This window comes from Streptomyces sp. HD (assembly GCF_028369295.1).
In the GTDB taxonomy this organism is placed as follows: Bacteria; Actinomycetota; Actinomycetes; order Streptomycetales; family Streptomycetaceae; genus Streptomyces.
Map to the genome: position 1 here is coordinate 1 of NZ_JAQMYP010000064.1, position 54,077 is coordinate 54,077.

Below are 54,077 nucleotides of genomic sequence, written 5' to 3' on the forward strand. Positions count from 1 at the left end.
ACAGCCGTCCGGGTACGGCCCCGGCGGCGGAGGCGGTACGACGCCCGGGGCCGCCCCCACCGCCGCAGCCGGTAGGCCGGTTCCCCAACCCCCGGCTCACCGGACTGGGCAGCGGCCTGTTCGGCGCCGCCGTGATGCTCGTGCTCGGCTACGTCGACGCGCTGCTGTTCGGGTCGTCGCTCACGGCGTACAGCGTGCTGTTCCTGCCGGTGTGCGTGCTGACCGCGGTCTGGGTGCGCAAGGGCGACCTGATGACCGCGCCGGTGGTCCTGCCGATCGCGTTCACGGTGGGGCTGATCCCGGCGGCCGACACCGGCGGGGGACTCGGCGATCACTTGATGGGACTGTTCACCGCCCTCGCCACGCAGGCCGGGTGGCTGTACGGAGGGACGCTGATCGCCGGCCTCATCGTGACCGTACGCAAGGCCGCCCTGCTGGCACGCAGAGCAGCAGCCCGCCGTCGGCCGCAGTGACCGTCGTCGGCCGACCGTCCCGCTAGTCGGCCTTCTCCGCCGCCCGCATCGCCGCCCCCACGATCCCCGCGTTGTTCTGCAGCTGGGCCGGGACGATCTCCGCCTTGATGCCCTCGATGTAGTGCAGGAACTTGTGGGACTTCCGGCTCACCCCGCCGCCGATGATGAACAGCTCCGGGGAGAACAGCATCTCGACATGGGCGAGGTACTTGCGGACGCGGTGGGCCCAGTGCTCCCAGGTCAGCTCCTCGTCCTCCTTGGCCTTGCTGGAGGCTCGCTTCTCGGCGTCGTGGCCGTGGAGTTCGAGGTGGCCCAGCTCGGTGTTGGGGACGAGGGTCCCGTCGACGAACAGCGCGCTGCCGATGCCCGTGCCGAAGGTGAGCAGGATCACCGTGCCCCGGCGGTCGCGGCCCGCGCCGAAGTGCATCTCGGCGACGCCGGCCGCGTCCGCGTCGTTGACCACCGTCACCGGGTGGCCGCCGAGGCGTTCGCTGAACAACGCGCGCGCGTCGGTGTCGATCCAGCTCTTGTCGACGTTCGCCGCCGTCCGGATCGTGGAGCCGTCGGTGACCACGCCGGGGAACGTGAGCCCGACCGGCCCCGTCCACCCGTAGTGCTCGACGACCTGCTTCACCCCGTCGGCCACGCCGTCGGGTGTGGCCGGGTGCGGAGTGAGCACCTTGAAGCGCTCCTCCGCGAGGTCGCCCCTGTCCAGGTCCACCGGAGCGCCCTTGATCCCGGATCCACCGATGTCCAAGCCGAAGATCTGCATGGCTCTACGTTACGACGCAGGACTGACGGTCACTCCCCGGAGTCACCGGCCCCCGTGCGCTCGGCGATCAGCGCCGCCGCCTCCTCACGCAGGTCACGGCGCAGTTCCTTGGGCAGCGAGAAAGTGATGGACTCCTCGGCGGCCTTGACGAGCTCCACGTCGCCGTAGCCGCGCTCGGCCAGCCACTCCAGAACCTCCTCGACCAGCACCTCGGGGACGGAGGCACCGGAGGTGACGCCCACCGTGGTCACGCCCTCCAGCCAGGCCTCGTCGATCTCGCTGGCGAAGTCCACGAGGTAGGCCTCGCGGGAGCCGGCCAGCTTGGCGACCTCGACCAGCCGCTTGGAGTTGGAGGAGTTGCGGGAGCCGACCACGATGACCAGCTCGGCCTCGGCGCCCATCTGCTTCACCGCGAGCTGACGGTTCTGCGTGGCGTAGCAGATGTCGTCACTGGGCGGGGAGATCAGCTGCGGGAACTTCTCCTTCAGCGCGTCGACGGTCTCCATGGTCTCGTCGACGGAGAGGGTGGTCTGGGAGAGCCAGACGATCTTCGAGGGGTCGCGGACCTCGACCTTGGCGACATCCTCGGGTCCGTCGACGAGCTGGATGTGGTCGGGGGCCTCGCCGGACGTGCCGATGACCTCTTCGTGGCCTTCGTGCCCGATCAGGAGGATGTCGTAGTCCTCATTGGCGAAGCGGACGGCTTCCTTGTGGACCTTGGTGACCAGCGGGCAGGTCGCGTCGATGGTGGCGAGCTTGCCGCGCGCGGCCTCTTCGTGGACGACGGGGGCCACGCCGTGCGCCGAGAACATCACGATGTTGCCCGGCGGCACCTCCTCCGTCCGCTCGACGAAGACGGCGCCCTTCTTCTCCAGGGTCTGCACGACGTACTTGTTGTGGACGATCTCGTGCCGGACGTACACCGGAGCGCCGTACTGCTCCAGGGCTTTCTCGACGGCGATCACGGCGCGGTCCACACCCGCGCAGTAGCCACGGGGGGCGGCGAGGAGGACACGGCGGCCAGGCGAAGCAGTCATGCACCCCATCGTAAGGGTGCGCCGGGTGCGCCGAAGATCGCGCAGGTGACGGCTTGGTGCCGGGATTGACGACGGGGTGTGAGGGGAGGGGGTACAGAGGACGGGCGAGGCGGAGGAAGGGCCGTGACGACCGGGCGGGGCGCCGCGGAAGTACGCCGGACGAAGGACCTGAGGCGGGCCGGAGCCGCGGCTTCCACTGCTCGGTCAACTCCTCGTTCAACTCCTCGTTCAACTCCTCGCCCTCCACTGCCCGTCACCCACGCGCCGCGACCTCCGCCACTCGCCCGCCCCTGTCGGTGCCGCCCGTTACGCTCGGCGCATGGCTGTGAACACGTCCCCCGAATCCCCCCTGCCCGTCGGCGAGGTGTCACGCCTCATCGGCGGCTGGATCGACCGCCTCGGAGCGGTGTGGGTCGAGGGCCAGATCACCCAGCTGTCGAGACGCCCCGGCGCCGGCGTCGTGTTCCTCACCCTGCGCGACCCGTCGTACGACATCTCCGTGAGCGTGACGGCCTACCGCCAGGTCTTCGACGCCGTCGCCGACGTGGTGAGCGAGGGCGCCCGCGTCGTCGTACTCGCCAAACCCGAGTGGTACGCCCCCCGCGGTCAGCTCTCCCTGCGGGCGACCGAGATAAGGCCGGTCGGCGTCGGCGAGCTCCTCGCCCGCCTGGAGATGCTGAAGAAGGCACTCACCGCCGAGGGGCTGTTCGCCCCGGAGCGCAAGAAGCCGCTGCCCTTCCTGCCCCAGCTCATCGGCCTCGTCTGCGGCCGGGCCTCCGCCGCCGAGCGGGACGTCCTGGAGAACGCCCGGCACCGCTGGCCCGCGGTCCGCTTCGAGGTACGCAACGTCCCCGTCCAGGGCGTGCACGCCGTACCGCAGGTCGTCCAGGCGGTGAAGGAGCTCGACGCGATCGACGCCGTGGACGTGATCATCGTCGCCCGCGGCGGCGGCAGCGTCGAGGACCTGCTGCCCTTCTCCGACGAGCAGCTGGTGCGAGCCGTGGCGTCCTGCCGCACCCCGGTGGTCTCCGCCATCGGGCACGAGCCCGACACCCCACTCCTGGACTACGTCGCCGACCTGCGCGCCTCCACCCCCACCGACGCCGCCAAGAAGGTCGTACCGGACGTGGGCGAGGAGTACGAACGCGTACGGCTGCTGCGCGACCGGGCCCGGCGCTGTGTCGAGGCGTTCATCGAGCGGGAGGAGCGCGGGCTCGCGCACGCCCTCGCGCGGCCCTCGATAGAGGACCCGCACCGCATGATCGACGAGCGTGCCGATCATGTGGCGTCCCTCCTCGACCGCGGCCGCCGCTGCCTCGGCCACCACCTCGACCGCGCCGACTCCGAGCTGACGCATACGCACGCACGCGTGGTGGCCCTCTCCCCCGCCGCGACCCTGAAGCGGGGGTACGCGGTGCTGCAGAAGGCCGACGGGCACGTGGTCCGTGACCCGGGCGAGGTGACCGCGGACGAGGCGCTGCGGGCGCGGGTCGCCGAGGGTGAGTTCTCCGTACGAGTCGACGCACGAGCCGATGCATAGGGTGGGCGAATGACCAGCAAGGTGGAAGAGGCACTGGGCTACGAGCAGGCCCGGGACGAGCTGATCGAGGTCGTACGGCGGCTGGAGGCGGGCGGTACGACGCTGGAGGAGTCCCTCGCGCTGTGGGAGCGGGGCGAGGAGCTGGCCAAGGTGTGCCGACGCTGGCTGGAGGGGGCACGGGCACGCCTGGACGCCGCACTCGCCGAGGAGGCCGAGGCCGAGGCAGGGGTCGAGCAGGAAGACGGCGCGGGCGAGCCATAGAACACCGCGTCGGGGTGCCGTTAAGTATGGCGTGGCTGTGAAGCGGATCACCACGTCCGGCTTTTTGTTGAACCTTGAACTTGTGTCGCGTACCGTCGAAGACGAAACCGGTCCCCGGTCCGCTTACCCGCACGCCGCACACCCCGAGAAGGTTCACGCATGTCTCTCGCCCTTGACCCCGCCGCCCAGGACCTGCTGTTCCGCGAGGCCCGCACCGCGAACGCCTTCACCGACGAGCCGGTGACCGAGGAGCAGGTCCAGGCGATCTACGACCTGGTCAAGTACGGCCCCACCGCCTTCAACCAGACCCCGCTGCGCATCACCCTGGTCCGCTCCGCCGAGGCCCGCGAGCGCCTGGTGCAGCACATGGCCGAGGGCAACCAGGCCAAGACCGCCGCCGCCCCGCTGGTCGCGATCCTCTCCGCGGACAACGAGTTCCACGAGGAGCTGCCGACCCTGTTCCCGGCGTTCCCGCAGGCCAAGGACCTCTTCTTCAGCGAGCGCGCGGCCCGTGAGAACGCCGCCGCCATGAACGCCGCCCTGCAGGCCGGGTACTTCATCGTCGGCGTCCGCGCCGCCGGCCTGGCCGCCGGCCCGATGACCGGCTTCGACTTCGAGGGTGTCCGCAAGGAGTTCCTGGACGACGACCACACCCCGCTGATGGTCGTCAACATCGGCAAGCCGGGCCCGGACGCCTGGTACCCGCGCTCCCCGCGCCTGGAGTTCGACCAGGTCGTCACCACGGTCTGAACCGACCGCCCATGACGAAGGCCCCCGGCACTGGTGCCGGGGGCCTTCGTCATACCTGTCGAGTCACAGCCGATCGGCTCACGACCGATCGCTCACGCCGTCTTCAGCGCCGCCGCCATCTGCTTCAGCTGCTCGAACGAGCCCGTGCCCGCCACCACGGTCGTCGCGCCGTTCTCCTGGTGGACGAGCGCGTCGTAGCGGCCGCCGGTGTACCGCGTCCACGTCCGGTCGCCGATCTTCTGGGTGCCCTTGGTCTCCTGGCCGCCCTGGCTGGCCTCTTCGATGAACTCCGACGGCTTCTGAGTGGACTGCTCGATCTGCACGTACTGCCCGTCGGGGGTGTGGAAACCGAGATGCCAGGCGTCGGCCTTGTCGCCCCGGAAGCGTACGGAGGTCGGCTTCCAGGTGTCGGGCAGGCCCTGGGGCGCGGCCACCGGGTAGGACGCCGCCCGGCGGGCCGTCAGCAGTTCGACGCGGTAGTCGACCCGCGGGAGGTCGGGGGTGCCGCCCTCACGGGGAACGAAGAGATAGATGACTCCCGCCGCGAGCACGGTCACTCCCAGGGAGAGCACCATGTTCCGGACCGACTTCTGCTTGCCGTTCGAACCTGCCACGCCCCCTATCGTCGCAGGTGCCCCGGTCTGCTCATCCGTGGGGCCCCCTGCTCATTCTGTCCGCCCGAGGATAGAGTCAGGGTCGAACCCTCATCCGGCCGTCGTCGTATCAGAAAGGTGCGCCTCGATGACCGAGAATCATCATCATCTGCCGTCCGAGCTCGAAGTACCCAGCGAAGCCCCCGACCGCAACCTGGCCCTGGAACTGGTCCGTGTGACCGAAGCCGCGGCGATGGCCGCGGGCCGCTGGGTCGGGCGCGGCGACAAGAACGGCGCCGACGGCGCCGCGGTGCGCGCCATGCGGACCCTCGTCTCCACCGTGTCGATGAACGGCGTCGTCGTCATCGGTGAGGGCGAGAAGGACGAGGCACCGATGCTCTTCAACGGGGAGCAGGTCGGCGACGGAACCGGACCGGAGTGCGACATCGCCGTCGACCCGATCGACGGAACCACGCTGACCGCGAAGGGCATGCCGAACGCGATCGCGGTCCTCGCCGCCGCGGACCGGGGGTCGATGTTCGACCCGTCCGCCGTCTTCTACATGGACAAGCTGGTCACCGGCCCCGAGGCCGCCGACTTCGTCGACATCAACGCGCCCGTGGCGGTGAACATCCGACGGGTCGCGAAGGCGAAGCGGTCGACGCCGGAGGACGTCACCGTCGTCATCCTCGACCGGCCCCGGCACGAGGGCATCATCGAGGAGATCCGGGACGCCGGCGCGCGGATCAAGCTGATCTCCGACGGTGACGTCGCGGGGTCGATCTACGCCCTGCGCGAGGGCACCGGCGTCGACATGCTGCTGGGTATCGGCGGTACGCCGGAGGGGATCATCTCGGCGTGTGCCGTGAAGTGCCTCGGCGGGACCATCCAGGGCAAGCTGTGGCCGAAGGACGACGAGGAGCGGCAGCGGGCGATCGACGCCGGGCACGACCTGGACCGCGTGCTGATGACCGATGACCTGGTCGCCGGGGACAACGTGTTCTTCGTCGCCACCGGCATCACGGACGGTGAGTTGCTGCGCGGTGTGCGGTATCGGTCGGAAACCGCGACCACCGACTCGATTGTGATGCGGTCGAAGTCGGGCACGGTGCGGCGGATTGATTCCGAGCACCGCCTCAGGAAGCTGCGGGCCTACAGCGCGATTGACTTCGACAGGGCGAAGTGAATTAGCGCCACGCTGCTGCGCGGCTCATAAGACGTTGGGCGCCCCCGGTGCGGAGGGGGCGCCCAATTTCTTTGCTTCTCAGCCCGCCTGCGCTATCCGGTTCGTCGCCCTCGCCGCCTTCTTCAGTTCCATCTCGCGGCGGCGGCGCCTGGCCAGGACCACCCGGCGCTCGGCGGCGGTGAGGCCGCCCCAGACGCCGTACGGCTCGGGCTGGAGGAGAGCGTGTTCGCGGCACTCGACCATGACCGGGCAGCGGGCGCAGACCCGCTTGGCGGCCTCCTCACGGGAGAGCCGGGCCGCGGTGGGCTCCTTCGAGGGGGCGAAGAACAGGCCGGCCTCGTCGCGGCGGCACACGGCCTCCGTATGCCATGGGGCGTCTTGATCCCTGTCTCGCACTGGCACCCGCTGGGCCGGAACGGCAGCTACCTGCAGGGACGAATGCGGCGGTTGCAGCACGGTCTACTCCTGACGACGGCTTCGCGAGCGAGAGACGATGCAGCAAGGTCTACCCGCTGTACGCGCGCCTATGCAGTCAGTTTCGAACCGCTGGATTTAGGGGGGTCCTGAGCGCCGCTGCGGGGTGCCCGGGGGGCCTCGGAGGGGCGTGGGAAACGGTTCGATTCACAACCGTCAACGGTCGAAATGCTTGCGCAAACTCCTGTCCAGCTTGCGTTCCACGCGATCGAGAATGTCGGCGACGAGTTTCCCCCGCTTCGGCCGGCCGTCGATGCTGCCGAGCACCGCCCAGCCGTCGACATGGACGACCGGCGCCTGCGGGTCCTCGGCGTCGAGCGTGTCCACCTCGAAGCTGCCGAGCACGCCGCCGCCCGCGGCGCGCAGCGAGACGTTCTCCGGGACGCGGACGTCGACGCTGCCGAAGACCGATATCGCGCGGATCACGACCTGCTGATACTCGAAGAGCGCCTCACTGAGGTCTATCTCCACGCTGCCGAAGATCGCGTACGCGTGGATACGGCGGCCCGCGCGCCAGCGGCCCTTGCGGACCGCACTGCTGAAGACCGCGACCACGTTGTCGTCGGGGTCGGCCGGGAGGGCGCCGGGGGCCGGACGGCCGTAGGCCGGGGAGCGGGGTGCGCGGGGCTGGTGGGCGGCGGGCAGGTCCCGTATGAACACGTCCAGTTCGCCGACCGTCTTGGCCGCCAGCACGCCCTCGACGCGCTCGGCGTGCTCGTCGGCGGTGAGGCGGCCCTCGGCCAGGGCGTCGCGCAGGATGTCGGTGATCCGGTCGCGATCGGCGTCGGAGGCGCGAAGCTCGGCGGCGGCAGCGGGTGCGGTCTGCTTCTGAAGGTCCACGGCAGCAGCGTACCCAAACACGATAGATCGCGATACCCCCGGAGATGACCTGTGGACGACGAACTGAGCCTTACCTCACAAGCTTCCGGCGTTGAACAGGTTCTACGCTGATGAGGCCGCCAATGGAGGCGGCTGCCGTCTGCCGAGTGAGGAATGGGCTGAGATGCCTGAGTTCGCGTACACCGATCTGCTCCCCATGGGAGAGGACACCACCCCGTACCGGCTGGTGACCGCCGAGGGTGTCTCCACCTTCGAGGCCGACGGGCGGACGTTCCTCAAGGTGGAGCCCGAGGCGCTGCGCAAGCTCGCCGAGGAGGCCATCCACGACATCCAGCACTACCTCCGCCCGGCCCACCTCGCCCAGCTGCGCCGCATCATCGACGACCCCGAGGCGTCGAGCAACGACAAGTTCGTGGCGCTGGACCTGCTGAAGAACGCGAACATCGCGGCGGCGGGTGTCCTGCCGATGTGCCAGGACACCGGTACGGCGATCGTGATGGGCAAGCGCGGGCAGAACGTGCTGACGGAGGGCGGCGACGAGGCAGCCCTGTCGCGCGGCATCTACGACGCGTACCTGAACCTCAACCTGCGCTACTCGCAGATGGCCCCGCTCACCATGTGGGACGAGAAGAACACCGGCTCCAACCTGCCGGCGCAGATCGAGCTGTACGCCACCGACGGCGGCGCCTACAAGTTCCTCTTCATGGCGAAGGGCGGCGGCTCGGCCAACAAGTCCTTCCTCTACCAGGAGACGAAGGCCGTCCTGAACGAGGCCTCCATGATGAAGTTCCTGGAGGAGAAGATCCGCTCGCTGGGTACGGCCGCCTGTCCGCCGTACCACCTGGCGATCGTGGTCGGCGGTACGAGCGCGGAGTACGCCCTGAAGACCGCGAAGTACGCCTCCGCCCACTACCTGGACGAGATCCCGGCCGAGGGCTCGCCGCTCGGGCACGGCTTCCGGGACAAGGAGCTTGAGGAGAAGGTCTTCGAGCTGACGCAGAAGATCGGGATCGGGGCGCAGTTCGGCGGCAAGTACTTCTGCCACGACGTGCGCGTGGTGCGGCTCCCGCGGCACGGGGCGTCCTGCCCGGTCGCCATCGCCGTGTCCTGCTCCGCCGACCGGCAGGCCGTCGCGAAGATCACCGCCGAGGGCGTCTTCCTGGAGCAGCTGGAGACGGACCCCGCGCGGTTCCTGCCGGAGACGACCGACGAGCATCTGGACGAGGCGTCCAACGTCGTCAAGATCGACCTCAACCAGCCGATGGACACCATCCTCGCCGAGCTGACCAAGTACCCGGTCAAGACCCGGCTTTCGCTCTCCGGCCCGCTGGTCGTGGCCCGTGACATCGCGCACGCCAAGATCAAGGAACGCCTTGACGCGGGTGAGGAGATGCCGCAGTACCTGAAGGACCACCCGGTGTACTACGCGGGCCCGGCGAAGACGCCCGAGGGCTACGCGTCCGGTTCCTTCGGTCCGACGACGGCCGGCCGTATGGACTCCTACGTCGAGCAGTTCCAGGCGGCCGGCGGCTCCAAGGTGATGCTGGCGAAGGGCAACCGCAGCAAGCAGGTCACGGACGCGTGCGACACCCACGGCGGGTTCTACCTGGGCTCCATCGGCGGGCCGGCCGCCCGTCTCGCCCAGGACTGCATCAAGAAGGTCGAGGTCGTCGAGTACGAGGAGCTCGGCATGGAGGCCGTCTGGAAGATCGAGGTCGAGGACTTCCCGGCCTTCATCGTGGTCGACGACAAGGGCAACGACTTCTTCCAGGACCCGGCGCCGGCGCCGACGTTCACGTCGATTCCGGTGCGGGGGCCCGGGCTGGCGTAGGGCCTTCGGTACTCAGGCCGTCTGCACTCGGAACTCCAGCTTCTGGTAGTCCCCGTCGTCGGTCGAGTGGATGGAACCGCGTGCCGCCTCGTAGTCGCCGGTGCCGCCGGTGATCGCGATGTCGAAGGTGGGCTGCTGCTCCGACTCCTGGAGCGGCAGCAACGCCTGACCGGAGATGTGGCCGCCCGGCAACACGAAGGTGCCCACGCACAGCAGGTCGCCGGGGTTGCCGAGGCGTACCACGGTGCAGGTCACGCCGTCCCTGCCGACCGTCTCGCCGCCCTTGGCGCGATACAGGTCGTCGGCGAAGGCGAAGCTGTCTCCGATGTCGGGTTCCTGCGGCTCGCTCTCGCTCTCGCCGTTCGGGTCCACGACTTCCCTGGCGTAGAGCGTGAACGTCTCGTCGTCCTGGGTGGGGGCGGCGGACGCGGGGAGCGGGGCGCCGAGGGCGACGGCCGCGGTCAGGCAGGCGCCGAGCACGCCGAAGGTCCTGAGGTGGGGAAGCATGTGCTGCCTCCTGTGGGGTAGTGGATCTCTCCCCTCTTCCCTCCCTCATTCATTCTCCGACGGTCACTGCAGGTCCGCCTCCTGGGGGCAGCGGTGAAAGAGGCGGCGGACGCCGGAACATCCGCCCCGCCCCGATCGCTATACGCGGTATGAGCGACTACCGCATCGAGCACGACTCCATGGGCGAGGTCCGAGTCCCCGCGGACGCCAAGTGGCGGGCCCAGACCCAGCGTGCCGTCGAGAACTTCCCGATCTCCGGCCAGCGCATCGAGCGCGCCCACATCGAGGCGCTCGCCCGGATCAAGGGCGCCGCGGCGAAGGTGAACGCGCGGCTCGGGGTGCTCGACAAGGACATCGCCGAGGCGGTCCAGGAAGCCTCCCAGGAGGTCGCCGAGGGCCGGTGGGACGAGCACTTCCCGATCGACGTGTTCCAGACCGGGTCCGGCACCTCGTCCAACATGAACACCAACGAGGTCATCGCGACCCTCGCGACCGAGCGGCTCGGGCGGGACGTCCATCCCAACGACCACGTGAACGCGTCCCAGTCGTCCAACGACGTCTTCCCCTCCTCCATCCACATCGCCGCCACCGCCGCCGTCACCCGTGACCTCGTCCCGGCGCTTGAGCACCTCGCCGCCTCCCTGGAGCGCAAGGCCGCCGAGTTCGCCGACGTCGTGAAGTCGGGGCGTACGCATCTCATGGACGCCACGCCGGTGACGCTGGGCCAGGAGTTCGGCGGGTACGCCGCCCAGATCCGGTACGGCGTCGAGCGGCTGCACGCCTCCCTCCCCCGTCTCGCCGAACTCCCCCTCGGCGGCACGGCGGTGGGCACCGGCATCAACACGCCTCCCGGGTTCTCCGCCGCCGTCATCGAGGAGGTGGCCCGCGCCACCGGGCTGCCGCTCACCGAGGCCCGCGACCACTTCGAGGCGCAGGGCGCCCGGGATGGCATCGTCGAGACCAGCGGGCAGCTCAGGACGATCGCCGTAGGGCTGACCAAGATCGCCAATGACCTGCGGTGGATGTCGTCCGGGCCGCGCACCGGGCTCGCCGAGATCAGCCTCCCCGACCTCCAGCCGGGGTCCTCGATCATGCCGGGGAAGGTCAACCCTGTCATCCCGGAGGCCGTCCTCATGGTCGCCGCGCAGGTCGTCGGCAACGACGCCACCGTGGCCACCGCCGGGGCGGCCGGCAACTTCGAGCTCAATGTGATGCTCCCGGTCATCGCCAAGAACGTCCTGGAGTCGGTCCGGCTGCTCGCCAACGCCTCCCGGCTGCTCGCCGACCGGACCGTCGACGGCATCGTCGCCCACCGCGAACGGGCCCTCGAATACGCCGAGTCGTCACCCTCCGTGGTCACGCCGCTCAACAAGTACATCGGGTACGAGGAGGCCGCCAAGGTCGCCAAGAAGGCGCTCGCGGAGCGCAGGACCATCCGCCAAGTCGTCCTGGAGAACGGGTACGTGGAGCGCGGCGACCTCACCCTGCAGCAACTGGACGAGGCCCTGGACGTCCTGCGGATGACGCGGCCGTAACCGATGATCACGGCTCCGTGAACCGTGACCGGCGCCGCAGCGTCGTATGCCTGTGGCACCTAATATCTGTCCATGGCAGACGGTGGAGCGGTGACGAGGGACGTGGAAGCGGGCGGATCGACGGGCTTCTGGGCGCCCGGGACGCAGATCCTGTGGCGGTACCGGGAGAACGCGGGCCCTCGCTTCCACATCGCGCGTCCCGTCACCGTGGTCCAGGACGACGACGAGATCCTCGCCGTATGGCTGGCGCCGGGGACGCAGTGCGTGAAGCCGGTGCTCGCCGACGGAACGTCCGTGCACCTGGAGCCCCTTGAGACGCGGTACACCAAGCCGCGCTCCGTCCAGCGCGACCACTGGTTCGGGACCGGGGTGCTGAAGCTCGCGCGGCCCGGTGAGCCGTGGTCGGTGTGGTTGTTCTGGGAGCCCGGATGGCAGTTCAAGAACTGGTACGTGAACCTGGAGGAGCCGCTGGCCCGTTGGGCTGGCGGGGTGGACTCCGAGGACCACTTCCTGGACATCTCCGTGCACCCGGACCGCAGTTGGCACTGGCGGGACGAGGACGAGTTCGCGCAGGCCCAGCGGGACGGGCTGATCGACGAACGGCTCGCCGCACGGGTACGGGAGGCGGGGCGTGACGCGGTGGACGTGATCCGCGCCTGGGGGCCGCCGTTCTCGGACGACTGGCCGCACTGGCGCCCGGATCCCTCCTGGGCTGTACCTTCTTTGCCGGAGGGCTGGGATCGCACACCCGCGCAGCTGTCGTCGTGAGACCCTTGATGCGCCCCAGGGCAACAAACGTAGGATCGTCCTCCGCAAGGGCGCGCATGAGCAACTACCGGAGTGTGCGCCGGGCTTGACCGATCGTCACCGAGGGGCGGCAGGACGTGAGCGAGGGTTACCAGGGCGATGCCGGTACGGCCAGACGGCCGGCCGGCGGCACAGGAACTGCCTCCGGCCACGCGGGAATTCCGTTCCTGGGGCACGTATTCCGGGTATCGGAGTTTCGGCGGGACGAACTGCACGCGTGGCGCGCAGCCCCGGACGGATGGATTCGAAAGGCGTGACGGAGCAGCCGACCTCCTTCGAACGCCCCGAGACGGGCGTCGACCCCGCGGAGCCCCGCGGGGCGCTTGTGCGTACCTCGACACCGTCGACGACGCACTCCACGCCGCCGCCCACCCCAGGCGGCGACACCCGCGGGGGCACCGCCTTACCCGCGCAGGCACGCGCCGGAGAGACCCCTTCCACGCCGGGCACCACCACGCCGTCCGGCCCGAGCAAGGAGCCCCCAGACATCGTCGGCAACGGCCCCGAGCACTCACAGCCCTCCGTCGCCGCCGAGCCCGACACACACCGGCCGCGGCCCGTTCCGGAGGGCATCCCGCCGCAGCCCGGCGCCGAGCAGCCGGCGGGCCCGGCCGAGCGGCGCACCGGACAGGGCGTGCAGCCCGGCAGGCCCACGCCCATGCGGCGGGACGGCGACCGGCTGCGCTTTGTGGGCGCCGCCACCCGGCGGATCGCCCGCGGCATAGACCTGGACGAGATCGTGATGGGGCTGTGCCGGGCGACCGTGCCGACCTTCTCCGACGCGATCCTCGTCTATCTGCGCGACCCGCTGCCGGTCGGCGACGAGCGGCCCACCGGTCCCGTCGTGCTGCGGCTGCGCCGCACCGACCGCATTCCGGAGGAGCGCGACACCGAGGGCGGCGGCTTCCTGCCCGCGCAGGCCCCATCGGAGCCGACCGAGCTGTCCGAGCTGTCCGCCCTCACCTCGGAGCTGTGCGAGGTACGGCCCGGCGGCGCGCTCGCCGAGGTGCTGCGCGGCGTACGTCCGGTCTTCGCCGACGCGCCGGCCGCCCGTGCGGCCCTGCCCGAACTCCTCGGCGACGACGGCGAGTTGATCATCCCGGACGGCCAGCGCGCGATCCTTGCCCCGCTGCGCGGCCGGCGCCGTGTCATCGGCGCCGCGGTCTTCCTGCGCCGCCCGGATCGCATCGCCTTCGAGCCCGACGACCTCCTCGTCGCCGCCCAGCTGGCCACGCACAGCGCGCTGGGCATCGACAAGGCCGTGCTGTACGGCCGTGAGGCGTACATCGCCGACGAGCTGCAGCGCACCATGCTGCCGGAGACCCTCCCCCGCCCGACCGGCGTGCGGCTGGCCTCCCGCTACCTCCCAGCGGCCGAGACGGCCCGGGTGGGCGGCGACTGGTACGACGCGATCCCGCTGCCCGGCAGCCGGGTCGCCCTGGTCGTCGGCGACGTCATGGGCCACTCCATGACCTCGGCCGCGATCATGGGCCAGCTGCGGACGACGGCCCAGACCCTCGCCGGGCTCGACCTGCCCCCGCAGGAGGTCCTGCACCACCTCGACGAACAGGCCCAGCGGCTCGGCACCGACCGCATGGCGACCTGCCTCTACGCCGTCTACGACCCGGTGTCGCACCGCATCACCATCGCCAACGCCGGTCATCCGCCGCCCGTCCTGCTCCACCTGGGCGGCCGCGCGGAAGTGCTACGGGTCCCCGCAGGCGCCCCGATCGGCGTCGGCGGCGTCGACTTCGAGGCCGTAGAGCTGGACGCGCCGGCCGGAGCCACCCTGCTCCTCTACACCGACGGCCTGGTCGAGTCCCGGCTGCGCGACGTGTGGACCGGCATAGAGCAGCTCCGCGAGAAGCTCGCCGCGACCGCGCAGCTCACGGGCCCGGACCACCCGCCGCCGCTGGAGGCCCTGTGCGACGAGGTGCTCGACATGCTCGGGCCGGGCGACCGGGACGACGACATCGCGCTCCTCGCCGCCCGCTTCGACGGGATCGCACCCAGCGACGTGGCGTACTGGTTCCTGGAGCCCGAGGACGCGGCACCCGGCCGTGCCCGCCGACTGGCCCGCCGCGCCCTGGCCCGCTGGGGCCTGGAGGAGCTCACCGACTCGGTCGAGCTGCTGGTCAGTGAGGTCGTCACGAACGCGGTGCGCTACGCCTCGCGGCCGGTGACCCTACGGCTGCTGCGCACCGACGTACTGCGCTGCGAGGTCGGCGACGACGTACCGCAACTGCCCCGCCTGCGCCAGGCCCGGGCCACGGACGAGGGCGGCCGCGGCCTGTACCTCGTGAACCGGCTGGCCCGGCGGTGGGGGGCGACGCGGTTGAGCACCGGCAAGGTCGTCTGGTTCGAGTTGAACCGGGGATGACCCGGCGGGCGCGCTGCGACGACAGGGTGCCTGGCGGTGTACGGAAAAAGGGCGCCCGGCGTGCTGCCGGGCGCCCTCGTCGCGTCTACTGGTCGTCGCCGGGTTTGGCCGGGTCCAGGGTGATGTCGTCCGTCGGTTTGTCCGTGGGTTCCACCGTCGGCACCTGAGTCGTCGGTTCCTCCGTCGGCTCCTGGGTCGTCGGTGTCTCCGTCGGCTCCTCGGTCGTCGGCGTCTCCGTCGGCTTCTGGGTCGTCGGTTCCTCCGTGGGCTCCTGGGTCGTCGGCTTCTGACTCGGAGTCGGCGTCCAGGTCGGCAGGACCGCCGCGCCCTGGTCGGTGTCGAGGTCGAACTCGGCGTCCGTCTTCGTCACGCCGAACATGTACGCCGCCCAGATCTCCGCCGGGAAGTCACCGCCGTTGACGCGGTCGTGGCCACCCGCTCCGTACATCTTGGTCTGCTCACCGGTCTTCGCGTCCTCACCGAACAGACCCACCGAGGTGACCAGGTCGGGCGTGTAACCGGTGAACCAGGCCGACTTGTTGTCGTCGGACGTACCCGTCTTGCCGGCGACCTCCTGGCCGTCGCGCTCAGGATTGTCGCGCACGGACCTGCGGGCCGTACCGTCGTCGACCACGCCCGTCAGCACCGAGGTCACCGTGTCCGCGGTCTTTTCGCTGATGACCTGCTCGCCGACCGCGTTCGGCATCTCGATCACACGGCTGTTGTGCTCGGCCTTCTTGATGATGCTCGGGGTGACCTTCTTGCCGTGGTTGTCGAGGGTGGCGTAGACCCCGGCCATCTGCAGCGGGCTCGCGCCCATGGAGCCCAGGGTCTGGGCGGGTACGGCCTGCTCCTTGGAGGTGTCCATGCCGAGCTTGGCCGCCATATCCATGACGTTCGGCATGCCGACGTCGATGCCCATCTGGGCGAAGACCGAGTTGACCGAGGCGTTCATCGCCCGCTGGACGGTGATGTCGCCGTAGTTCGTGTCGTCCTCGTTCTCGGGGGCGAACCCGACCTTGGTGCCTTTGTCCACGGCCGGCCGCTTGCTGGTGCCGTCGTAGAGCGTGTTCGCGGTGATCGGCTTGCCGTCCTGGGTCTCGGCGTTCTCGTCCAGGGCGGCGGCCAGGATCACGGGCTTGAACGTGGAGGCGGGCTGATAGTCCGCGCGGGTCGCGTTGCTGTAGTAGTGCTTGAAGTAGTCCACGCCGCCGTACAGGGCGACGATCTTCCCGGTCTTGGGGTCGACGGAGACGGCACCGGCCTGGACGTTTCGGTCGACCTTGCGCTTCTTCGGGTCCAGCTTGCTGGTCAGCTTTGCCTTGACGGCCTTCTCCAGTGCGGCCTGCTTCTTCTTGTCGATGTTCAGGGTGATGGTCCAGCCCTGCCCCTCGACCTGTCGCTCCGCCTGGGAACGCGTGATGCCGTCCTGCTTCATCAGCTGGTCCTCCAGCTGACGGTTGGCGAGGGCGATCAGGTAGCCCTTCTGGCCCTCCTGGCCGGCGGTGGGCTTGGGCTCCCTCGGCTCCGGGAACGTCATGCCCTGACGCTCGGACTTGTCCAGCCAGCCCTCCTCGACCATGTTGTCCAGGACGTAGTTCCAGCGGGCCGTGACCAGCTTCTTGCCGGTGTCGGACGCCGCCTGCCAGTCGTACTGGCTCGGCGCCTGCAGCAACGCGGCGAGATACGCGCCCTGTTCGACCTTGAGCTTGCTGGCGTCGACGCGGTAGTAGGCCTGGGCGGCGGCCTGGATGCCGTAGGCGTTGCGGCCGAAGTAGCTGGTGTTGATGTAGCCGGCGAGGATCTCGTCCTTGGACATCTCACGGTCGACCTTCAGGGAGATGACCATCTCCCTGAGCTTGCGGCTGACCGTCTGTTCCTGGCTGAGGTAGTAGTTCTTGACGTACTGCTGGGTGATCGTCGAACCGCCCTGCGCGCCCTTGCCCATCAGCGTGTTGAGCAGACCGCGGGTCGTGCCCTTCAGGTCGATGCCGTTGTCGTGGTAGAAGCTCTTGTTCTCCGCCGCGACAAAGGTGTCCTGGACCGGCTTCGGCACCTTGGACAGGTCCACGATCTCGCGGTTGACCTCGCCGTCTCGGGCCAGGACCGCGCCGTCGCTGAACTTGTAGATGTTGCTCTGCAGCTGGGCCGCCTGGGCGGCGGCGTTGTCCTTCGGGATGTCCACGTACAGATACAGCGCGATGAAGGAGCCGATGCCGAGCAGGCACACGCCGAGGAACGTGCCGAGGATCTTCTTCCAGGTGAAGAGCCGGCGTATTCGGCCCTTGCCGTCATCGCCCTTGCCGCGGCCCCTGCTCCCGGCCTTGGCCGCCCGGCGGGCCGCGGCCCGGCCGCCGACGGCCTCCGACGGCGTGCCGATGACGGTGGTCGACTCAGCTGCCCCGCTGTTCGACGGGTTCGACGGAGACCCGGAGGAACGCCGGGGCGCCGCGCGGCGGCCACCGCGCTGCCGCGCTCGTCTGTCTTCCGCTCGTCCCATGGGTCCGTTCCGCTCCGCTTCGCTCTCTGGTCAGCTCCGAAAGCTAACACCGGAAGTTGTGACAAAGACTGGTCGATCCGGTCTTTTACGGACGTGACAATCAGCACCCGTCCCAACGGAACCGACGGCTCAGGGATGCGTAGGGTTGCTCTCGGCGGGTAAAGTGATAGCAGTTAGTTAGCCAGAAGCTAGCCGAAGCCGACCAGCGGATCCGTAGGAGGCTTCGCAGGAAACGGGGGGAACCACCTATGCCGAACGACAAGAACGCCAAGAACGACGGCACATCCGCCACCGCCGACGTACCCGACATGCCCGCCCCGCGTGTGCGCGAGTTCACTGCGCACAGCATCGGCGGCGCGCTCGCGCTGCTGCTCGGACTGGGCGGGCTGCTGGCCGCGGCCGGGCTGATCGCGGGCGGGACCGCCGCGGCCGCCGCGGCCGGCGTCAAGGCCTCGCTGATCATTCCGGGCGCGCTCGTCGCCCTCAGCTCACTCCTCGCGATGTCCGGGCTGAACATGGTCGCGCCGGGCGAGGCGCGGGTCGTGCAGCTCTTCGGGCGGTACCGGGGGACGATCCGGCAGGACGGGCTGCGCTGGGTGAACCCCTTCACCTCCCGCACGAAGATCTCGACCCGGGTCCGCAACCACGAGACCGCCGTCCTCAAGGTCAACGACGCCTACGGCAACCCGATCGAGCTCGCCGCGGTCGTCGTGTGGAAGGTCGAGGACACCGCGCAGGCCAGCTTCGAGGTGGACGACTTCCTGGAGTTCGTCTCCACCCAGACCGAGGCGGCCGTGCGGCACATCGCCATCGAGTACCCCTACGACGCCCATGACGAGGGCGGCCTCTCGCTGCGCGGCAACGCCGAGGAGATCACCGAGAAGCTCGCCGTCGAACTGCACGCGCGCGTGGAGGCGGCCGGCGTACAGATCATCGAGTCGCGCTTCACGCATCTCGCGTACGCTCCCGAGATCGCCTCCGCGATGCTCCAGCGGCAGCAGGCCGGTGCGGTCGTCGCGGCCCGGCGGCAGATCGTCGACGGAGCGGTCGGCATGGTCGAGGCGGCGCTCGCGCGGATCTCCGAGCAGGACATCGTGGAGCTGGACGAGGAACGGAAGGCGGCGATGGTGTCGAACCTGATGGTGGTGCTGTGCGGCGACAGGTCCCCGCAGCCGGTCCTCAACACCGGGACGCTCTACCAGTGACGGTTCCGTCCGGGGGTTCGGCCCCGCAGGGTCGGCCGCAGCGCAAGCAGGTGCTGCTGCGGCTCGACCCGTCCGTGTACGAGGCGCTCGCGCGGTGGGCCGGGGACGAACTGCGGTCCGCCAACGCGCAGATCGAGTTCCTGCTGCGACGTGCCCTCGCGGAGGCGGGGCGGCTGCCGGGTGAGGCCAAGCCGATTCCGCGCCGCGGGCGCCCTCCGGTGGATCCGCCCGAGTCCCAGTAGCAGAACCGTGACAGTCGGCCCCCACCTGGGCCGATATCCGGCAATCGCACCCCCTGGCGCGGTCTACACACTCTGCGTATACAGGTGGCGTATACACCACATGTAGAGTCCTTGACATGTCCATCGGTCACACCCTTCTAGGGCTCCTGGAGTCGGGCCCCCGCCACGGTTACGACCTCAAGCGGGCCTTCGACGAGACGTTCGGTCACGACCGGCCGCTGCACTACGGCCAGGTCTACTCGACGATGTCCCGCCTGTTGAAGAACGGGCTCGTCGAGGTCGACGGGATCGAGCCCGGCGGCGGGCCCGAGCGCAAGCGGTACGCGATCACCGACGCCGGCATCACCGACGTACAGCGATGGCTCGCGACGCCCGAGAAGCCCGAGCCGTATCTCCAGTCGACCCTGTACACCAAGGTCGTCCTGGCCCTGCTCACCCGGCGCGACGCGGCCGACATCCTCGACACCCAGCGTGCCGAGCATCTGCGGATGATGCGGATCCTCACCGACCGCAAGCGCAAGGGGGACCTCGCCGATCAGCTGATCTGCGACCACGCCCTGTTCCATCTGGAGGCCGACCTGCGCTGGCTGGAACTCACCGCCGCGCGTCTCGACAAGCTGGCCGAGGTGGTGGCCAAGTGACACCCCCTCCGGGTTCCCTGCTCGCGGCCGAACAGCTGCGCAAGGTCTACGGTCCGACCATCGCCCTCGACGGCGCCGAGTTCTCCATCCACCCCGGCGAGGTCGTCGCCGTAATGGGTCCGTCCGGCTCCGGCAAGTCGACGCTGCTGCACTGCCTCGCCGGCATCGTGCCGCCCGACTCCGGGTCCATCACGTACAACGGGCATGAGCTTGCCACCATGGGCGACGCCCAGCGCAGTGCCCTCAGACGCTCCGAGTTCGGGTTCGTCTTCCAGTTCGGCCAGCTCGTACCGGAGCTCACCTGCGTCGAGAACGTCGCTCTTCCGCTGCGGCTCAACGGGACCTCCCGCAAGGACGCCGAGAAGGCCGCCCTGACCTGGATGGAGCGGCTGGAGGTCGACGACCTCCGGAAGAAGCGGCCCGGCGAGGTCTCCGGCGGTCAGGGTCAGCGCGTCGCCGTCGCCCGCGCGCTGGTCACCAACCCGCGCGTGCTGTTCGCCGACGAGCCGACCGGCGCGCTCGACTCCCTCAACGGCGAGCGCGTGATGGAGCTGCTGACGGACGCCGCGCGCTCCACCAACGCCGCCGTCGTCCTCGTCACGCACGAGGCCCGGGTGGCCGCCTACTCCGACCGCGAGATCGTCGTACGCGACGGCAAGTCCCGGGACATGGAGCGGGCCGTATGAGCGTGGGGCAGTGGGCCAAGGACCTGGGCATGGGGGTCCGGTTCGCCTTCGCCGGCGGACGTGAGGGATGGGTCCGGGCGCTGCTGACGGCCGTCGGAGTCGGACTCGGCGTGGCGCTGCTGCTGCTGACGACCGCGTTCCCGAGCATGCAGTCCGTCCGGCACGACCGGGAGGAGGCCCGCACCGACATCACCTACAGCGGCAAGGTCATCAAGCAGTCGGACGCCACCCTGCTCGTGGCCAACGTCGACACCGAGTTCCGCGACAAGGACATCCGGGGCCGGGCGTTGGAGCCCGAGGGCCCCCGGGCGCCGCTGCCGCCGGGGCTTGAGAAGTTCCCGGCGGAGGGCGAGATGGTCGCCTCCCCCGCGCTGAAGCGGCTGCTGGAGTCGGACGGCGCGAAGCTGCTGCGGGAGCGGCTGCCCGAGCGGATCGTCGGGACCATCGGCGAGAGCGGGCTGATCGGCTCGCAGGAACTCGCCTTCTTCCGGGGCGGCGACGGCCTCGCGCCGCACATCGACGGCGGCCGGGTGGCCCGCATCGACAGGTTCGGGGACCCGAATCCGAGCGAGCAGCAGACCGACCCCGTGCTGCTCCTGCTGGTCCTCGTCGTCTTCGTGGTGCTGCTGATGCCGGTCGCCGTCTTCATCGCCGCGGCCGTGCGGTTCGGCGGCGAGCGGCGCGACCGACGGCTCGCGGCACTGCGGCTGGTCGGCTCCGACGGCTGGATGACCCGGCGGATCGCGGCCGGCGAGGCCCTGGCCGGCGCGGTGCTCGGGCTGGGATTCGGCACCGGCTTCTTCCTGATCGGCCGTCAGATCGCGGGCACGGTCGAGGTGTTCGACATCAGCGTGTTCCCCAGCTACCTCAACCCCTCCCCCGTGCTGGCCCTGCTGGTCGGCCTCGCGGTCCCGGCGGCGGCCGTGCTGGTCACGCTGTTCGCGATGCGCGGCGTGGTGATCGAGCCGCTCGGCGTGGTGCGTACGGCGAAGCCCTCGCGGCGCAGGCTGTGGTGGCGGCTGCTGCTGCCGCTCGGCGGCCTGGCGATGCTCTGGCCGATGATCGGCCAGGGCCGTGACAACGGCTCCTTCAACGAGTACCTGGTCATCGGCGGTGTGCTCCTGCTGCTGATCGGTGTGACCACCCTGCTGCCCTGGGTCGTCGAGGCGGTCGTCGCCCGGCTCGGCTCGGGTGGTGTCGCCTGGCAACTCGCCGTTCGCAGGCTCCAGTTGAGCAGCGGCACGGCGGCCCGCATGGTCAACGGCGTCGCGGTGGCGGTCGCCGGGGCGATCGCGCTGCAGATGCTGTTCGCCGGGGTGGAGAGCCAGTACACCGAGGACAGCAAGTACGACACCGAGCGGGCACAGATGCAGGTGGCGATACCCAGCGATGTGGAGCTCGACCAGGCGGTGGCCAAGTTCCGGGAGACCAAGGGCGTGCAGAAGGTCTACGCGTACGGCGAGGGGTACCTGGGTGATCGGCCCATGGATCCCGAGCTGAGCACCGAGATGACCGTCGGTGACTGCGACTCGCTGCGCGAGGCCGCCCGGCTGCCCTCGTGCCGGGACGGCGACATCTTCTACGTGACGAAGCCCGGAGACGACGAGTACACCCAGAAGCTGGCGAAGCAGCCCGGCCGGGCCCTGTACTTCGACCCGTCGTACGACGGCGAGGTGAAGCGGCAGAAGATCACCTGGACCGTGCCGCGCGGCATGAAGGAGGCCAGGTCGCGCGAGGACATGAGCGGGCGGGAGCGGAGCGGCTTCCTGGTCACCCCGAAGGCGCTGGCCGTGGCGGATGCGTCGGCGCTGACCGGGCAGGCGTATCTCAAGCTCGACGCCTCCGTGCCGGACGTGCAGGACCGGATTCGGAACACGGCGGCGGCCGTGGACCCGCTGTCGTACCCCATGACCTGGTACTCCACCGAGACGTCCAACCGCTACGACACCATCCGCACCGGCCTGTTCGTCGGCGCCGTCTGTGTCATGGCGCTGATCGGCGCGAGCCTGCTGGTCTCCCAGCTGGAGCAGCTGCGCGACCGCAAGAAGCTGCTGTCGTCGCTGGTCGCCTTCGGCACCCGGCGCCGCACGCTGAGCCTGTCGGTGCTGTGGCAGACGGCGATCCCGATCGCCCTGGGCCTGCTGCTGGCCTCGGCGGTGGGCATGACGCTGGGCGCGGTCCTGCTGAAGATGACGAGCACGCCGATCCTCGTGGACTGGACGAGCGTGCTGTCGATGACCGGCGTCGCCGCCGGCATCGTCCTCACGGTGACGCTGCTCAGCCTGCCGCCGCTGCTGCGGCTGATGCGGCCCGACGGGCTGCGGACGGAGTAGTACAGAGCGGTACGGCAGGCGCAGTGATGCGGCGGTGGGGTTCCGACGGGGGAGGTCGGGGAACCCCACCGCCGTCGCGCTCAGAGGTTGTACTCCCTGATCACCCGCCGGACCTGGGCGAACAGCATGCCGACGTTGACCGACTTGCGGCAGACCACGACGGCCACGATGTCCTGCTGCTCGCTCAGTCGCACGAACAGGTGCGTGAGGTTCTCGCTGTTGACCAGGATCTCCTGGAAGAAGTGGGCGTCACTGGTGATCCCGCGGCGCTCCTTGAAGACGTCCTCGATCATCACGACCGTACGTCCCTGGAACAGGTCGAGCGTCGCACCCGCCAGCAGGTCCAGGACCTCCGGCGGATGGTTCTCCACGGTCTCGTACGACAGCAGCATTCCGGTGGCCATGTCGACCACACCGGAGGCCACGCAGTCGGGGGCGTCGGTACGAAGGTGCTTGACCAGGCCCATCACCTGGTCCGAGAAACCTGAGGTCATACGCTTCGTCGCCATCCCTTCAAACTCCTTCTGATGCTTTGTCGGTGAGGATCAGGTCGATGCGCCGCAGGGCCGACTGGGTCGCCCGGTGCAGGTGGTCCACGTCCATGCCCTCGTCGCCGAGCACGACCATGAGGGCGGTGTCGCCGACGGCGTAGAAGGCGGCACATCCGTGGCTGCCGTACGTCACCGTGCGCCGCAGGGTGCCGCGGGAGGTGGCCTCGGCGGTGCGCCGCGCGAGACCGAGGCCGGCCGCGGCGAGGGCGGCGAGGCCCTCCGGGTCGATCGAGTCGGCGGTGTCCGCGGCGATGAGCAGCCCGTCGGCGGCGGCGACCGCGGTGTCGGTGATGCCGGTGACCTGTTCGCGCAGACCGCGCATTTCCAGGGTCAGGGCTTTGTGATCCATGTACTCGGCTCTCCTGTTTCCTTTATTTCTCTTCACATCTGATCGGCCGGCTCAATGTGGCCGGCACAATGCGGCCGGCTCATTTGGGAATTCCGTTCCAGAGACGGAAGAAGCTGCCGGGTTTGCGTCGGGGCAGTGCGCTCTGCGGGGCGGGCGGGTGCGGTGGCCGGTCCGGGATTTCGGCGGGAGCGGCTCTCCGGGGCCGCAGTGCCCGGCCGTCCGGGAGGGGGCGGACCGGGATCGGCGTGGGCGACTCGACGCAGACCAGGAGTCCGTCGCCGAGCATCCGGGCGATCTCGACCGTCACGGTGTAGACACCGCGCCCGACCCGGAAGGCGAGGTCCCGGGCCGTACGCCGGCCGTCGGCGTGGGCGAGCAGTTCGCGCCGCAGGACGGTGAGTTCGGCGTCCGGTTCGGCGGGGGTCGGTGCGGGCACGGGCCGTTCCCGGTCGGGGTGCACGGGGTGGGGCAGCGCACCGAGGGCGGCGAGCCTGCGGGCCGAGCCCTGCATCAGGCTGAGCGGCGGTTCCCCCACGGGGACGTGCGCGAACGGCTGGGCGGTGGGGACGCGTTCACAGTCGTCCACCCGTCCGGCGGCGATCGCGAACGCGGCGTCGTGCAGCGCCATCGCGCAGACGACCCGGAGCTGGGCGGCCCCCGCGTACCCGCGCGCGATGAGCGCCGTCGCCGGCCAGCGCGCGCCCCCGGACTCCCGTACCAGCTCGGCCCACTGCTCGCCGCTGACCCGCCCGGAGCGCAGCAGCAGTGCCTCGGGGCCCGGAGCCCCGGGGGACTCGGCCGCGACCACCCGTCCCTGGCCGAGGTGGAAGGTGCCGCCCGGTGTCCCGCTGACCCTCAGCTCCCCGGTGAAGCCGTCACGCCCGCATGCGGACAGGGCCCGTGTCAGGTGTTCGTAGCCCGACATCACACCCCTCGCCGTTTCGCACACACGCCTGACGCATAGCGCTGTGGGGGGAATGTGTATCAGCCGTGGCGCATATTCCGGAGGGGGATGTCCCAGCTGTCGCTAGTTGACGGAAGTTGAGTTTCCGGGCGGCGCAAAGAACTGTGTTCGGCGCTCATTTGACCGATTGGCACACGGTTACGGGCAACGGACGCAGGGCCTCGCGCAGGGCTTCCGCCAGTTCCTCGTACTCTCCACCGCGTGCCGCGCCCGTGCGCATGGCGAGGGCGATGCGGCGGGTGGGCGCCGGGTCGGCGAAGTAGCCGGTCAGCAGCTGGTTGCTGCGGGTCGCCTCGACCTTCACGGCGGTGCGCGGCAGCAGGGTGACGCCGAGGCCCCCGGCGACGAGCTGCACCAGGGTGGACAGCCCGGCGGCCGTGGTGGTGACCGGGGCGTCCGCCCGGCCGGCCTCCCGGCAGATGTCGAGGGCCTGGTCGCGCAGGCAGTGCCCCTCGTCGAGAAGCAGCAGGTTGAGCTCCTTGAGGACCTCGCGCGGGATGCCCTCCCGGCCGCCGAGCCAGTGGTCCAGCGGGGTCACGAGCACGAAGTCCTCGTCGAAGAGCGGCAGTTCGGCGACGCCGGGCACGCCCAGCGGCACGGCGAGCAGCAGCAGGTCCAGGCGGCCGGAGGTGAGCCCCTCCACGAGGCTGGCGGTCTGCTCCTCGTGGACCTGGAGGTCGAGGTGCGGATACCGGCCGTGGACCAGCCGCAGCACCGTCGGCAGCAGATACGGCGCCACCGTCGGGATGACCCCGAGCCGCAGCGCCCCGGTGAACGGCGCCCGGACCGCCTCCGCCTCCTCCATCAGTGCCCCGACCTCCACGAGCACCGCCTTCGCCCGTACGGCCAGCCGCTCACCGGCCGGCGAGAGCAGCACCTTGCGGGTCGTACGCTCCAGCAGCGTGACCCCGAGGGTCTCCTCCAGCGCGGACACGGCGCCCGAGAGCGCGGGCTGGCTCATACCGATCGCCGCGGCGGCGTCCCGGAAGTGGAGGTGCTCGGCGACGGCCGCGAAGGCCCGCAGCTGGGCGAGGCTGGGCCGGCGCTTCTTGCCCGCGTTCATCTCTCACCCAAGGTCATCAATAGGTACCTCCGATCAACCTGACCGAGTGTAGCTATTTCCCGTATCAATGCAGGCTGTGCCAGGATCGGTAAGGTCCAACCCATTGGGAGACACCTGTACCGATCGGGTGTCTCTTCGCTGCAAGGAGAGCGTGTGCTCACTGTCGGTGACAAGTTCCCCGAGTTCGAACTGACCGCCTGCGTCTCGCTGGAGAAGGGCAAGGAGTTCGAGACGATCAACCACAAGACCTACGAGGGTCAGTGGAAGATCGTCTTCGCCTGGCCGAAGGACTTCACCTTCGTCTGCCCGACCGAGATCGCGGCCTTCGGCAAGCTGAACGAGGAGTTCGCCGACCGTGACGCGCAGGTGCTCGGCTTCTCCGGTGACTCGGAGTTCGTGCACCACGCCTGGCGCAAGGACCACGACGACCTGCGCGACCTGCCGTTCCCGATGATGGCCGACTCCAAGCACGAGCTGATGCGCGACCTCGGCATCGAGGGCGAGGACGGCTTCGCCAAGCGTGCCGTGTTCATCGTCGACCAGAACAATGAGATCCAGTTCTCCATGGTGACCGCCGGCTCCGTCGGCCGTAACCCCAAGGAGGTCCTGCGGGTCCTGGACGCCCTGCAGACGGACGAGCTGTGCCCGTGCAACTGGAGCAAGGGCGAGGACACCCTGGACCCGGTCAAGCTGCTCGCGGGAGAGTGACCCACATGTCCCTCGACTCCCTCAAGTCCCGCATACCGGACTACGCCAAGGACCTGAAGCTCAACCTGGGCTCGGTCATCGGCAACTCGGACCTCCCGGCGCAGCAGCTGTGGGGCACGGTGCTGGCCACCGCGATCGCCGCACGCTCCCCGATCGTGCTGCGCGAGCTGGCGCCGGAGGCGAAGGCGAACCTCTCGCCCGAGGCGTACACCGCGGCGAAGTCCGCGGCCGCCGTGATGGCGATGAACAACGTCTTCTACCGGACCCGGCATCTGCTGTCCGACCACGAGTACGGCAACCTGCGCGCCGGGCTCCGGATGAACGTCATCGGCAACCCCGGTGTCGACAAGGTCGACTTCGAGCTGTGGTCCTTCGCGGTGTCCGCCATCAACGGCTGCGGGCTGTGCCTCGACTCGCACGAGCAGGTGCTGCGCAAGGCGGGCGTGGACCGCGAGACGATCCAGGAGGCGTTCAAGATCGCGTCCGTGATCCAGGCGGTCGGCGTCACCCTCGACGCGGAGGCGGTGCTGGCCCAGCCGGCCGAGTAGCCCGCCACGACAGGACAACGGCCCCTGCCCACCCACCGGTGGACAGGGGCCGTTGTGCCGTTGTCCTGTTACATGACATTCACCACTCGCCCCAGCCCGGATCGGAACCAAGAGTGACCGGACGGTCGAAGATTGCCCGGTTCTTCCCGTTGTTGGAGGAAGGTCCGCCCACAAGGAGTCATGACGGAACGACATGTTCCGTTTGCGCGCAAAAATCCTCTTGGACAGTGGGAGAGGGGATTTGATTGGGTTCCGGTGACTACCGTTACATCCAGCCCCCCCCTGCCACTTGACCAAGGTTCCCGGGGGGGGCGGATGAATGCTTTCTCTGGGGGGATCTCATGTCCGTGCGCAGCCGCTTTTCCGCGAGAACCGCGCTTGCCGCAGCCGCGGCCACCGTGGCCATACTCGGTCTGACCACTCCGCAGGTCGCCGCAGCCGACCAGCCCGTTGCCAGCGTTTCGGCCAAGGCCGACAAGAACACGAAGGCGATCGCGGCGGCCAAGCCCCGCTCCGTCGCCCGTGCCGGGAACGTCTGCGGCACCGGATACAAGCTCTACAAGGCAGAGCAACTGCCCGACTCAAGGCGCTTCGCGACTCTCTTCGTCTACGTCAAGGGAGACAACCCCGCGAGCAACAACGCACCCACGTGCGCCATCCTCGACAACAATCTGGGCAGCGCGAAGTGGATGAAGATCACGCTCTGCTCGAACTGGAGCGAGGACGGCTGCGCGAGTGACTCGGGCGTCTTCAGCCAGTACGCGGGGCCCGTCTACCGCGCCCGCGGCGGTTGCGGCACGGTCACCGCGTTGATGAAGAACTCCACGAGCGACAGCGTGTACATCGTCAACCGCAAGACGGACTCGACGAACTGCAACTAGGCAGCGCCGAAAGAGCCGTAATCCCAGGACTCCATGTCATCTCACGGCGTGGAGTCCTGCCAATTCCGCGTGCTCGCACACTCCGGTTCTGCGTGCCCGCACACTCAACCGAACACGGGGAAGACTTCCTTGAGTCTCAAGAGACGAACGCGCGCGCCGCTTGTGGCCGTAGTGGCCTGCGCCGCCCTGACCGGCGGTCTGCTCCAGGCCGCGCCCGCCGTCGCCGCACCGAACCCGCACCCCTCCACCCGCCCCGCCACACCGCCGGCGCCTTCCGGCCAGGTGAAGGATCCGGGCAAGAAGCTCGGCAAGGGCTGGAAGACCAGTCCCGACCGTGCGGTCACCGCCGCCGCTGATGCGAACGGTCTGCGCATCCTCGTCGCCGACAGCGGCAAGGCGTACACGTGGAGGACCGCCGCCGTCCTGTCGGAGCCGGGCATGCCCGCGGATTCGTGGATCGGCAACCAGTGCCTGATGGACCACGATCACGCGGCCGTCGTCTACGCACCGCGCAGTTTCACGAACAAGCCCGACCTGATGCAGGGCGGCGCCTTCACCGCCATCGTCGATCTGACGACCGGCCATGTGAAGAAGCTGCCGTTCAACGGGTCGTTGGCCTACTTCGACCCGTCCTGCAACACCACCACGCACACAGCCGCGTTCACCGCCTTCCGGGACATGAACGATCCCACGGCGACGCGGACTCGCGTCATCACCGTGGGCGTGGACGGCAGGACCTCGGGTACGGCCGCCGCGAAGGGCGAGATCACCAGCGCGGTTCCGGTCAAGGACGGCACGGTGGCCGCGCTCGGCAGCCGCCTCGTCCACCTCGACCGCTCCGGCAAGGTGAAGAACCTCGCGGACGCGGACGGTGCCCCGTTCGACATCCGGCCCGCCGCCGACGGCACGATCGGCTTCGTCGTCCGCAAGGGCGACTCCGCGGCGCACGCCAAGCTGTTCACCGGCAGCGGCAAGCCGAAGACCCTCGCCTCGGCCAAGCTCGGCGACCTCGACCTCGTGCAGGGCGAGGCGGGCAGGGTCTTCCTCACCGGCCACCCCAAGGGCTCCCCCGCCACCGCGGGAACCGGCGTCACGCGCCTCAACGCCCCGGCCGGCACCGATGTGTCCTCGCACGGCCGTCTCGCGATCGAGCCGGTCCTCACGCCTGGTGTGCACGCCGGCCTGGCGCACATCAAGGGCGCGGGCAAGGGCTTCACGAAGTCCGGGGAACCCGCCTCGCAGACGGCGACGCCCGCCGACGACGGCGACAAGCCCGTGACGGTCACCAGCATCGCCACCACCACCGGGACCAAGCTGACGCAGAGCGTGCAGCAGGCGGCCGGCGACGGCTCGGGGAACAATCCCTCCCCGGTCCTCCCCAAGGCCGCCGGGACGCACCGGTCGAAGGGCTCCTCCTCGAAGGCGGGCCTGACCGTGAGCCCCCCGACCGACGACGACCGCTGGTGCGCCGTGTCCCGCAACGACGTCAAGGTGCAGGCGCTGCAGCCGACCTCGAATCAGGTCGAATGGGCCGTCGACATGGCCGTGCGGGGCAACCTGCGCTCCAACTACATCCGGCAGGGCGGATACCGCTCCCAGGCCGGCCTGGGCACCATCGACCCGCAGGGCCTGTTCCCGCCGCCGACACTGACAGGCGACGCCAAGGCCAGGATCCCCGCCAACGTGCTCCTCGGCATCATGGCCCAGGAGTCCAACCTGTGGCAGGCCGAGGGCGGTTCGGTCCCCGGCCAGATGGGCAACCCGCTGGCAGCCGTGGACGGCTACTACGGCCACAAGGCCGACCCCAACGACCCGGCCGCCTACTGGCAGATCAACTGGGACAAGTCCGACTGCGGCTACGGCGTCGGCCAGGTGACCGACGGCATGCGGCTGGCCGGTCACGAGAAGGTGGACGCCAACGGGAACAAGGAGAAGTTGCTCGACCCGGCCCTGCAGAAGCTGGTCGCGGTCGACTACGCGTCGAACATCGCCGCCTCCATGAAGATCCTCGCCGACAAGTGGAACGAGGTCCACAAGGCCGGCCAGAAGATCACCGTCAACAACGACGATCCGTCCAAGGTCGAGAACTGGTTCACCGCCGTGTGGAACTACAACCTCGGCTTCAACCCTCCGTCGGAGGCCTCGAAGCACGACGGGCACTGGGGTCTGGGCTGGTACAACAACCCGGCCAACCCCATCTACGCCAAGGGCTGGGGCCATCCGTTCATGAACACCGACGTCGACCCGTACGCCGTCAAGGACGCCGCGCATCCGCAGGACTGGCCGTACGAGTTGAAGGTGATGGGCTGGGCCGCCTGGTCCATCGACACCGGCTTCTCCTACGCCACCTCCGGCAGGCAGGACTGGCCCGGCGAGTCCGGCTTCTCCTCGGCCGGCTTCCGTCCCGCCTACTGGAACGGGACGGACCAGCCCTACCTGTACGAAGGCAGCGCGCGATACAACCGGGTGCACGTCGCGCCGCCGCTCGACGCGTTCTGCAACTCCAAGAACAACTGCAACCCGAACACGCCGCCGGACTGCCCGGACGCCGCGTGCTACGCCAAGTACTGGTGGAACCAGCCCAACGTGACCTGGAAGGACGACTGCGCCAGCACCTGCGGCTTCGAGAACATCAAGTACCAGACGCTGGTGTCGGAGCCGGGACGCGGCACCCGCCTGCAGAACGGTACGCCGGTGTGCTCCGGCGCTCCGGCCGGTTCCAAGGTCGTCGCCTCCCTCCCGAACGGAACGCCGACCTGGAGTGACCAGAGCGGCTGCGCGACGATCTCGTCCGCAGGAAGTTTCCAGTTCTCGTTCAACCCCGGCACGGAAGGCCGTTACCAAGCGAAGGCCGACCTGCACTCGGTGGGCGGCGGCTACGGCGGCCACTACTGGTGGACCCACACCCGCGACGCCGACCACTTCGGTGGCGACAACGGCTACATGACCATCAAGGGCACCTGGACCCTCGGCCAGAGCCTCAACTGGGCGCGCGTTCTGGTGCACCTTCCCGACACCGGCGCCCAGACCCGGCAGGCCAGGTACAACGTGCTGGGCTCGGACAGCCTCCACTCCCAGCGGGTCGTGCTCCAGCGCGCGGGCGGATGGGTCAGCCTGGGCGCGTTCCACTTCACCGGCACCCCGAAGGTCGAGCTGTCGAACACGACCAAGGTCGGAACCGCGGACGAGGACATCGCCTGGGACGCGGTCGCCTTCCAGCCTCTTTCGGGCAAGCCGGCCAACTCCGTCGTCGCGATGGGGGACTCCTACTCCTCGGGTGAAGGGGCGACCGGGGAGAACGGCAAGGACCTGTACGAGGAGACCGACCACAACGACAAGCAGAACAAGAACGCAATCGACAAGTGCCACCGCTCCAAGCTGGCCTGGTCGAGGCAGGCGACGCTTCCGGGGTACTCCAGCTCCATCGGGGCCATGGCCGACAGCCTTGACCCGCAGATGGACTACCACTTCGTGGCCTGCTCCGGAGCTCGCACCTTCGACATGCTCAAGGACGGCCAGTCCGGCGAGGTGGCACAGCTCGACACCGGGTACCTGGACCAGAACACCACCCTGGTGACGCTCAGCATCGGCGGCAACGACGCCCGCTTCAGCGACATCATGAAGAAGTGCGTCGACCTGGCCGACCCGCAGCTGTCCACGTGCCCGTCCACGGAGCTGGACAACCTCGATCCCGCAACCGGCGACACGAAGCCCGGCACGACCGGTGACCTGAAGGACTGGGCGCCGAAGTGGCTGCACGACGCCGTGCGCCCGCAGATCGTCAAGACGCTCAACGCCATTCACGGCCTGGCCCCGAAGGCGAAGGTGGTCCTCATGGGCTACCCGCGCCTGATCGAGAAGGACCACAGCTGTCTTCCCGGTGCGTACGAAACCGTCGAGAACGACTGGGTGCGCTCGCTGGCCGACAATCTCGCGACCGAGATGAAGGGTGCCACCCAGGACGCCGGATCGTGGGTGGTCTTCTCCGACCCGCGGGACCGGTTCGACGGCAAGGCGGCCTGCGGCAGTCCGGAGACCATCAACGCCATCGTGGAGAACGGGCGGGAGAAGGCGGACGAGGAGTTCCCGAATGCGTCCATGCAGTCCTTCCACCCCAAGATCGCGGGGGCTCGCCTCTACGCGGACAACCTGGAGCAGACGCTTCGGGGCATGTGACACATAGCTGATCCCGGGGGCCTGAGTATCCGTACTCAGGCCCCCGGCCATCGTTTAGGGAAGGCTGCAGGCATGAACACCCCCCGCACGGAACCACGGCCCGTGCTGCCCCGTGTGTCGGGCGCGGCCGCCACGGGCGCGGTTCTGGCCACCGGCGCCGGGACCTACCTGTCGTGGGTCAGGCAGTACGACGACCGGGTATGCGCGACCACCGCCAGCATCTGCATCACCTGGAGGGGTGTGTCAGCCATCCCCCTCACCATGACCATCGCCGTGATCGTCCTGACCGTCGTCTACAAGCGGCTGGGCATCAGGCCACGGCTCGCCGTCATCCCCCCGACCTTCCTGCTCGCGCCGCTCCCTCTGGCCGCCGCGCAGTCGGCGGCAGGCTGGTGGGCCGTCCCCCTCGCGGGCGCGGCCTGGGCCGGCTCCCTCGCGCTCGCCGCTTGGAGCCGCTACCGGATCCCGGGGGTCACGGCTTCAGGCGTTCTGCTGCTCGCCTCTCTCATCGTCCTCTACCGCTGAGGACGCGCCGGCCGCGGCGCTGTGCACGGTGGCTTCGGCCTGCGGCGCGGCCTGGTCCTCGGCCGTTTCCTGCGCCGCTTCCTGGGAGTACTGGCGCAGATACCCCACCACCGTGTTCGTCACCGCGACCAGTGGTACGGCCACCACCGCGCCGCCGATTCCGGCCACCATGGCGCCGGCCGCCACCGTGAGGACCACCGCGAGCGGGTGCACGCGCACCGCGCGGCCCAGGATGAACGGCTGCAGGACATGGCCCTCGATCTGCTGGACCGCGAGGACGACCACGAGGGTCATGACCGCCGTGAAGATGCCCTGCGTCACCAGCGCCACGACCACGGCGAGGGCGCCGGAGGCCACCGCTCCGACGAGCGGGATGAAGGAGAACAGGAAGATGAAGACGGCCAGCGGGACGGCCATCGGGACGTCGAGGAAGTAGATGCCGATGCCGATGAAGACGGCGTCGATCAGGGCGACGAGGACTGTGCCGCGCACATACGCCGTGAGGGTCGCCCACGCGCGCGGGCCGGCGCCGGCGACGCCCGGGCGGGCCGCGGCCGGCACGAGCTTCAGCGTCCACTCCCAGATGCGCTTGCCGTCGTAGAGCAGGAAGAGGGTCGAGAAGGCCGCCAGCAGGATGCCGGTGAGGGTCTCGACGACGACCGTGACGCCTTCGAGGCCCGCTGAGGTGATCTCGTCGGTGTTGGCGCCGATCGCCTCCCGGAGGTTCTCGGCGATGTCGTTGATCTGCTTGTCGGTGACGTGGAAGGGGCTGTTGAGCAGCCACTTGCGCAGCTCGTCGATGCCGTCCTGGACCTGGTCGGAGAGGTTGTCGATGTTCTCCATGACCTGCCAGGTCACGAACCAGCCCATCAGCCCGATGACGACGAACCCGAGGATCGCGGTCAGGGCGGTCGCGGGCCCGCGCGGCACCCGGCGCCGCATCAGCCAGGCCACCGAGGGCTGCATCAGCGCGGTGAGGAGGAGAGCGATGACGAACGCCAGCACCACAAGCTGTACGGCGCTGATGACCCGCATCAGCACCCAGAGCGTGCCGGCCAGCACCAGCAGCCGCCAGCCGGCCTCCGCCGCGACCCGTACGCCCCACGGGACGACCTGCGTGGGATCGGGGCGGGGCGGCGGCGCCGCGGGCGCGTAGGCGGGAGGCCGCGGGACGTGGTCGGCGGGCGGCGGGGGCGGGTCGGCGGGGGCGGACTTGACGGACTCGGCGGACTCGGCGGACTCAAGCGTGGCGGTGGCGGACCGCCGCACCGGTTGAAAGTCGGCGCTCTCCCGCTCCACCTCGGCTCGGCGCTCGTCCAGCCGTTCACTCATCTCGGTCAGTCCGGCTCCGAGCCGGCCGAGCCACCCTGGCACTCGCGCCATGATCCGTCCTCTTCCCCCGTCTCTCCTCACCACTCCCCCCGGAGTCGTCCGTCCGACCGTACATGCCCGGGGGCCCGGAAGCGCGATTGCCCCTCACCAAAGGACGGTGAGGGGCAACGCAGGGTTGAGAGCCGCGCCCCAAAGGGGCGCGGGGCTGTACTGAATATGCGGCTCCGCCGCGCGGGCGCGACCAGCCACGACGGCGCCGCAGACAACAAACGACGTATCGCGGCTGAACCCGCGGAGCGCCTAGTACCAGTGGTTGGCCTGCCAGAACGACCAGGCCCCGCAGGGGCTGTGGTACCGGTCGTTCATGTAGTTGAGGCCCCACTTGATCTGGGTGGCCGGGTTCGTCTGCCAGTCGGAGCCGGCGGACGAGTACTTGCCGGCGGGCAGGGCCTGGAAGAGACCGTAGGCACCCGACGAGGCGTTGACCGCCTGGTAGTTCCAGCTGGACTCGTGGTCCACGATGTTGCTGAAGCACTGGAACTGGTCGGCCGGCACCATCTGGCGTGCCATCGCCTGGATCTGCGCGACGGTGTACGAGCTCTGGATCGGGAAGTCGGCGGAGGAGGACCGGGAGGCCTTCGTCTCGGCCTCTTCGCGCTCCTTGGCTTCCTTTGCCGCCTTCTCGGCGGCCTTCTGCTTGTCGATCGCCATCTGGGCGGCTGCCTTACGGGCCGCTTCCTCGGCGTCCTTCTTGGCGCTCGCGTCCGCGGCGATGGCCTGGACATCAGCCTGAGCCGACATGGACTCGATCTGCACCTGGGCCTGCTGGCCCGCGGGTATGTCCGCGAGAAGCGTCGAATCGGCAGCCGTCGCCTCGGCGTCGTTGTTCTGCGCGGTGCTGCCCGAGGCAACGCCGACGACGCTTCCGACAGCGGTGACCGCGGTGGCAGAGGCCACTGCGAATCCCCTGACCGAAATCGGACTCACACGGTTTCCTTCCAGCATCGTCCGCTTCGGTGACCCTGGCGGACGCAATCGTGCCCCTGGCTCTGGCCTCCCAACTGCGGGGTCACGGGAGGCACGGACCCGGTGGGCAACTCCCGTGAAGGGAGCGCCGCGTGGTGACTCGGGCGGCATACGACGGCGCTATGCAGTTGATTGTGGTGCTGCTGTGGTTCCGTACCGCTGGGGGTACAGGTGTGTCGTATGCGGGGCCTGACAGGAGTGAGACTCTGCCGCACCCGGACGCCGCAAGGCAATTCCGTGTTGCGTGTGAAAGCTCACACCTCGTTTGTCCCTGGGGTTTTCCGGAAAGCCGCACACGCCGAGGCGCCGCCCGGATAGGCTCTCGGCCTTTCCGAACGGCGCCAACCAACGAGTAGCTATCCCAAGTTGGGCACTTGGGTCAGATTTGCCCGTCCTCCAGCATTTCGGTCACAAGGGCGGCGATCTGGGACCTCTCGGACCGCGTCAGCGTGACATGGGCGAAGAGCGGATGCCCCTTCAGCTTCTCCACGACGGCGACGACACCGTCATAGCGCCCGACCCGCAGATTGTCCCGCTGGGCCACGTCATGGGTGAGAACCACCCGTGAATTGGCGCCAATTCGGGACAGAACGGTAAGAAGCACATTCCGTTCCAGCGACTGCGCCTCGTCCACGATCACGAACGCGTCGTGCAGCGAGCGTCCGCGGATATGGGTGAGGGGCAGCACCTCCAGCATGCCGCGCGCGGTGACCTCTTCGATGACCTCGCGGCTGGTGACCGCGGACAGCGTGTCGAAGACGGCCTGCGCCCAGGGGCTCATCTTCTCGGCCTCGGAGCCGGGCAGATAGCCGAGCTCCTGCCCGCCCACCGCGTACAGCGGCCGGAAGACCATCACCTTCTGGTGCTGACGGCGCTCAAGCACGGCCTCCAGACCCGCGCACAGCGCCAGCGCCGACTTGCCGGTGCCGGCCCGGCCGCCCATGGACACGATCCCGACGTCCGGGTCGAGCAGCAGGTCGAGCGCGATCCGCTGCTCGGCACTGCGTCCCTTGATACCGAACGCCTCCCGATCGCCGCGCACCACCCGGACGTTGCCCTCGGGCGTGACCCGGCCCAGCGCCTTGCCGCGCTCGGAGTGGATCGTCAGTCCGGTGTGCACGGGCAGGTCGGCGACCTCGGGGACGTAGACATGGCCTTCCTCGAAGAGGATGTCCACCTGTTCGCCCGGCAGGGTCAGTTCGGACATTCCGGTCCAGCCGGAGGAGTCCGTGATGGCGAGCTCGGCGCGGTACTCCTCGGCGAGGAGGCCGACGGACGAGGCCTTGATCCTGAGCGGGAGGTCCTTCGACACGACGGTGACGTCGAGTCCCTCGGCCTGCAGATTGCGGGCGACCGCGAGGATGCGGGAGTCGTTGTCCCCCAGGCGGTAGCCGGTCGGCAGAACGCTGGGGTCCGAGTGGTTGAGCTCGACACGGACGGTCCCGCCGAGTTCCCCGATCGGAATGGGGGCATCGAGACGGCCATGCCGCACCCGGAACTCGTCGAGCAGGCGCAGCGCCTGCCGGGCGAAGTAGCCGAGTTCGGGATGGTGCCGCTTGGCCTCCAGTTCCGTCACCACGACGATGGGGAGCACGACCTCGTGCTCGTCGAAGCGGTTCAGGGCGTTCGGGTCGGCCAGCAGGACGCTGGTGTCGAGAACGTAGGTGCGCCGGTCTGGCTTGTGGCGCTTTGTGCTGGTCACCACGGAAGGACGTACCCCCTCGGATGAGGTCGGGGAGCGACGGAGTGGAGCTGGACCGGTCGTCGGCCGCCCTGCACGCCTGGCACGGGCCGAAAACCGGCCCTCCACTGCTTCTTCCGTGCCGTGACCGCACGGTCGAGCTGGTGCAAAGGGCCTCCCGGGCGGACGGCTCCGGCGCCGCCCACTGAGATACGACACCCGTGGTTCGGGTGTCGACCTGCTTGGCTTATGCCCTCGAACATGCGCCGCCATGCCAGCGCATATGACGGCGCCCCGGTGAACTCCTTGTTACTTGTGTCCCAATGAGGGTGACTTTTGTCTCGCCGAAATACGGCGATCAGCTGGCCGAAACAGGCTCAGCCGCCGTAACGCCGGTGCCGGGCCGCGTAGTCGCGCAGGGCCCGAAGGAAGTCGACCTTGCGGAAGGCCGGCCAGAAAACCTCGCAGAAGTAGTACTCGGAGTGGGCCGTCTGCCAGAGCATGAATCCGGACAGCCGCTGCTCGCCGCTGGTGCGGATCACGAGGTCGGGATCGGGCTGGTCACCGGTGTAGAGGTGGCTGCCGATCAGGTCGACGCTGACGGACTCGGCGAGGTCCTCCATCGAGGTGCCCTTGTCGTGGGCGTCGACGATCATCGAGCGCACGGCGTCGGCGATCTCCTGGCGGCCGCCGTAGCCGATGGCGACATTGACCAGTATTCCGTCGACCTGCGCGGTGGTCTCCTCGGCCTCCTTGAGGGTGGTCTGCATCCCGGCGGGCAGCAGGTCGGGCGTGCCGACGTGGTGCACCCGCCAGCGGCCGTCCGCGGCCAGGGAGCGGACGACGTCCTCGATGATCCCGAGGAGCGGGCCGAGTTCGTCCTGCGGCCGGTCGAAGTTGTCGGTCGACAGCAGCCAGAGGGTGACGACCTCGACGTCCGTCTCGGTGCACCAGCCGAGGAACTCCTCGATCTTCTCGGCACCGGCCCGGTGACCGTGCACCGTGGAGGAGCCCGCCGCCTTTGCCCAGCGCCGGTTGCCATCCATGATCACGCCGATGTGCTTGGGCACCTGAGCGTGGTCCAGGTGGCCCTCCACCCGGCGTGCGTACAGCCTGACCAGCAGGCCACGCAGCTTGTCGCGCAGGTTCACGTGATTGTCAGCCCCTCCGTACGGATCGGACAGGCGCGGCCCCGGCACGGTCGCGGTGGTCGCGATGAACGGTGCGCGGCGATGGTCGCGGCGCGGTCGAGGGCGGTCCCTGTCCGTATGGCGGTCCCCGGAGGCGAAGCCTACCCCTGTCGCGCCCTGGCCCCGCCAACGGGTGTCAGGCATACGGATGGTTCGGTACGGCTCCGGGGCGCGGCCGGCGGAACCACGCGGAGGCGGCGCCCTGGCTCAGCAGCACGACGAGGGCGATGGCCCCGGCGAGCGCGATGGCGCCGCCCAGCGCGACGGGGGCGCCCGCGACGCGGTTCGCCAGCGAGCCCAGCCCGAGGACGATCTGCACGCTCGCCAGCACGATGGAGGCGATGCGGACACCGTTGCCGGCCTTCGGATACCGGAAGGCCAGGACGAACAGCGGAACGGTCAGCAGGAACGAGGAGAAGAACTGCCCGGAGGCCCGGGCACCGGAGACGGCCGCCACGAGGAAGGTGAACAGCAGCCCCGCACCGGCCATCACCCAGATCACGATCTGAGCGGCGCGCACCGGGCCGGGCATGGTGTGGGGCGGCGCCGGGGCGTAGGGGTAGGGGTGGCCGTACGGCGGTGGCTGGCCGTACGGGGACGGTTGGCCGTAGGAGGGTGGGTGGCCGTAGGGGGTGGCGGGCTGTGGGTACGGGGGTTGTTGGGCGTACGGGGGTGGCGGGCCGTACGGAGGTGGTGGGCCGTACGAGTCACTTGGACCGTTGGGATCACTTGGACCGTTGGGATCGCTCGGGCTGTTGGGATCATGCGGACCCGGCGAAATCGGATGATCGTTCGACATGGGCCGGACTCTAGTGCGGCGCGGCTCCGTCGCGGCCGGACTTCGGCGCGGCTCCGTCGCGGCCGGACTTCGGCGCGGCGGGTTCCGGTGCGGCCGGGCTCCGATCCGTGGGTGAAGACCGGCCGCGGATCGGGGCGCCTATCGGGGCACAAAAAAACGGGCCGGTCCGTGGGGGGGAGACGGACCGGCCCGAGGGGGGGTTTCCACCATAACCCTTCGTAAGTGATGCTGCGCGCATCGGCGTGCCACAACTACTCTCCGAAATCGCTCGGCGACGGGCCGGTGGCCATGAGAGGGCCTCTTCGTGGCGGAATCACGGCCCCGCCGACGCGGATTCCCTGGGGAAACGGGTGGGATGCGGCCGGATCCGGAGGATTTGGCGCACCTTGGAGCCCTGCGCGACGACTTGTCCGCGCTTCCCTCCCCCGGGTGACCCCGACCGCGAACGCCCGCTTGACGGCGCACATGACTTCGCGGGGCGGACGGGGATTCGACGCGATGCGCGTCCAGCAGGGGCGCAAACAGGCGCACGGCACCGCGCAGCCCCCTCCACCGCGCGGTGCCGCCGCGCAGCTTTGCTTACGCGAATTACCTTGGTCTGAACTTACGTGAGGAGTGGAGGGAAAGCGAGTCGGCCGTCATAACAATGTGGAGAAGGTGAGGGTTCCTTTGATGCGCAGGAGCCGAAGGGCGTTCGCGCCTGGATGCACGGTTTGCACGAGGGGACACGGGGCGGCCCGCGGCGGCGCCTGACGGCCCAGGACGACACATGGCGGCGCGCCAAGCGGGGACAGCAAACGGACAGCTTCTGGCCTACATCCGGCCTAACGTCGCCCCATGGCTGTCACTGTCACATGGGACGAGGCGAGCGCACGGCGGCTGGAGCGGCAGTTCCTGGACCGTCCCGCCGAGCGGGGCACGCCGGTCGCCGAGGTGGTCGGGGCGATGCTGGGCGCGCAGGCGCAGGTGCTGTCCGCGGCCGAGGTGTCGGTGGGCGTGCGGGCGACCGGGGTGACACGGGCGGACGTCCGGGCGGCGCTCTGGGACGGGCACACGCTGGTGAAGACGTTCGGCCCACGCGGCACCGTGCATCTGCTGCCCGCCGCAGAACTGCCGCTGTGGTGCGGTGCGCTGAGCGCGATTCCCACGGGGCCGAGCCCGTTTCCGCCGGATGTCCGGGTGACGGAGGAGCAGGCGGAGCAGATCGTCGCGGCGATCGGGGACGCCCTCGACGGGGTCTGTCTGACCGTGGACGAACTGGGTGCGGAGGTGATCGCCCGCACCGGCCCCTGGGCCGGTGACCTGGTGATGCCCGCCTTCCAGGGCATGTGGCCGCGCTGGCGGCAGGTGATGCACCGGGCGGGTCAGTCGGGTGCGCTGTGCTTCGGACCGAATCGGGGGCGGAAGGTGACGTATACGCGCCCGCGGGCGGTCGTTCCGGGGTCGGGGGCTCCCTCGGGCGCCTCGGGCGAGGGGGCGCTCGGGGAGCTGGGATGGCTCGTACGGCGGTATCTGCGGGCATACGGTCCGGCGACGCCGCAGCACTTCGCCAAGTGGCTGGCGGCGCCGACGGGTTGGGCGGTGGGGCTGTTCGGAGAGCTGTCGGAGGCCGGGGAGGTCGAGGAGGTCGCGTTCGAGGGGGCGGCGGCCTGGGTGGCGGCGGGTGACACGCAGTTCCCGGACGGACGGGTGCGTGGCGTACGGCTGCTGCCGTACTTCGACGCGTACGCCATCGCCGCCCAGCCCCGGGAGTCACTGTTCCCCGGTCAGGCGTACCGGCGCGCCCTGGCGGGCGGCCAGGCCGGGAACTATCCGGTCCTCCTGGTCGACGGCGCGGTGACCGGGGTCTGGCACCAGCGCCGCCAGGGGCGTCGTACGACGGTCACGGTGGAGTTGATCGGACGAGGGCTGACGGGGCGGCTGGAGCGGGAGTTGGGCGAGCAGGTGGAGCGGGTGGGGGATGTGCTGGAGGCGAAGGCGGAATTGGTGGTGGGGGAGGTGACGGTGGGGCCGCATGCGTGAGGGGGGCGGGGCCGAGGAGGGGCCGGAGGGCCAGGGGTCCCGGAGGCCGGGGGTCCCGGAGGCCGGGGAGCTCGGAGGGCCGGGGAGCTCGGAGGGCCGGGGAGCTCGGAGGGCCGGTGATCCGGGGATACCAGGGTCGGGAGCCCAGGGGGACCGGGGTCCGAGGATCCCGGAGGCCGGGGGCCTCGGAGGCCGGGGGCCTCGGAGGGCCGGGGGCCTCGGAGGCCGGGGGCCTCGGAGGGCCGGTGATCCGGGGATACCAGGGTCGGGAGCCCAGGGGGGCCGGCGGTCAGAGGACTCCCGGGGGAACGCTCAGACGCTGGGCTTTCGCGCCTCGAAGAGGTGGCGGGTGCTGTGTGCGACGAAGGGGCCGTCGGACTGGATCTGCTCGTGCAGGGTGCGGAGCTGTGGGCGGTATGCCTCGGCGGTGAAGCCGGGGACCATCCACACCACCTTCCGCAGGAAGTGGACGACAGCCGCGATGTCGTAGAACTCGATGCGCAGCCGCTCCGCGCGCAGGTCGACGATGTCGAGCCCGGCGGCCTCGGCGGCGGCGCGCTCGCGGTCGGGATGACGGGCGTTGCTCTGCTCCTCCGGGAGGGGGCCGAGGAAGTACTCGACCAGCTCGAAGACGCTGCGCGGCCCGACGTGCTGGGCGAAGTAGGTGCCGCCGGGCTGGAGGACACGGGCGATCTCGGCCCAGTGCGGGCTGACCGGGTGCCGACTGCCGACCAGGTCGAAGGCGCCGTCGGCGAAGGGCAGCGGGGCGTCCTCGGGCGAGGCGACGACGGCGACGCCGCGCGGGCGGAGGAGAGCGGTGGCCTTGGCGACGTTCGGCGGCCAGCCCTCGGTGGCGACGGTGAGGGGCGGGACCTTCGGCTCGGCACGGCGCAAGGCGAAGTCGAGTACCTCTCCTCCCCCGGTCTGGATGTCGAGGGCGGCGGTGGCGCGGGAGAGCCGCTCGGCGAGGGACGCGGCGTATCCCCAGGAGGGCCGCGCCTCGGTGGCACGCCCCTCGAACCAGGAGAAGTCCCACCCCTCGGTGGGCACGGCGACGCCCTCGGCGACTAGGTCGTCGAAGTCGTCGAAGCTACGGGATTGCTCGTTCACAGTGCCGCCACAGTGCTGCTCAACCTTCAAGAACAAGGAGTACGTATCCGTCCCCGTCGCCGTCCCCGCCCTCGTCCGCGGCGTCACCGTGGTGGAGGGCCTCGGCGCGCCGGAAACCGTGGCGTTCGAGGAGTCGTACCGAGGCGGTGTTGGTGTGGAAGGGGTCGGCGTGGAGGGGGCGGGTCTTTTCGAGTTCGAGGAAGAGACCGAGGGCCTTGGTGCCGATGCCCCTCCCCCAGTACGGCCGCCCGAGCCAGTAGCCGAGGAACCGGCGGTCGTCGTCCCACCAGGACACGATGTTGCCGGCGATTTCCTCCCCGACCAGGACGGTCTGCACGAGGCCCGTCTCGTTCCCGAGCACGCGGGTCCGCCAGTGCTTCATGAAGGCGTCCCGCGGCCGGGGCGTGAACATCGACCGCCGGACGGCTTCCGGATCGTGCTCGAAGGCGAGAAAGGTTTCGAGGTCGGAGTCGAGGACGTCTCGGAGGCGTACGTCGGGGCCGTGGTCGTGGCCCGGCTCGTCAGTCGTGGCGTTCATGGCGCTCATATCGCTCCTGTCGCTCATGCTCAGGAGTCTGGCAGGAGCCACTGACAACGCCGCCGAGCCGACAGTCGCCGTACGGCCTACGGGACCAACGGCCGCACTTCCTCGGCCGCGAACCGCACGAACCCCTCCGGGTCGGGCTCGTCCCCCGTCGGCTGGAGCACCACCGTGTCGGCACCGGCGTCCGCGAGCCGCTGCACGGCCTTCGCGACGGTACCGGCGTCCCCGGCGACACCGAGATCGGGCACGGATCCGAGCCCTTCGGCGTCGAGCTCGGCCTTGAGACGGGCGGCCCCGTCGGGCCCGGTGGCGGTGAGGAGGTAGACGACGACCGGATGCGGCTCGGCACCCGGGCCCGAGCGTCCCGCCGACTCCCGCCCTTCCTCGATGAGCTGCCGTGCCCGCCGTACCCCGTCCGGTGGAGTCGAGGCGGTGAGCAGGGTCCCGTCGGCGGCCTCGCCGGCGAGTCGCAGCGAGCGCGGTCCGGTGGCCCCGGCGATGACGGGCACGGGCTGGGCGGGCGGCCAGTCGAGGGCGACGTCGTCGAGTCGGACGTAACGCCCCTCGGTGGTCACCCGCTCCCCGTTGAGCAGAGCGCGCAGGACGACGAGATGCTCCCGCAGCAGGGTCACCGGCGACTCGACCCGAGCCCCGACCTGCGCCATCCAGTCCTGCACACCGTGCCCGACGGCGAGGATCGGACGGCCCGGGAACATCCGGTGCAGGGTGGCGGCCTCCATGGCGGCGATGGCGACGTTCCGCAACGGGACGGGCAGCAGCCCGATCCCGATCCTGACCCGCTCGGTCCAGGCGAGGGCCGCCGCGGCGGTGGAGACCCCGCCCTCCCGGAAACAGTCCTCCCAGAGCCACAGCTCTTCGAGACCTGTCTCGTCGGCAAGTCGGGCAACGGACCGGAGTCGTTCGGGCGCGAGTTGGGGACGGAAGACTGCGCCGAGTGCGGTCATGGGATCTTTCCTACCCGGGTAGCACTCGGCGGACAACCGGATTTCGGGAGGTGCCCAGAGAGCCTCCCACCCGGGTCGGGCCCACGTCGTCCTTGGCGACGGACTCACCCGTGGATGTGCGCGTCATGCCGCCGCGAACGCCCCCAGCACCACCCCGGTGAACGCTCCCCCGATCATGAACGGCCCCAGCGGAATGGCGGACTTGCGGCCCGCTCGACGCAGGATGACCATCCCTAGGCCGTACATCGCACCGTAAAGGAGCCCGGCGAAGGCACCGACCAAGAGGATCGGCCAGCCGTACCAGCCGAGCGCGGTGCCGAGGGACAGGGCGAGCTTGACGTCGCCGAAGCCCATGCCGGCGGGGTTGATGAGGAACAGAACCAAGTACGTGGCGCCCAGGGCCAGTCCGCCCAGCAGGGCCGTGGGCCAGGAGCCCACGGCGGCGGGCAGTGCGGCCACGACACAGAGCAGCACGAGAGTCGCGGCAGCAAGCGGCAGGGTCAGCACGTCCGGCAGTCGGTGCACCCGGTAGTCGACGAGGGCCAGCAGCACCGCGACGGGCGCTGCCAGGAGCCAGACCGCGACCTCGGGGCGCGGGTCGGTCACCGCGGCGAGGACGGCACAGACGAGAGCGGTCACCGTGGACACGGCGAGCGTGGCCGGACCGTACGGTCCACAAGCCTCGGCGCAGCGTGCCCGGCCCACCCAGCCGCCGAAGGCCCCCGTGATCGGATGTCCGACGGGGCATTCCGCGCTCCAGGGCCGGGCCGAGTCGACCGAGAGGCGGTGGGCGGCACGCGGGAGCAGAAGACCCGCCCCCGCCCCCCATGAGGCAGCCACCAGGATCAGAAGTACCTGCACGCCAGGGACCTTATGACGGGGACGCCGAGCAGAGCATGGGCCCGTGGACCCATGTGGGGCCCATTCCCTTGTCGATAGGGTCGGTCGGCACCGTAGGGGCATGGGACAGCGAGGGGGCCGGACATGGGACGTTGGCGTGACGGGTGGGGCAGGCTGGTGGTGCACGGGGAGTCGGTGTCGGCCACCGTGCCGCTGGAGATCGCCGCCTCGTACCGTGCCCGTACCAAGGGGCTGCTCGGGCGTGACTCCGTCGAGGGGGCGATCCTGCTCTCTCCCGCCAGCAGCGTGCACACCTTCCGTATGCGCATCCCCATCGACGTCGCCTATCTCGACCGCAATTTCGACATCATCGCCGTGCACACCATGAAGCCGGGTCGTCTGGGACTTCCTCGCCTGCGCTCCCGGCATGTCCTGGAGGCCGAGGCGGGGGCCATGGCGGAGTGGGGGTTGCGGGCGGGGGTACGGGTGAGCATCGAGGCGGAGTAGTACGTTCCGGAGCCGGAACCGACCCGCGGGCGCAGGGCCCGGCCATTGGGCCTCTTCGCGCCCGACGCGCCCTTATCGTTCTCCCTCCTGCAGCCGCTCCACGGCGTAACCGGTGACCGCCCCGACGACCACGACGGCGCAGGACATCACGAAACCCTCCAGGGAAGCGCGGCCCCAGTGCACGCCGACGTTTACGGCCTGGGCGAAGAGCGGAACCCCGAAGACGGCGGCGAGGTGCCACGGCACCGAGTCACGGAACGGCTCGCGGTGCAGCCGCCCGGCGATCCAGGCGGCCAGCGCGACGCACACGGCGTTGGGCAGATGGACCAGCAGCAGCCGGCCGCCGAACGACTCCAGGCGTTCCACGCTCTCGAACGTCCCGTAGAAGTACGTCACCTGCACGTACTCGCTGATGAACAGCACGACGAGACCGGCCGCCCAGGCACGCATGAGCGCGAAGAACCCTCCCCGCCCAGCCGTCCCGTGAACCGCCCTGCTCCACGACGGCCCACCTGTGTCACGCATGCCCGATGCCCCTTAGGTCGCTGGCCTGATGTGCTGCGACACCTTAGGCATCGGGGCGTTCGGGCCTCATGGGCCCGCGGACCCAGCTGCGGACCCAAATCCGGAGGGCGGGATTCAGGCGAGGGCCTCCGGACTGCGGTTGCGGGGGAACCCTCGGGCGTGCCTGATCCGTCGTCAACCGAACCAGACGATCAGGCGTGCATTGTCGTCTCCGTGCTCGCCGACGAGACCCTGCATCGCCTGCCGGCCCTGGGCCTCTCAGTGACGCACGCCTGGTCCCCGTCCGCATCAGCGTGCTTACGAACTTGGGATGACGCTGCATCTCCTGCCACAGCCAACGGCCCTAGCCGATGAGGCCCTCGTCGGTCACCGACGCTCCAGGTCCGCAGGTCACAAGTGAGCCCGCTCCTGTTGATCTCCGGGAGCAGTGCAGAGGCATGTCTGGAGCGGCTGAACGGGTTCCGGTTGCCGCGTTGTTCAGGGCGCCCCGTCCAGCTCGACGATCGGGCGGTCGCTCGCGACGGCCACCATGACGAGTGGGGCGTCACCGTCACTGTGACCGACGGAGACGCCGACCCACCGGTCGGTGCCACCCTCGGCCCCAGACTGCACAGGGCCCCAGACCGTCAGATCACCGTAGGCGTCGTTGTCGCACAGTGCCTGGAACAGCGGTGGCATCGGCTCACCCGCCTGCTTCCGGAACAGAGGCACGTGCATGGCCACCCTCCGGTGGGGGCCCCAGCGTCGCTCCAACTCCCTCGCGAGATCGGCCAGATGCCCTTCGGCCGCCTGCGCCTCCTCGTTCCACTGGGGTTCGTAGAGCCCTGTGAGGCCACCGCTCTCCCAAAGGGGCACGATCACGAAGCCTTCGCCCCTCGTTATGGTCCATTCCTGGGTGCCCGGGTCCTCCTCGTCGATCGTCGGTCCGACTGCGGGTACGGACTCGGTCAGGAGGGCTTCGACGTTGGACACGGCCTGCCCGACGTCGAACGTCTCCCCTGCCCGGGCACTCACAATGCGGCCCGGTTCATCGGGCGGGGCAACGGATGCAGGGCCCCGGCGTCCTTCAACCGCACGTTCGCCTCCACCACGTCTTCGATGTCATCGCTCGCCGCGATGTCGAGGAGTACTCCGCCACCGCGCACCTCCTTGCGAGCGGCCGTCATGCTGTCGGAAAGCAGGGCCGCCCGTCCAGGGGAGAGATAGCCGATCCAGCCGACGGAGGGCTCGTCGGGTGCGAAGTCCGCGTCGTCCTCCAAGGCATCGAGCACATCGTCGCCGGTGACACCGCCGAAGTCCGGCTCCCACAGTTGCGCGACCATGGTGAGGAGTTCGGTGTCGGGGACCTCGGCGTCGTCCGGCGAGCCGACCTCGATCACCATCGACTGGAGCAGGAACTCCGAATAGCCGCCTGCCAGACCGCTGACGGAGATCTTCCAGCCCGGTTCGCCCGTGCAGACGAGTCGCAATCCAGTGCCAGCCCTGTCCGACCAACCGTCGGCCTCCTGGGCCGTACGTAGTGCGGCGGCCAGGGAGGCCTCGTCGGACCGTAGGTCGGTGACCTGTCCGGACGCGGCGATGATCCGCCACGTCCACGCCTGGCCTGCCCCGGCGCGGACATCGGATTCCGAACCGGAACCGGATGCGGACCCGGCCGACGGAAGAAGGCTCGCGAGCTGGTCCAGGGTTGCTTTCCAACGTCCGGCCAGCACCTCGACCGACTCCTGCCGGGGCCCCCAGAAGCCCCGCACCACGCGCCGCATCCCCTGCCTCCGTCGCCTCTCTTTCCTCAAGCCTGGCCGGGATCAGCCTATCCGGGCTAGTCGAACGCCTCGGGCTTCCTCGTGCTGTCCGACGGCTTCTGCTTGGTGTAGATCACCTTGATCGGCAGGCCTTCCGTCCGGAACGCCTTACGGGCGGCCTTGGCCACGTCCGGGTTGGAGAAGTTCCATTCGATCGCCCGACCGCCGGACGCGTCCACCTGGCCTCGCGCCTCCGCAAACCACTGACAACACGCGTGGGCCCCAGGACCCAACTCCGGTCCCAATAATGGCCTTTCGAGATGGCCTTACGAGTTGCAGTGGGCAGCGACGGATCCGGGGCGTCAATGCGAGGGCAGGGAACTCGGCGCGCCTGAGCTGTCGTTAACCGAACCAGACGACCAGGCGTACATTGTCGTCCCCGTACTCGGCGGCGAGATCCCGCATCGCATTCCAGACCCGGGACCAGGGTGTCTGGTCCGGAGGAGCGAGCATCCGCGCTGTGAGGATGACGGGGCGGTACACGACGCCGTCCAGGTGGACCTCGCCGCCCTGCGGCCATTCCAATGGGCTGTACACATCCTCGCCGAAAGCATCGGCCGCGGCCTCATCCAGGCCAGGCGTGGCTGAGGCCCACACGATGTCGTGCTGGACGAGCTCTCCGTCGTCACCAGGCCGCCACAAGCCCGCCCAGTAATAGGCAGGCTCGTCGGCGAGCGGGGCGTCCCAGTCGACGGCGCCGACTTCGGCCCAGGTGGCATACGTGTGGCTGTGCTGGTAGTCCTCGCCTCCGGTCTCCCGTACCGGATCCGAGGCGTCGCTCGGAAGCCCGCGGTCGGCGAAGAGCGGACGATCCACACCCCCCGTCCCGCCGAAGTTGAAGAGACACCCCCACGCCTCTCGGTCCCGCCCCAATTGCAGATCCAGAAAGTCGACTTCCATGTCCCACTGTCCGTCGGCCGAGCGAGTCTCGATCACACCGTCGATGTCTGCGCCCACGGGAGATGATGCTAAAACCCGGCGCGGGTATGCAGGTGGGAGCCGCACCAATTCACCTTTCGGCTCAAGGCTCAGCGGGTGGCGTCCTCGACCAGGCTCACCACGGAATACGCCTCGGACGCCGGCACCACCACCAGCGCTCCGCCTCGTCGCCCTTCACGGGTTCGGTGGACGTGCGGAAGATCCTGTCCAGTCGCGTCACGGCGGATCGCAGGCTGTCGGCGTACACGTCGTCGACCTCGGCCACTAGACACGCCAGAGCATCCCGGGCCTCCAGGTCACGCCGGAAGAGGTCCTCCCTGTACCGGCCCGAAGGGCTCCAGTCGGACTCCAACCGGCGGACCAATCTCTCCCATACGCGCAGGCTGTAGTGGACACGCCCTTCTACGCTCGCCGTCGTGCCCGTCGGATACGTGGCCAGGAAGGCATCGGAGAGAGGCGTCCCGATGGGCTCGTATTCGAGGGCTTCGGGGAGGAACTCCACCTTCGCGCTGGGAAGATCGGCCACCTCCGCCTCCACCGCGTCGACCCGGTATGTGGTGTCCTCGTCGGAGTCGATCGCCTCCAGCCGACATCTCACGACGCGTCCGTCCGGCACCGCGACCCAGTATGCGCTGTCCAAGTCGAGGTCCAGCGAGGGGTAGAGGACCGAGGTCGCCGTCCGGGCAGCGAGCCCCTGTGCCAGACCCGCCTCACTCAGGGCTCCGGCCGTCCCGTCCTCGACGTAGATGTCGAGCTCCAGCGCAAGGTCACCGGGCGGCAGCACGCGGTACGTGCACAGGACGGGTGAGTCCCAGCGTCGCGCTTCCTGGTCGCCGTCCGTGTCGGCGACATCGACCGCGTCGCTCGGGACCGCCAGCAATTGAGCCAATGCCCCGCGGAGGCTCGACGGCTCTGGTTCCGCGACGGTGAAAAGATTCGCGATCACTTGTACGTCCCGTCATACACCTGCTTGGCTTTCGCAATCTTGTCCGGATTGTTGATGAACTTGGGATCGCGCTGCAATTGCTGCGACTTACTGAGGTCGCCCTTGTTCCGCACGATCTCCTTCAGGGCAGCGTATTCAATGCGGTCCATGTCGACCAGGCCAGGGCCGGAGACCGGAAAGACGGTTCCGGTGTCCTCTACTCGATACATCCGTCCGTTGATCTCGTACGTGTTCTTGTCCGGCAGGAGCTTGGCACGCCCCTTCGCTATTGCCTCGATGTCTGCGCGGACCAGATCCTCGTTACCTCGGAGGATCACGGTGTTGCGTTCCTTGACCTGACCGCTGCCCGCTCCGCCGACGGTATGCCGCTTGTTGGGGAACCTCAGCGTCTTCCCGGCCGCCGGACCGGGAACGTCGCCTCCCGCCTGCCACTCGTTGGTCGGCTTGTTGCTGCCGTTCTTCTTCTCCGCCTCGTCCGCGGCCTTGTCTGCCTCCTCCGCCTGCTCACGGGCCTCCTTCGCCCGTTCCTTGGCCTCCTCGTCGCAGCCGCCCTCGGCGAGGATGACGTACGGAGAGTCGGACGGGCCCGCAGCGATGACCGTCGTACCCGTACCGGAGGAGCCAGTGAGACCGGCGCCGCTGTCGCCGTAAGGGATTCTGCGGGTCGGCGCCGAGATGGTGCAGCCGGACTCGCGGGCCTCCCGCTCCGCATCGTCGGCGGCCTTGTCCGCGTCGTCGGCCGCCTTGCGTGCGGCGTCGGCATCGCCCGCCTTGGCGGCCTTACGGGCCTTCTCCGCCGCCTCGGCGGCCTGTTCGGTGAGCTTCGTCGCCTTGTTCAGCTTGTTGAGCTTGTTCAGCTTGTTGAGCCACTTCACCTCACCGACACCCGGAATGAACATCGAGCCGATGTTCCAGGCGGTATTGCCGATGCCCGCGCCCCAGTCACCGTTCTTGAAGGACTCGACATCCACGAACGAGTCCACGAGGAAGTCCCCGGCGAACTCAAAGGGAGAGGCGACCCACTGCAGTGGTACGCCGAGGTAGTTCCAGCCGCCCTTGTCCCACTGCTTGCCCAACTCGTCGGCCTTGGCCGACCACCAGTCACCGGTGTACGTGGACAGGCCGTCCCAGATCTGCTTCGCCGAGTCGATGGGGTGCAGGATCATGTTGCCGGTGTCTTTGACGTCCTGCCACGCCGACTTGAACGGCGAGGTGAACAGGTCACCGAGCTGATCCAGGGTGCTCTTGTCGTCCCCGCCGTCGTCCCCGTCCTCGCCGCCCTCGCCACCGTCTTCCTGCGGGGCGTCCTGCGCCTCTACGTCGTCGGCGTCGTCGCCAGGACCGGCCTCGCTGTCACCACCGGTCCCGCCACCGGATGCGCCGCCGTTGCCGGTACCGTTGCCGCCCGACGCGGCGCCCTCCGTACCGCCGGTGCCGGAGGTACCGCCGTTCGCACCGCCCGAAGCGGATCCCCCGTTCGCACCACCGGAGTTGGCACCGCCGGCAGCCGATCCTCCCGACCCTGACGCCGCCCCGTCACCGCCCTGCGTCGCCCCGGCGCTGTCGCCCTGACCGTCGCCTGCCTCGACCGACGTGCCCCCGTCTCCGTCCGGCGGAGGACACCCGGCACCCGTCACCGAGCACACCGCAGACTGGATACCGCTCGATATCTGCCCACCCCAACCCGTCACCAGCAGCGCCACGATGATCGCGGCCACCACGGCCACCAGCCCGGCGTACTCGGCCGAGGTCTGCCCCTGGTCGCTGTGCCGCCACTTCAGCATCCGCGCCAGGCTGAAGCCGGGGTTCTCCTCCCGCTCCAGCTCCGCCAGCAGGAACCACTCCCGCGCCGAACGCCGCGACAGCAGCACGATCACCGCGACCGGAATCGCCAACTGCGCCAGCCCACGTGGATCCGCACGCCCGATCGAGCCCGTCGCCTGCAGAATCAGCAGCGCCTGGACACCGATCAGCGACCACCGCACATACCGGCCACCGGTCCATGCCCTACGGGCCAGAACCGCTCCGGCCACACCGGGCGCGGCCGCGTACACCAGCATCCCGAGGACCTCGCCGGTCACCGGCAGCACCGCGAGCACACCCAGGACACCGAGGACGGTGAACCCGAGAAGCACGAAGAGCAGAACCCGCGCCGCCACGAGAGCGCGCGGCATCCTCACTCGGCCTGTGCCATACAGGGGAGGGGAGTTGAAGGGCGCCCCGGAGCCGTAGTAAGCCGACATAGCCGGTGATCATATGAACGACCACTGACAACGCGCGTGGGCCCCAGGACCCAACTCCGGTCCCAAGTCCCAATGATGGCGGCCCCACGGCCAGGGCTTCAGGAGCCCCCCTCCGCCGCCTCGGACAGCAGGCGGGTCGCCTCGGTCACGGCGACGTTCCGGTCGATGTAGCGCATGGCGAGGTCCTGGGCCCATGGAGAGAACTGATCCTCTCGCCAGAGCCAGGAGAGCATGCCTTCCGCGGTCCAAGCACTGATGCGCGTGGCCCACCGGTCACCGAACTCCTCGGGCCCTTCACCTTGCAAGTCCAGCCCCAGCTGCCGGCACTCGTACCAGCCCTCGGTCATACGCTCGCGGGTGACCAGCCTGACATCCGGCATCAGTTCTCGCAGAACCATGCGGATCTCCAGCCAGTCGGGGCGCTCGTCCTCGTCTTCGTCCCAGTCCCCCTCCCATTCGGGAACGGGTTCCGAAAACGCCAGCCTGCTGCTGGGCAGAAGAGCTTCGAGAATGGCGCGGGCCTGAGCGAAGCGCTCCCCCGTCGGTTCCTCCTCGATCTCCCAGCCGCCCTGCCAGCCGGCTGTCAGGTCTCGCGCCACCTCTGGCAGCAGTGCCTCCTCGCCCTCGACAGGTCGGCTCGCCATTCCCCTGTACATCGGCTCCCGCAGGCGCCTCAGCCACCAGCGGCCCCAGCGTCGATCGCTGTCGACCACATTGCTGTCAGGCACCAGACGCGCCAGAGCCTGCTCGCCATACGGCACACCCAGGGCGTACAGGACGCCGACCGCTTCGAACGACGCAAGTCTGGCGCGCACACATGCCTCGGCAAGAACGGCGGCCTCGGCGCTGTCGGTCACCTGGCCGGCCTCGACGGCTTTCTCCAGCGAGCGCAACAAACCATGGACACGGGACGATGCCGCGCGACGAGCGCGTTGGGCTGTGAAGAGCCGTCGCTGCCCGTCAGTGAGCGTCAGGTCAGGTTCCTTCTCAAACCGCTCGTAGAGGTCGTGCAATTCTTCGGAGGTCCAGTAGCCGTCGGTGGTCGGCGGGGCGTCGGCCATCGCTGCAGCCAGTTCCCCGAGGATCACGGGCACCTGCTTCTCGGGCACCTGCTGATCGTCGGTCATGAGACCCCCAAGTACTCCATCGCGGTCTTCGGGTCCTTCATCTTGCCGGAGTGGATGGCCTCGTACTTCTCGGCGTCGCTCTTGGCGTTCCAGGCGTCGTCCATCGCCTTGAGCTGCGCGGGGGACACATCCTGGCCGGCGATGCGCGCTCCCACGCCGTGCTTGGACATCTCCGAAGCAGGTGTGCCCTCGGGACGGACCTTCGGCTCGTTCGCCGCCTTCTGCGCCTTGCTCTGCTTCTTGTACTGGAACTTGTCGAAGATCTTCTGCCAGTCCTTGGTGGTGGCGATCTCGTATCGGGCCACACGGCCGGGTGCTGCCTTCTGCCAGTCTCCCAACCGCTTTGCCTGGGCGGGCAGGGACGCCTGAGTTGTCGCGTTCCCCCGGTTCTTGACCTCCGCGACATGGACCTTGCCGTCCTTGCCGCGGTAGGCCACGTCGGCGTCCGGGATCCCCGAGACGTCGATCTCGCCGCCCAGGCCGTCCGGGAGCTTCGTCTGCTTGGTCTCCTCGCCGACCGACGAGTACACCGTGCTGCCGTCCGCTGCCTCGTTCTGCGCCACGTGCTTGGTGGTGTTCGCCTCGGCAAGGTTCTCGGCGAGCTTGTCCTTGTCCGGGGAGTTCAGCACCTTGGACCCCAGCTTCCCCCGGCTGAGGGGGTCGATGTTCTTCTGGGCCATCAGCTCCGAGACGTCGGCGATGGCGTCGGCCGCATCCTTCTTGCTGATGTCCTTGGAGTTCGGGTCGACGTCGTCCTTGGCCCGCTTGAGCAGGTTCTCAAGCTGGCTCTCCTGCAGGTTGTTGACCCGCTCGTTCTTCGGGAGCTGCTTCTGCGCCTTGATCTGCTCCCGCAGCAGACCGGCCCGCGCGTCCAGCGCCTCCTGCTGGGCCTGGCGTGCGTCGTCGGCGTCGTCGCCCGTGCACTCCTTGCCGCCTCCCTCGGCGACCACGATCCGGCCGCCCTGCGGCGCCGCCAGGACGCCGGTGCCACTGCCCGGGACTCCGCGCAGGCCGCCACCGCCATACGGGACGCGCCCGATGGCGATGGTGCAGCTGCCATTCTTCTCAGCCTTCTTCTTCGCCTCGTCGGCATGCCTCTGGGCCTCGTCCGCGGCCTTCCTCGCGCCGTCGAAGTCACCGGCCTGAGCTGCCTTGCGTGCCTTCTCGGCCGCGCCGGCCGCCTTGTCGAGGGATTCACCGACCTCGGCCAGCTTCTTGAACTTGGTGAACTTCGTGATGGTCTTCGGGCTGAAGATGCCGATGACGTTGACAAGGGTGTTGCCGATGGAGGCGCCGTAGTTGCCCTTCTCCCAGTTCTCCTTGTCGACGAAGGTGTCGATCGCCAGATCGGAGACGAAGTCCTCGGGCGAGTTGAGCCAACCCCACGCGGCGGAGAAGTAGTTCCCCTTGTCCCACTCCTTGCCCAGCTCGTCGGCCTTGTCGCCCCACCAGTTCGTGGTGTAGCTCTTCAGACCGTTCCAGGTGTCCTTGAGCGAGCCGACCGGGTCGTCGACGAAGTCCATGGTGCTGGCCAGGAAGCTCTTGGTCGGGGCCACGAAGAAGCCACGGACGTGATCCATGAACGTCCGGTCGTGGCGTTCCTGGTCATGTACGTCGTCCCAGAGCGACTTGTCCTCGAAGGGCCCCGGAGCGAGCGGAACCGTGTCGTCCGCCCCCGCGCCCTCATAGGAGATGATCTGGGTCGACGCAGGGTTACCACCGCCGGTGCTGCCACCCGAACCACCACCGGTGCCCGAGCCACCGCCCGTACCTGTGCCACCGCCAGTACCCGAGCCACCGCCCGTACCCGTGCCACCGCCACTGCCTGTACCGCCACCGGTGCCCGTGCTTTCCTGGCCGCCCGAACCACCCTGGGTCCCCGACCCGCCCTGGGTCCCCGAACCGCCTTGAGCACCCGCCCCGCCGTTCGTGCCCGAAGTGCCGGTCGCGCCGGAACCGCCGTCCGTCCCCGCACCGCCGTCCGTCCCCGCACCGCCGCCCGTGTTGGCGCCGCCGTCCGTGTTCGCGCCGCCGTCCGGGCCGGCACCGGTGCCGCCGTCAGCCCCCGCGCTGACACTAAAAAAAATAAGAACCATCAGACGAGCGCTAGACAGTTTATTT

The 54,077-nt window shown here is 69.4% G+C and carries 49 protein-coding genes and 1 pseudogene; 21 read left to right on the plus strand and 29 right to left on the minus strand.

Annotation, left to right across the window (positions count from 1 at the left end):
- The coding region (locus POF73_RS39995; protein WP_272124313.1) for a DUF6542 domain-containing protein at positions 1–473 on the plus strand (473 nt) is incomplete at its 5' end.
- 22 nt (positions 474–495) lie between these two features.
- Here POF73_RS39995 and ppgK read toward each other — a convergent pair.
- Both ppgK and POF73_RS40005 read right to left on the minus strand, forming a co-directional pair.
- Positions 496–1,245, minus strand: a complete 750-nt coding sequence (gene ppgK / locus POF73_RS40000) for a polyphosphate--glucose phosphotransferase (RefSeq protein WP_272124314.1) — start codon at positions 1,243–1,245, stop codon at positions 496–498.
- Between the two features lie 29 nt (positions 1,246–1,274).
- Complete coding sequence (locus POF73_RS40005; RefSeq protein ID WP_272124315.1) at positions 1,275–2,291, minus strand: 4-hydroxy-3-methylbut-2-enyl diphosphate reductase; 1,017 nt, start codon at positions 2,289–2,291, stop codon at positions 1,275–1,277.
- Positions 2,292–2,601: 310 nt separating this feature from the next.
- Here POF73_RS40005 and xseA point away from each other — a divergent pair, with 310 nt between their 5' ends.
- The 3 genes from xseA (at position 2,602) to POF73_RS40020 (ending at position 4,833) form a co-directional block, all read left to right on the plus strand.
- Complete coding sequence (xseA, locus tag POF73_RS40010; RefSeq protein ID WP_272124316.1) at positions 2,602–3,822, plus strand: exodeoxyribonuclease VII large subunit; 1,221 nt, start codon at positions 2,602–2,604, stop codon at positions 3,820–3,822.
- Between the two features lie 9 nt (positions 3,823–3,831).
- Positions 3,832–4,083: an exodeoxyribonuclease VII small subunit gene (locus POF73_RS40015; protein WP_272124317.1), complete on the plus strand. Its 252-nt coding sequence runs from the start codon at positions 3,832–3,834 to the stop codon at positions 4,081–4,083.
- A gap of 159 nt (positions 4,084–4,242) precedes the next feature.
- The gene (locus tag POF73_RS40020; protein ID WP_272124318.1) at positions 4,243–4,833 is read left to right on the plus strand and encodes a malonic semialdehyde reductase; all 591 of its coding nucleotides are present in this window, start codon (positions 4,243–4,245) and stop codon (positions 4,831–4,833) included.
- 92 nt (positions 4,834–4,925) lie between these two features.
- Here the strand turns inward: POF73_RS40020 and POF73_RS40025 are convergent, their stop codons facing one another.
- A complete protein-coding gene (locus tag POF73_RS40025; protein WP_272124319.1) occupies positions 4,926–5,447 on the minus strand; it encodes a DUF4245 domain-containing protein in 522 nt (173 codons plus the stop codon).
- 127 nt (positions 5,448–5,574) lie between these two features.
- Between POF73_RS40025 and glpX the strand changes: the two genes are divergently transcribed.
- Positions 5,575–6,612 (plus strand): class II fructose-bisphosphatase, encoded by a 1,038-nt coding sequence (gene glpX, locus POF73_RS40030; protein WP_272124320.1) that lies wholly within the window; start codon positions 5,575–5,577, stop codon positions 6,610–6,612.
- A 78-nt stretch (positions 6,613–6,690) separates the two neighbouring features.
- On the opposite strand, the gene POF73_RS40035 is transcribed toward glpX, so the two are convergent.
- Positions 6,691–7,068, minus strand: a complete 378-nt coding sequence (locus tag POF73_RS40035; protein WP_128433454.1) for a WhiB family transcriptional regulator — start codon at positions 7,066–7,068, stop codon at positions 6,691–6,693.
- 174 nt (positions 7,069–7,242) lie between these two features.
- Positions 7,243–7,926, minus strand: coding sequence for a DUF1707 SHOCT-like domain-containing protein (locus POF73_RS40040; protein ID WP_272124321.1), 684 nt, complete (start codon positions 7,924–7,926; stop codon positions 7,243–7,245).
- Between the two features lie 163 nt (positions 7,927–8,089).
- On the opposite strand from POF73_RS40040, the gene POF73_RS40045 reads away from it, so the two are divergent.
- Complete coding sequence (locus POF73_RS40045; RefSeq protein ID WP_272124322.1) at positions 8,090–9,757, plus strand: fumarate hydratase; 1,668 nt, start codon at positions 8,090–8,092, stop codon at positions 9,755–9,757.
- A gap of 12 nt (positions 9,758–9,769) precedes the next feature.
- On the opposite strand, the gene POF73_RS40050 is transcribed toward POF73_RS40045, so the two are convergent.
- On the minus strand, positions 9,770–10,264 hold the full coding sequence (locus POF73_RS40050; RefSeq protein ID WP_272124323.1) for an allene oxide cyclase barrel-like domain-containing protein: 495 nt from the start codon (positions 10,262–10,264) through the stop codon (positions 9,770–9,772).
- A 149-nt stretch (positions 10,265–10,413) separates the two neighbouring features.
- Between POF73_RS40050 and POF73_RS40055 the strand changes: the two genes are divergently transcribed.
- The 3 genes from POF73_RS40055 (at position 10,414) to POF73_RS40065 (ending at position 14,986) form a co-directional block, all read left to right on the plus strand.
- On the plus strand, positions 10,414–11,799 hold the full coding sequence (locus POF73_RS40055; RefSeq protein ID WP_272124324.1) for a class II fumarate hydratase: 1,386 nt from the start codon (positions 10,414–10,416) through the stop codon (positions 11,797–11,799).
- Between the two features lie 72 nt (positions 11,800–11,871).
- The gene (gene fomD, locus POF73_RS40060) at positions 11,872–12,567 is read left to right on the plus strand and encodes a cytidylyl-2-hydroxypropylphosphonate hydrolase (RefSeq protein ID WP_272124325.1); all 696 of its coding nucleotides are present in this window, start codon (positions 11,872–11,874) and stop codon (positions 12,565–12,567) included.
- Between the two features lie 277 nt (positions 12,568–12,844).
- Entirely contained in the window at positions 12,845–14,986 is a 2,142-nt protein-coding gene (locus POF73_RS40065) for an ATP-binding SpoIIE family protein phosphatase (protein ID WP_272124326.1), read from the plus strand.
- 85 nt (positions 14,987–15,071) lie between these two features.
- On the opposite strand, the gene POF73_RS40070 is transcribed toward POF73_RS40065, so the two are convergent.
- Complete coding sequence (locus tag POF73_RS40070) at positions 15,072–17,486, minus strand: transglycosylase domain-containing protein (RefSeq protein ID WP_272124327.1); 2,415 nt, start codon at positions 17,484–17,486, stop codon at positions 15,072–15,074.
- A 248-nt stretch (positions 17,487–17,734) separates the two neighbouring features.
- On the opposite strand from POF73_RS40070, the gene POF73_RS40075 reads away from it, so the two are divergent.
- The 5 genes from POF73_RS40075 to POF73_RS40095 all read left to right on the plus strand — a co-directional run bounded on the left by POF73_RS40075 (position 17,735) and on the right by POF73_RS40095 (position 22,593).
- Positions 17,735–18,691, plus strand: coding sequence for an SPFH domain-containing protein (locus POF73_RS40075; RefSeq protein WP_272124328.1), 957 nt, complete (start codon positions 17,735–17,737; stop codon positions 18,689–18,691).
- Complete coding sequence (locus tag POF73_RS40080; RefSeq protein ID WP_272124329.1) at positions 18,688–18,933, plus strand: hypothetical protein; 246 nt, start codon at positions 18,688–18,690, stop codon at positions 18,931–18,933. The genes POF73_RS40075 and POF73_RS40080 overlap by 4 nt, the downstream gene beginning before the upstream one ends.
- A gap of 116 nt (positions 18,934–19,049) precedes the next feature.
- Positions 19,050–19,574, plus strand: coding sequence for a PadR family transcriptional regulator (locus POF73_RS40085; RefSeq protein WP_272124330.1), 525 nt, complete (start codon positions 19,050–19,052; stop codon positions 19,572–19,574).
- Positions 19,571–20,260 carry an ABC transporter ATP-binding protein gene (locus tag POF73_RS40090; protein ID WP_272124331.1) on the plus strand — a complete coding sequence of 230 codons (690 nt, stop codon included), beginning with the start codon at positions 19,571–19,573 and terminating at the stop codon, positions 20,258–20,260. Before POF73_RS40085 ends, POF73_RS40090 begins: the two co-directional genes overlap by 4 nt.
- Positions 20,257–22,593 (plus strand): ABC transporter permease, encoded by a 2,337-nt coding sequence (locus POF73_RS40095; RefSeq protein ID WP_272124332.1) that lies wholly within the window; start codon positions 20,257–20,259, stop codon positions 22,591–22,593. The genes POF73_RS40090 and POF73_RS40095 overlap by 4 nt, the downstream gene beginning before the upstream one ends.
- 80 nt (positions 22,594–22,673) lie before the next feature.
- On the opposite strand, the gene POF73_RS40100 is transcribed toward POF73_RS40095, so the two are convergent.
- The 4 genes from POF73_RS40100 to POF73_RS40115 form a co-directional block, all read right to left on the minus strand.
- On the minus strand, positions 22,674–23,102 hold the full coding sequence (locus POF73_RS40100; protein ID WP_272124333.1) for a hypothetical protein: 429 nt from the start codon (positions 23,100–23,102) through the stop codon (positions 22,674–22,676).
- A 4-nt stretch (positions 23,103–23,106) separates the two neighbouring features.
- Positions 23,107–23,493, minus strand: a complete 387-nt coding sequence (locus tag POF73_RS40105; protein ID WP_272124334.1) for a roadblock/LC7 domain-containing protein — start codon at positions 23,491–23,493, stop codon at positions 23,107–23,109.
- Positions 23,494–23,572: 79 nt separating this feature from the next.
- Entirely contained in the window at positions 23,573–24,418 is an 846-nt protein-coding gene (locus POF73_RS40110) for a MarR family transcriptional regulator (RefSeq protein ID WP_272124335.1), read from the minus strand.
- Between the two features lie 154 nt (positions 24,419–24,572).
- On the minus strand, positions 24,573–25,520 hold the full coding sequence (locus POF73_RS40115; RefSeq protein WP_272124336.1) for a LysR substrate-binding domain-containing protein: 948 nt from the start codon (positions 25,518–25,520) through the stop codon (positions 24,573–24,575).
- Between the two features lie 153 nt (positions 25,521–25,673).
- Between POF73_RS40115 and POF73_RS40120 the strand changes: the two genes are divergently transcribed.
- From POF73_RS40120 to POF73_RS40140, 5 genes are all read left to right on the plus strand, one after another.
- Entirely contained in the window at positions 25,674–26,228 is a 555-nt protein-coding gene (locus POF73_RS40120) for a peroxiredoxin (RefSeq protein ID WP_272124337.1), read from the plus strand.
- 5 nt (positions 26,229–26,233) lie between these two features.
- Positions 26,234–26,776, plus strand: coding sequence for an alkyl hydroperoxide reductase (locus POF73_RS40125; protein ID WP_272124338.1), 543 nt, complete (start codon positions 26,234–26,236; stop codon positions 26,774–26,776).
- A 341-nt stretch (positions 26,777–27,117) separates the two neighbouring features.
- Positions 27,118–27,657, plus strand: coding sequence for a hypothetical protein (locus tag POF73_RS40130; RefSeq protein WP_272124339.1), 540 nt, complete (start codon positions 27,118–27,120; stop codon positions 27,655–27,657).
- Positions 27,658–27,786: 129 nt separating this feature from the next.
- On the plus strand, positions 27,787–31,833 hold the full coding sequence (locus POF73_RS40135) for a GDSL-type esterase/lipase family protein (RefSeq protein WP_272124340.1): 4,047 nt from the start codon (positions 27,787–27,789) through the stop codon (positions 31,831–31,833).
- Positions 31,834–31,905: 72 nt separating this feature from the next.
- Positions 31,906–32,358 carry a hypothetical protein gene (locus POF73_RS40140; RefSeq protein ID WP_272124341.1) on the plus strand — a complete coding sequence of 151 codons (453 nt, stop codon included), beginning with the start codon at positions 31,906–31,908 and terminating at the stop codon, positions 32,356–32,358.
- Here POF73_RS40140 and POF73_RS40145 read toward each other — a convergent pair.
- From POF73_RS40145 to POF73_RS40165, 5 genes are all read right to left on the minus strand, one after another.
- Positions 32,314–33,741 carry an AI-2E family transporter gene (locus POF73_RS40145; protein WP_272124342.1) on the minus strand — a complete coding sequence of 476 codons (1,428 nt, stop codon included), beginning with the start codon at positions 33,739–33,741 and terminating at the stop codon, positions 32,314–32,316. The genes POF73_RS40140 and POF73_RS40145 overlap by 45 nt on opposite strands.
- A gap of 249 nt (positions 33,742–33,990) precedes the next feature.
- A complete protein-coding gene (locus POF73_RS40150) occupies positions 33,991–34,695 on the minus strand; it encodes a transglycosylase SLT domain-containing protein (protein WP_272124343.1) in 705 nt (234 codons plus the stop codon).
- A gap of 400 nt (positions 34,696–35,095) precedes the next feature.
- Positions 35,096–36,421, minus strand: a complete 1,326-nt coding sequence (locus POF73_RS40155; RefSeq protein ID WP_272124344.1) for a PhoH family protein — start codon at positions 36,419–36,421, stop codon at positions 35,096–35,098.
- 353 nt (positions 36,422–36,774) lie between these two features.
- Entirely contained in the window at positions 36,775–37,548 is a 774-nt protein-coding gene (locus POF73_RS40160) for an isoprenyl transferase (protein WP_272124345.1), read from the minus strand.
- A 175-nt stretch (positions 37,549–37,723) separates the two neighbouring features.
- Positions 37,724–38,107, minus strand: coding sequence for a hypothetical protein (locus tag POF73_RS40165; RefSeq protein ID WP_272124346.1), 384 nt, complete (start codon positions 38,105–38,107; stop codon positions 37,724–37,726).
- 1,116 nt (positions 38,108–39,223) lie between these two features.
- Between POF73_RS40165 and POF73_RS40170 the strand changes: the two genes are divergently transcribed.
- Positions 39,224–40,408 carry a winged helix DNA-binding domain-containing protein gene (locus tag POF73_RS40170; protein ID WP_272124347.1) on the plus strand — a complete coding sequence of 395 codons (1,185 nt, stop codon included), beginning with the start codon at positions 39,224–39,226 and terminating at the stop codon, positions 40,406–40,408.
- Between the two features lie 312 nt (positions 40,409–40,720).
- On the opposite strand, the gene POF73_RS40175 is transcribed toward POF73_RS40170, so the two are convergent.
- The 4 genes from POF73_RS40175 to POF73_RS40190 form a co-directional block, all read right to left on the minus strand.
- Positions 40,721–41,518 carry a class I SAM-dependent methyltransferase gene (locus POF73_RS40175; RefSeq protein WP_272124348.1) on the minus strand — a complete coding sequence of 266 codons (798 nt, stop codon included), beginning with the start codon at positions 41,516–41,518 and terminating at the stop codon, positions 40,721–40,723.
- Between the two features lie 19 nt (positions 41,519–41,537).
- Positions 41,538–42,056: a GNAT family N-acetyltransferase gene (locus POF73_RS40180; protein WP_272124349.1), complete on the minus strand. Its 519-nt coding sequence runs from the start codon at positions 42,054–42,056 to the stop codon at positions 41,538–41,540.
- An 86-nt stretch (positions 42,057–42,142) separates the two neighbouring features.
- Positions 42,143–43,027, minus strand: coding sequence for an LLM class flavin-dependent oxidoreductase (locus tag POF73_RS40185; protein ID WP_272124350.1), 885 nt, complete (start codon positions 43,025–43,027; stop codon positions 42,143–42,145).
- Between the two features lie 123 nt (positions 43,028–43,150).
- Entirely contained in the window at positions 43,151–43,888 is a 738-nt protein-coding gene (locus POF73_RS40190) for a prepilin peptidase (protein ID WP_272124351.1), read from the minus strand.
- Positions 43,889–44,011: 123 nt separating this feature from the next.
- Between POF73_RS40190 and POF73_RS40195 the strand changes: the two genes are divergently transcribed.
- Positions 44,012–44,374 carry a DUF192 domain-containing protein gene (locus POF73_RS40195; protein WP_272124352.1) on the plus strand — a complete coding sequence of 121 codons (363 nt, stop codon included), beginning with the start codon at positions 44,012–44,014 and terminating at the stop codon, positions 44,372–44,374.
- 72 nt (positions 44,375–44,446) lie between these two features.
- Here POF73_RS40195 and POF73_RS40200 read toward each other — a convergent pair whose 3' ends face one another.
- The 9 genes and pseudogenes from POF73_RS40200 to POF73_RS40240 all read right to left on the minus strand — a co-directional run.
- On the minus strand, positions 44,447–44,899 hold the full coding sequence (locus POF73_RS40200) for a hypothetical protein (RefSeq protein ID WP_272124353.1): 453 nt from the start codon (positions 44,897–44,899) through the stop codon (positions 44,447–44,449).
- 477 nt (positions 44,900–45,376) lie between these two features.
- A complete protein-coding gene (locus POF73_RS40205) occupies positions 45,377–45,913 on the minus strand; it encodes a hypothetical protein (protein ID WP_272124354.1) in 537 nt (178 codons plus the stop codon).
- Positions 45,910–46,662 carry a hypothetical protein gene (locus tag POF73_RS40210; RefSeq protein ID WP_272124355.1) on the minus strand — a complete coding sequence of 251 codons (753 nt, stop codon included), beginning with the start codon at positions 46,660–46,662 and terminating at the stop codon, positions 45,910–45,912. Before POF73_RS40210 ends, POF73_RS40205 begins: the two co-directional genes overlap by 4 nt.
- Before the next feature lie 56 nt (positions 46,663–46,718).
- Positions 46,719–46,880, minus strand: coding sequence for a hypothetical protein (locus POF73_RS40215; protein WP_272124356.1), 162 nt, complete (start codon positions 46,878–46,880; stop codon positions 46,719–46,721).
- Positions 46,881–47,043: 163 nt separating this feature from the next.
- Positions 47,044–47,658 (minus strand): hypothetical protein, encoded by a 615-nt coding sequence (locus tag POF73_RS40220; protein WP_272124357.1) that lies wholly within the window; start codon positions 47,656–47,658, stop codon positions 47,044–47,046.
- Positions 47,659–47,755: 97 nt separating this feature from the next.
- Positions 47,756–48,586, minus strand: a complete 831-nt coding sequence (locus POF73_RS40225) for a hypothetical protein (protein ID WP_272124358.1) — start codon at positions 48,584–48,586, stop codon at positions 47,756–47,758.
- The gene (locus POF73_RS40230; protein ID WP_272124359.1) at positions 48,583–50,745 is read right to left on the minus strand and encodes a hypothetical protein; all 2,163 of its coding nucleotides are present in this window, start codon (positions 50,743–50,745) and stop codon (positions 48,583–48,585) included. Before POF73_RS40230 ends, POF73_RS40225 begins: the two co-directional genes overlap by 4 nt.
- Positions 50,746–50,927: 182 nt before the next feature.
- Positions 50,928–51,956, minus strand: a complete 1,029-nt coding sequence (locus tag POF73_RS40235) for a hypothetical protein (protein WP_272124360.1) — start codon at positions 51,954–51,956, stop codon at positions 50,928–50,930.
- Positions 51,953–54,077: pseudogene (locus POF73_RS40240) on the minus strand (hypothetical protein); the annotation flags it as partial. The pseudogene POF73_RS40240 and the gene POF73_RS40235, both read right to left, overlap by 4 nt.

Excerpts from the sequence above, each read along its gene's own strand:
- ppgK (WP_272124314.1), bottom strand. The coding sequence starts at position 1,245 with ATGCAGATCTTCGGCTTGGACATCGGTGGATCCGGGATCAAGGGCGCT.
- POF73_RS40005 (WP_272124315.1), bottom strand. The coding sequence starts at position 2,291 with ATGGGGTGCATGACTGCTTCGCCTGGCCGCCGTGTCCTCCTCGCCGCC.
- xseA (WP_272124316.1), top strand. The coding sequence starts at position 2,602 with ATGGCTGTGAACACGTCCCCCGAATCCCCCCTGCCCGTCGGCGAGGTG.
- POF73_RS40015 (WP_272124317.1), top strand. The coding sequence starts at position 3,832 with ATGACCAGCAAGGTGGAAGAGGCACTGGGCTACGAGCAGGCCCGGGAC.
- POF73_RS40020 (WP_272124318.1), top strand. The coding sequence starts at position 4,243 with ATGTCTCTCGCCCTTGACCCCGCCGCCCAGGACCTGCTGTTCCGCGAG.
- glpX (WP_272124320.1), top strand. The coding sequence starts at position 5,575 with ATGACCGAGAATCATCATCATCTGCCGTCCGAGCTCGAAGTACCCAGC.
- POF73_RS40045 (WP_272124322.1), top strand. The coding sequence starts at position 8,090 with ATGCCTGAGTTCGCGTACACCGATCTGCTCCCCATGGGAGAGGACACC.
- POF73_RS40050 (WP_272124323.1), bottom strand. The coding sequence starts at position 10,264 with ATGCTTCCCCACCTCAGGACCTTCGGCGTGCTCGGCGCCTGCCTGACC.
- POF73_RS40055 (WP_272124324.1), top strand. The coding sequence starts at position 10,414 with ATGAGCGACTACCGCATCGAGCACGACTCCATGGGCGAGGTCCGAGTC.
- fomD (WP_272124325.1), top strand. The coding sequence starts at position 11,872 with ATGGCAGACGGTGGAGCGGTGACGAGGGACGTGGAAGCGGGCGGATCG.
- POF73_RS40065 (WP_272124326.1), top strand. The coding sequence starts at position 12,845 with ATGGATTCGAAAGGCGTGACGGAGCAGCCGACCTCCTTCGAACGCCCC.
- POF73_RS40070 (WP_272124327.1), bottom strand. The coding sequence starts at position 17,486 with ATGGGACGAGCGGAAGACAGACGAGCGCGGCAGCGCGGTGGCCGCCGC.
- POF73_RS40075 (WP_272124328.1), top strand. The coding sequence starts at position 17,735 with ATGCCGAACGACAAGAACGCCAAGAACGACGGCACATCCGCCACCGCC.
- POF73_RS40085 (WP_272124330.1), top strand. The coding sequence starts at position 19,050 with ATGTCCATCGGTCACACCCTTCTAGGGCTCCTGGAGTCGGGCCCCCGC.
- POF73_RS40095 (WP_272124332.1), top strand. The coding sequence starts at position 20,257 with ATGAGCGTGGGGCAGTGGGCCAAGGACCTGGGCATGGGGGTCCGGTTC.
- POF73_RS40100 (WP_272124333.1), bottom strand. The coding sequence starts at position 23,102 with ATGGCGACGAAGCGTATGACCTCAGGTTTCTCGGACCAGGTGATGGGC.
- POF73_RS40105 (WP_272124334.1), bottom strand. The coding sequence starts at position 23,493 with ATGGATCACAAAGCCCTGACCCTGGAAATGCGCGGTCTGCGCGAACAG.
- POF73_RS40110 (WP_272124335.1), bottom strand. The coding sequence starts at position 24,418 with ATGTCGGGCTACGAACACCTGACACGGGCCCTGTCCGCATGCGGGCGT.
- POF73_RS40115 (WP_272124336.1), bottom strand. The coding sequence starts at position 25,520 with ATGAACGCGGGCAAGAAGCGCCGGCCCAGCCTCGCCCAGCTGCGGGCC.
- POF73_RS40125 (WP_272124338.1), top strand. The coding sequence starts at position 26,234 with ATGTCCCTCGACTCCCTCAAGTCCCGCATACCGGACTACGCCAAGGAC.
- POF73_RS40130 (WP_272124339.1), top strand. The coding sequence starts at position 27,118 with ATGTCCGTGCGCAGCCGCTTTTCCGCGAGAACCGCGCTTGCCGCAGCC.
- POF73_RS40140 (WP_272124341.1), top strand. The coding sequence starts at position 31,906 with ATGAACACCCCCCGCACGGAACCACGGCCCGTGCTGCCCCGTGTGTCG.
- POF73_RS40145 (WP_272124342.1), bottom strand. The coding sequence starts at position 33,741 with ATGGCGCGAGTGCCAGGGTGGCTCGGCCGGCTCGGAGCCGGACTGACC.
- POF73_RS40150 (WP_272124343.1), bottom strand. The coding sequence starts at position 34,695 with ATGCTGGAAGGAAACCGTGTGAGTCCGATTTCGGTCAGGGGATTCGCA.
- POF73_RS40170 (WP_272124347.1), top strand. The coding sequence starts at position 39,224 with ATGGCTGTCACTGTCACATGGGACGAGGCGAGCGCACGGCGGCTGGAG.
- POF73_RS40180 (WP_272124349.1), bottom strand. The coding sequence starts at position 42,056 with ATGAACGCCACGACTGACGAGCCGGGCCACGACCACGGCCCCGACGTA.
- POF73_RS40185 (WP_272124350.1), bottom strand. The coding sequence starts at position 43,027 with ATGACCGCACTCGGCGCAGTCTTCCGTCCCCAACTCGCGCCCGAACGA.
- POF73_RS40195 (WP_272124352.1), top strand. The coding sequence starts at position 44,012 with ATGGGACGTTGGCGTGACGGGTGGGGCAGGCTGGTGGTGCACGGGGAG.
- POF73_RS40200 (WP_272124353.1), bottom strand. The coding sequence starts at position 44,899 with ATGCGTGACACAGGTGGGCCGTCGTGGAGCAGGGCGGTTCACGGGACG.
- POF73_RS40210 (WP_272124355.1), bottom strand. The coding sequence starts at position 46,662 with ATGCGGCGCGTGGTGCGGGGCTTCTGGGGGCCCCGGCAGGAGTCGGTC.
- POF73_RS40235 (WP_272124360.1), bottom strand. The coding sequence starts at position 51,956 with ATGACCGACGATCAGCAGGTGCCCGAGAAGCAGGTGCCCGTGATCCTC.